General features: G+C 35.2%; 66 protein-coding genes, 1 tRNA gene, 1 pseudogene and 1 CRISPR repeat array (1 of these 69 running past the window's edge). Of the genes and pseudogenes, 55 read left to right on the top strand and 13 right to left on the bottom strand.

Annotated elements, in window-relative coordinates:
- Window positions 1–246: the 5' portion of a tRNA adenosine(34) deaminase TadA gene (gene tadA, locus A9G45_RS10450; RefSeq protein WP_065567269.1), read on the bottom strand. Its footprint begins 252 nt before the window's first position; 246 of the gene's 498 nt are visible here — the first part of the coding sequence; the start codon lies at window positions 244–246; its stop codon lies beyond the left edge, outside the window.
- Between the two features lie 7 nt (window positions 247–253).
- The gene (gene dapB / locus A9G45_RS10445) at window positions 254–1,075 is read right to left on the bottom strand and encodes a 4-hydroxy-tetrahydrodipicolinate reductase (RefSeq protein WP_065567270.1); all 822 of its coding nucleotides are present in this window, start codon (window positions 1,073–1,075) and stop codon (window positions 254–256) included.
- Window positions 1,076–1,205: 130 nt separating this feature from the next.
- Between dapB and A9G45_RS10440 the strand changes: the two genes are divergently transcribed.
- A complete protein-coding gene (locus A9G45_RS10440; protein ID WP_065567271.1) occupies window positions 1,206–2,432 on the top strand; it encodes an MFS transporter in 1,227 nt (408 codons plus the stop codon).
- Window positions 2,433–2,495: 63 nt separating this feature from the next.
- On the opposite strand, the gene A9G45_RS10435 is transcribed toward A9G45_RS10440, so the two are convergent.
- Window positions 2,496–3,107 (bottom strand): FKBP-type peptidyl-prolyl cis-trans isomerase, encoded by a 612-nt coding sequence (locus A9G45_RS10435; protein ID WP_065567272.1) that lies wholly within the window; start codon window positions 3,105–3,107, stop codon window positions 2,496–2,498.
- A 208-nt stretch (window positions 3,108–3,315) separates the two neighbouring features.
- Here A9G45_RS10435 and bamE point away from each other — a divergent pair, with 208 nt between their 5' ends.
- Entirely contained in the window at window positions 3,316–3,738 is a 423-nt protein-coding gene (bamE, locus tag A9G45_RS10430) for an outer membrane protein assembly factor BamE (protein WP_065567273.1), read from the top strand.
- Window positions 3,739–3,792: 54 nt separating this feature from the next.
- On the opposite strand, the gene A9G45_RS10425 is transcribed toward bamE, so the two are convergent.
- Window positions 3,793–4,167 (bottom strand): DUF5362 family protein, encoded by a 375-nt coding sequence (locus tag A9G45_RS10425; RefSeq protein ID WP_065567274.1) that lies wholly within the window; start codon window positions 4,165–4,167, stop codon window positions 3,793–3,795.
- Window positions 4,168–4,931: 764 nt separating this feature from the next.
- On the opposite strand from A9G45_RS10425, the gene dusA reads away from it, so the two are divergent.
- The 11 genes from dusA to A9G45_RS10370 all read left to right on the top strand — a co-directional run bounded on the left by dusA (window position 4,932) and on the right by A9G45_RS10370 (window position 13,000).
- Entirely contained in the window at window positions 4,932–5,894 is a 963-nt protein-coding gene (gene dusA, locus A9G45_RS10420) for a tRNA dihydrouridine(20/20a) synthase DusA (protein ID WP_065567275.1), read from the top strand.
- 117 nt (window positions 5,895–6,011) lie between these two features.
- The gene (rep, locus tag A9G45_RS10415) at window positions 6,012–8,027 is read left to right on the top strand and encodes a DNA helicase Rep (RefSeq protein ID WP_065567276.1); all 2,016 of its coding nucleotides are present in this window, start codon (window positions 6,012–6,014) and stop codon (window positions 8,025–8,027) included.
- A 166-nt stretch (window positions 8,028–8,193) separates the two neighbouring features.
- A complete protein-coding gene (locus tag A9G45_RS10410) occupies window positions 8,194–8,868 on the top strand; it encodes a hypothetical protein (protein ID WP_065567277.1) in 675 nt (224 codons plus the stop codon).
- A 235-nt stretch (window positions 8,869–9,103) separates the two neighbouring features.
- Window positions 9,104–9,180, top strand: a tRNA-Arg gene (locus A9G45_RS10405).
- 547 nt (window positions 9,181–9,727) lie between these two features.
- Window positions 9,728–10,048: a hypothetical protein gene (locus A9G45_RS10400; protein WP_141673668.1), complete on the top strand. Its 321-nt coding sequence runs from the start codon at window positions 9,728–9,730 to the stop codon at window positions 10,046–10,048.
- Between the two features lie 2 nt (window positions 10,049–10,050).
- Window positions 10,051–10,284, top strand: coding sequence for a hypothetical protein (locus A9G45_RS10395; protein ID WP_065568080.1), 234 nt, complete (start codon window positions 10,051–10,053; stop codon window positions 10,282–10,284).
- Window positions 10,285–10,290: 6 nt separating this feature from the next.
- Window positions 10,291–10,824 (top strand): hypothetical protein, encoded by a 534-nt coding sequence (locus A9G45_RS10390; protein ID WP_065568079.1) that lies wholly within the window; start codon window positions 10,291–10,293, stop codon window positions 10,822–10,824.
- Between the two features lie 378 nt (window positions 10,825–11,202).
- Window positions 11,203–11,760 (top strand): hypothetical protein, encoded by a 558-nt coding sequence (locus A9G45_RS10385; RefSeq protein ID WP_065568078.1) that lies wholly within the window; start codon window positions 11,203–11,205, stop codon window positions 11,758–11,760.
- Window positions 11,761–11,908: 148 nt separating this feature from the next.
- Window positions 11,909–12,259 (top strand): VENN motif pre-toxin domain-containing protein, encoded by a 351-nt coding sequence (locus A9G45_RS10380; RefSeq protein ID WP_065568077.1) that lies wholly within the window; start codon window positions 11,909–11,911, stop codon window positions 12,257–12,259.
- 18 nt (window positions 12,260–12,277) lie between these two features.
- Entirely contained in the window at window positions 12,278–12,727 is a 450-nt protein-coding gene (locus A9G45_RS10375; protein WP_065568076.1) for a hypothetical protein, read from the top strand.
- 102 nt (window positions 12,728–12,829) lie between these two features.
- Window positions 12,830–13,000, top strand: a complete 171-nt coding sequence (locus tag A9G45_RS10370) for a hypothetical protein (protein ID WP_176701646.1) — start codon at window positions 12,830–12,832, stop codon at window positions 12,998–13,000.
- 46 nt (window positions 13,001–13,046) lie between these two features.
- Here A9G45_RS10370 and A9G45_RS10365 read toward each other — a convergent pair whose 3' ends face one another.
- Window positions 13,047–13,253, bottom strand: coding sequence for a hypothetical protein (locus A9G45_RS10365; protein WP_065568074.1), 207 nt, complete (start codon window positions 13,251–13,253; stop codon window positions 13,047–13,049).
- Between A9G45_RS10365 and A9G45_RS15055 the strand changes: the two genes are divergently transcribed.
- The 7 genes from A9G45_RS15055 (at window position 13,153) to A9G45_RS10330 (ending at window position 17,018) form a co-directional block, all read left to right on the top strand.
- A complete protein-coding gene (locus A9G45_RS15055; RefSeq protein WP_081297906.1) occupies window positions 13,153–13,770 on the top strand; it encodes a VENN motif pre-toxin domain-containing protein in 618 nt (205 codons plus the stop codon). The genes A9G45_RS10365 and A9G45_RS15055 overlap by 101 nt on opposite strands.
- A gap of 78 nt (window positions 13,771–13,848) precedes the next feature.
- The gene (locus A9G45_RS10355; RefSeq protein ID WP_218057104.1) at window positions 13,849–14,091 is read left to right on the top strand and encodes a hypothetical protein; all 243 of its coding nucleotides are present in this window, start codon (window positions 13,849–13,851) and stop codon (window positions 14,089–14,091) included.
- 3 nt (window positions 14,092–14,094) lie between these two features.
- Window positions 14,095–14,340 carry a hypothetical protein gene (locus A9G45_RS10350; protein WP_065568084.1) on the top strand — a complete coding sequence of 82 codons (246 nt, stop codon included), beginning with the start codon at window positions 14,095–14,097 and terminating at the stop codon, window positions 14,338–14,340.
- Between the two features lie 43 nt (window positions 14,341–14,383).
- Window positions 14,384–14,626 carry a hypothetical protein gene (locus tag A9G45_RS10345; protein ID WP_065568071.1) on the top strand — a complete coding sequence of 81 codons (243 nt, stop codon included), beginning with the start codon at window positions 14,384–14,386 and terminating at the stop codon, window positions 14,624–14,626.
- A 1,034-nt stretch (window positions 14,627–15,660) separates the two neighbouring features.
- Window positions 15,661–15,957 (top strand): IS3 family transposase, encoded by a 297-nt coding sequence (locus tag A9G45_RS10340; RefSeq protein WP_065568070.1) that lies wholly within the window; start codon window positions 15,661–15,663, stop codon window positions 15,955–15,957.
- A gap of 2 nt (window positions 15,958–15,959) precedes the next feature.
- The gene (locus A9G45_RS10335) at window positions 15,960–16,148 is read left to right on the top strand and encodes an IS3 family transposase (protein WP_065568069.1); all 189 of its coding nucleotides are present in this window, start codon (window positions 15,960–15,962) and stop codon (window positions 16,146–16,148) included.
- Window positions 16,149–16,418: 270 nt separating this feature from the next.
- Window positions 16,419–17,018 carry a hypothetical protein gene (locus tag A9G45_RS10330; protein ID WP_065568068.1) on the top strand — a complete coding sequence of 200 codons (600 nt, stop codon included), beginning with the start codon at window positions 16,419–16,421 and terminating at the stop codon, window positions 17,016–17,018.
- Window positions 17,019–17,682: 664 nt separating this feature from the next.
- Here A9G45_RS10330 and A9G45_RS14490 read toward each other — a convergent pair.
- The 6 genes from A9G45_RS14490 to A9G45_RS10305 form a co-directional block, all read right to left on the bottom strand.
- A complete protein-coding gene (locus A9G45_RS14490) occupies window positions 17,683–17,847 on the bottom strand; it encodes a hypothetical protein (RefSeq protein ID WP_176700707.1) in 165 nt (54 codons plus the stop codon).
- 64 nt (window positions 17,848–17,911) lie between these two features.
- The gene (locus tag A9G45_RS10325; RefSeq protein ID WP_065568067.1) at window positions 17,912–18,181 is read right to left on the bottom strand and encodes a hypothetical protein; all 270 of its coding nucleotides are present in this window, start codon (window positions 18,179–18,181) and stop codon (window positions 17,912–17,914) included.
- Window positions 18,182–18,253: 72 nt separating this feature from the next.
- Window positions 18,254–18,493 carry a hypothetical protein gene (locus A9G45_RS10320; protein ID WP_065568066.1) on the bottom strand — a complete coding sequence of 80 codons (240 nt, stop codon included), beginning with the start codon at window positions 18,491–18,493 and terminating at the stop codon, window positions 18,254–18,256.
- 348 nt (window positions 18,494–18,841) lie between these two features.
- A complete protein-coding gene (locus tag A9G45_RS10315; RefSeq protein WP_065568065.1) occupies window positions 18,842–19,726 on the bottom strand; it encodes a hypothetical protein in 885 nt (294 codons plus the stop codon).
- Window positions 19,719–20,489, bottom strand: a complete 771-nt coding sequence (locus A9G45_RS10310) for a HipA family kinase (RefSeq protein ID WP_065568064.1) — start codon at window positions 20,487–20,489, stop codon at window positions 19,719–19,721. Before A9G45_RS10310 ends, A9G45_RS10315 begins: the two co-directional genes overlap by 8 nt.
- 81 nt (window positions 20,490–20,570) lie before the next feature.
- Entirely contained in the window at window positions 20,571–21,269 is a 699-nt protein-coding gene (locus A9G45_RS10305; protein ID WP_141673667.1) for an XRE family transcriptional regulator, read from the bottom strand.
- A gap of 127 nt (window positions 21,270–21,396) precedes the next feature.
- Between A9G45_RS10305 and A9G45_RS10300 the strand changes: the two genes are divergently transcribed.
- The 7 genes from A9G45_RS10300 to A9G45_RS10270 all read left to right on the top strand — a co-directional run bounded on the left by A9G45_RS10300 (window position 21,397) and on the right by A9G45_RS10270 (window position 26,835).
- The gene (locus tag A9G45_RS10300) at window positions 21,397–21,654 is read left to right on the top strand and encodes a transcriptional regulator (RefSeq protein WP_065568063.1); all 258 of its coding nucleotides are present in this window, start codon (window positions 21,397–21,399) and stop codon (window positions 21,652–21,654) included.
- The gene (locus tag A9G45_RS10295; RefSeq protein ID WP_218057103.1) at window positions 21,638–21,865 is read left to right on the top strand and encodes a helix-turn-helix domain-containing protein; all 228 of its coding nucleotides are present in this window, start codon (window positions 21,638–21,640) and stop codon (window positions 21,863–21,865) included. The genes A9G45_RS10300 and A9G45_RS10295 overlap by 17 nt, the downstream gene beginning before the upstream one ends.
- Window positions 21,865–22,635 (top strand): hypothetical protein, encoded by a 771-nt coding sequence (locus A9G45_RS10290; protein ID WP_065568062.1) that lies wholly within the window; start codon window positions 21,865–21,867, stop codon window positions 22,633–22,635. The genes A9G45_RS10295 and A9G45_RS10290 overlap by 1 nt, the downstream gene beginning before the upstream one ends.
- Before the next feature lie 2 nt (window positions 22,636–22,637).
- The gene (locus tag A9G45_RS10285) at window positions 22,638–23,294 is read left to right on the top strand and encodes a hypothetical protein (RefSeq protein ID WP_065568061.1); all 657 of its coding nucleotides are present in this window, start codon (window positions 22,638–22,640) and stop codon (window positions 23,292–23,294) included.
- A gap of 317 nt (window positions 23,295–23,611) precedes the next feature.
- Entirely contained in the window at window positions 23,612–23,968 is a 357-nt protein-coding gene (locus A9G45_RS10280; RefSeq protein WP_141673666.1) for an antiterminator Q family protein, read from the top strand.
- 179 nt (window positions 23,969–24,147) lie between these two features.
- Window positions 24,148–24,726: direct repeats of the CRISPR family, unit length 29 nt; unit sequence GTGTTCCCTGTATACACAGGGATAAACCG.
- A gap of 11 nt (window positions 24,727–24,737) precedes the next feature.
- A complete protein-coding gene (locus A9G45_RS10275) occupies window positions 24,738–24,926 on the top strand; it encodes a hypothetical protein (RefSeq protein ID WP_065568059.1) in 189 nt (62 codons plus the stop codon).
- Between the two features lie 1,213 nt (window positions 24,927–26,139).
- Entirely contained in the window at window positions 26,140–26,835 is a 696-nt protein-coding gene (locus A9G45_RS10270) for an endonuclease (RefSeq protein ID WP_065568058.1), read from the top strand.
- Here the strand turns inward: A9G45_RS10270 and A9G45_RS10265 are convergent.
- On the bottom strand, window positions 26,828–27,019 hold the full coding sequence (locus A9G45_RS10265) for a hypothetical protein (RefSeq protein WP_065568057.1): 192 nt from the start codon (window positions 27,017–27,019) through the stop codon (window positions 26,828–26,830). The genes A9G45_RS10270 and A9G45_RS10265 overlap by 8 nt on opposite strands.
- Window positions 27,020–27,447: 428 nt before the next feature.
- On the opposite strand from A9G45_RS10265, the gene A9G45_RS10260 reads away from it, so the two are divergent.
- The 15 genes from A9G45_RS10260 (at window position 27,448) to A9G45_RS10200 (ending at window position 38,841) form a co-directional block, all read left to right on the top strand.
- A complete protein-coding gene (locus A9G45_RS10260) occupies window positions 27,448–27,975 on the top strand; it encodes a hypothetical protein (RefSeq protein ID WP_065568056.1) in 528 nt (175 codons plus the stop codon).
- Between the two features lie 5 nt (window positions 27,976–27,980).
- The gene (locus A9G45_RS10255; protein WP_065568055.1) at window positions 27,981–28,439 is read left to right on the top strand and encodes a type II toxin-antitoxin system YafO family toxin; all 459 of its coding nucleotides are present in this window, start codon (window positions 27,981–27,983) and stop codon (window positions 28,437–28,439) included.
- Between the two features lie 206 nt (window positions 28,440–28,645).
- Window positions 28,646–28,870, top strand: a complete 225-nt coding sequence (locus A9G45_RS13890; RefSeq protein ID WP_081297896.1) for an HP1 family phage holin — start codon at window positions 28,646–28,648, stop codon at window positions 28,868–28,870.
- Entirely contained in the window at window positions 28,830–29,366 is a 537-nt protein-coding gene (locus tag A9G45_RS10250) for a lysozyme (protein ID WP_065568054.1), read from the top strand. The genes A9G45_RS13890 and A9G45_RS10250 overlap by 41 nt, the downstream gene beginning before the upstream one ends.
- On the top strand, window positions 29,333–29,572 hold the full coding sequence (locus A9G45_RS10245) for a hypothetical protein (protein ID WP_065568053.1): 240 nt from the start codon (window positions 29,333–29,335) through the stop codon (window positions 29,570–29,572). Before A9G45_RS10250 ends, A9G45_RS10245 begins: the two co-directional genes overlap by 34 nt.
- Before the next feature lie 26 nt (window positions 29,573–29,598).
- Window positions 29,599–29,895, top strand: coding sequence for a lysis system i-spanin subunit Rz (locus A9G45_RS10240; RefSeq protein WP_442903045.1), 297 nt, complete (start codon window positions 29,599–29,601; stop codon window positions 29,893–29,895).
- A gap of 373 nt (window positions 29,896–30,268) precedes the next feature.
- Window positions 30,269–30,913, top strand: a complete 645-nt coding sequence (locus A9G45_RS10235) for a phage tail terminator protein (protein WP_065568051.1) — start codon at window positions 30,269–30,271, stop codon at window positions 30,911–30,913.
- Window positions 30,903–31,073 (top strand): DUF2635 domain-containing protein, encoded by a 171-nt coding sequence (locus tag A9G45_RS13885; protein WP_081297895.1) that lies wholly within the window; start codon window positions 30,903–30,905, stop codon window positions 31,071–31,073. Before A9G45_RS10235 ends, A9G45_RS13885 begins: the two co-directional genes overlap by 11 nt.
- 2 nt (window positions 31,074–31,075) lie before the next feature.
- Window positions 31,076–32,575 carry a phage tail sheath subtilisin-like domain-containing protein gene (locus A9G45_RS10230; RefSeq protein ID WP_065568050.1) on the top strand — a complete coding sequence of 500 codons (1,500 nt, stop codon included), beginning with the start codon at window positions 31,076–31,078 and terminating at the stop codon, window positions 32,573–32,575.
- Complete coding sequence (locus tag A9G45_RS10225) at window positions 32,575–32,937, top strand: phage tail tube protein (protein WP_065568049.1); 363 nt, start codon at window positions 32,575–32,577, stop codon at window positions 32,935–32,937. Before A9G45_RS10230 ends, A9G45_RS10225 begins: the two co-directional genes overlap by 1 nt.
- Complete coding sequence (locus A9G45_RS10220) at window positions 32,937–33,263, top strand: phage tail assembly protein (RefSeq protein WP_081297894.1); 327 nt, start codon at window positions 32,937–32,939, stop codon at window positions 33,261–33,263. The genes A9G45_RS10225 and A9G45_RS10220 overlap by 1 nt, the downstream gene beginning before the upstream one ends.
- A 130-nt stretch (window positions 33,264–33,393) precedes the next feature.
- On the top strand, window positions 33,394–35,841 hold the full coding sequence (locus tag A9G45_RS10215; RefSeq protein WP_065568047.1) for a phage tail tape measure protein: 2,448 nt from the start codon (window positions 33,394–33,396) through the stop codon (window positions 35,839–35,841).
- Complete coding sequence (locus A9G45_RS10210) at window positions 35,841–37,220, top strand: DNA circularization protein (RefSeq protein ID WP_065568046.1); 1,380 nt, start codon at window positions 35,841–35,843, stop codon at window positions 37,218–37,220. The genes A9G45_RS10215 and A9G45_RS10210 overlap by 1 nt, the downstream gene beginning before the upstream one ends.
- Window positions 37,217–38,257, top strand: a complete 1,041-nt coding sequence (locus A9G45_RS10205) for a phage baseplate assembly protein (protein ID WP_065568045.1) — start codon at window positions 37,217–37,219, stop codon at window positions 38,255–38,257. The genes A9G45_RS10210 and A9G45_RS10205 overlap by 4 nt, the downstream gene beginning before the upstream one ends.
- Window positions 38,258–38,277: 20 nt before the next feature.
- Window positions 38,278–38,841, top strand: coding sequence for a phage baseplate assembly protein V (locus A9G45_RS10200; RefSeq protein ID WP_065568044.1), 564 nt, complete (start codon window positions 38,278–38,280; stop codon window positions 38,839–38,841).
- Between the two features lie 18 nt (window positions 38,842–38,859).
- Here the strand turns inward: A9G45_RS10200 and A9G45_RS10195 are convergent, their stop codons facing one another.
- On the bottom strand, window positions 38,860–39,180 hold the full coding sequence (locus A9G45_RS10195; RefSeq protein ID WP_065568043.1) for a hypothetical protein: 321 nt from the start codon (window positions 39,178–39,180) through the stop codon (window positions 38,860–38,862).
- Window positions 39,181–39,396: 216 nt separating this feature from the next.
- Here A9G45_RS10195 and A9G45_RS10190 point away from each other — a divergent pair, with 216 nt between their 5' ends.
- The 13 genes and pseudogenes from A9G45_RS10190 to A9G45_RS10135 all read left to right on the top strand — a co-directional run.
- A complete protein-coding gene (locus tag A9G45_RS10190; protein WP_218057102.1) occupies window positions 39,397–39,777 on the top strand; it encodes a phage GP46 family protein in 381 nt (126 codons plus the stop codon).
- Entirely contained in the window at window positions 39,770–40,837 is a 1,068-nt protein-coding gene (locus A9G45_RS10185) for a baseplate J/gp47 family protein (RefSeq protein ID WP_065568041.1), read from the top strand. Before A9G45_RS10190 ends, A9G45_RS10185 begins: the two co-directional genes overlap by 8 nt.
- Complete coding sequence (locus A9G45_RS10180; protein WP_065568040.1) at window positions 40,828–41,418, top strand: YmfQ family protein; 591 nt, start codon at window positions 40,828–40,830, stop codon at window positions 41,416–41,418. The genes A9G45_RS10185 and A9G45_RS10180 overlap by 10 nt, the downstream gene beginning before the upstream one ends.
- A pseudogene (locus tag A9G45_RS15050) lies at window positions 41,411–41,725 on the top strand (phage tail protein); the annotation flags it as partial. The gene A9G45_RS10180 and the pseudogene A9G45_RS15050, both read left to right, overlap by 8 nt.
- Before the next feature lie 519 nt (window positions 41,726–42,244).
- Window positions 42,245–42,718: a phage tail protein gene (locus A9G45_RS15045; protein ID WP_065568081.1), complete on the top strand. Its 474-nt coding sequence runs from the start codon at window positions 42,245–42,247 to the stop codon at window positions 42,716–42,718.
- An 18-nt stretch (window positions 42,719–42,736) separates the two neighbouring features.
- On the top strand, window positions 42,737–43,345 hold the full coding sequence (locus A9G45_RS10170) for a tail fiber assembly protein (RefSeq protein WP_065568039.1): 609 nt from the start codon (window positions 42,737–42,739) through the stop codon (window positions 43,343–43,345).
- Window positions 43,346–44,008: 663 nt separating this feature from the next.
- The gene (locus A9G45_RS10165) at window positions 44,009–46,024 is read left to right on the top strand and encodes a hypothetical protein (protein WP_065568038.1); all 2,016 of its coding nucleotides are present in this window, start codon (window positions 44,009–44,011) and stop codon (window positions 46,022–46,024) included.
- 176 nt (window positions 46,025–46,200) lie between these two features.
- Entirely contained in the window at window positions 46,201–47,064 is an 864-nt protein-coding gene (locus tag A9G45_RS10160) for a rhodanese-like domain-containing protein (protein ID WP_065568037.1), read from the top strand.
- A gap of 35 nt (window positions 47,065–47,099) precedes the next feature.
- Window positions 47,100–50,861, top strand: a complete 3,762-nt coding sequence (locus A9G45_RS10155; RefSeq protein WP_065568036.1) for an Ig-like domain-containing protein — start codon at window positions 47,100–47,102, stop codon at window positions 50,859–50,861.
- Window positions 50,862–50,947: 86 nt separating this feature from the next.
- Window positions 50,948–55,168, top strand: a complete 4,221-nt coding sequence (locus tag A9G45_RS10150) for an RHS repeat protein (RefSeq protein ID WP_176701645.1) — start codon at window positions 50,948–50,950, stop codon at window positions 55,166–55,168.
- A gap of 95 nt (window positions 55,169–55,263) precedes the next feature.
- Complete coding sequence (locus A9G45_RS10145; RefSeq protein WP_176701817.1) at window positions 55,264–55,674, top strand: hypothetical protein; 411 nt, start codon at window positions 55,264–55,266, stop codon at window positions 55,672–55,674.
- Between the two features lie 509 nt (window positions 55,675–56,183).
- Entirely contained in the window at window positions 56,184–56,954 is a 771-nt protein-coding gene (locus A9G45_RS14485) for a hypothetical protein (protein ID WP_065572402.1), read from the top strand.
- 510 nt (window positions 56,955–57,464) lie between these two features.
- The coding region (locus A9G45_RS10135) for a hypothetical protein (RefSeq protein ID WP_141673663.1) at window positions 57,465–57,671 on the top strand (207 nt) is incomplete at its 3' end.

Below are 57,671 nucleotides of genomic sequence, written 5' to 3'. Positions count from 1 at the left end.
AGGCTCAAGCGTGACATAAAGAGTTGTATTGATTAGGCGGTAGTTAGTTAAAAGTTTTCCTGCTTGCTCGATAGCCATAATTTCAGCATGAGCCGTAGGATTATGTTTACTTATGGGTTGATTATAGCCTTCGCCCATAATTTGATTATGTTCATTAACAATTACCGCACCTACAGGTATTTCGCCTATAGATTCGGCATGTTTAGCAAGCATTAATGCATGTTGCATCCAATATTTATCTAACATTTTACGACTATAGGTTATTGAGATTTAACACATCACGCATGTCATATAAACCAACGGGTTGTGTGGCAAGCCATAGTGCTGCACGCACGGCACCATTGGCAAAGGTCATTCTACTCGACGCTTTATGGCTAATTTCAACCCGTTCGCCAATGTCTGCAAAGATAGCGGTATGTTCGCCAACAATATCACCTGCTCGAATAGTAGCAAATCCAATAGCGCCTTGTGGTCTTTCGCCAGTATGACCTTCACGACAATAAACAGCACGATCGTTTAAATTGCAATTAAGTGCATCGGCAATCGCTTCGCCCATGGCTAATGCGGTGCCTGACGGTGCATCGACTTTATGGCGGTGATGGGCTTCAATGATTTCAATATCAGTATAATTACCCATGATCTTGGTTGCTTTTTCTAATAGTTTTAGCACTAGGTTAACGCCAACACTAAAGTTTGCAGCAAAAACAATAGCAATTTTTTTTGCTGCATCGGCAATCGCTTGTTTACCTGCCTCATCAAAACCGGTGGTGCCAATAATCATCATTTTTTTATTTTCGACACAAAATGCTAAGTGAGTCAGCGTACCTTCTGGACGGGTGAAATCAATCAATACATCAAACTGATCTTTTGCTTGTTGTAAATTATCAGTAACTTTAATGCCACAAATACCGATTCCAGCCAGTTCACCTGCATCACTACCAAGCAACGATGAGCCTGCGCGCTCAAATGCTGCACCTAAAGTCACGCCTTCGATTTGTGCAACGGCTTGGATGAGCTGTCGTCCCATTTTTCCGCCGGCACCCGCAATTGCGATACGAATCATATTTGTTGACATATAACTTTCCTTAACTTTTTATGGCTATAGATAAATAAATATTATAGCGGAAAATAAGCAACTTATACATAATGTCAAATTGAAATACTACAAATTTCGAGCGCTTTTTATTTAAAAAGAGGTGAAAATTATGAAGCGATCTCTTTGGTATTTTGGTTGGAATATTGTTATTGCAGCCTCGCTTTTAACGTTGCTTTCTAGCGGATTAAGGATAAGCATGGGCGTATTTTTTCTTCCCATTGCAAACGATCTTGGTTTTAGTCGCAGCGTACTTTCTGGCATTATTGCTATTGGTATGCTTTTTTCGGGTATCGCCACGCCAATAGCGGGATATTTAGAGGGTAAATATGGTACTCGCTTTGTGCTCATATTAGGATCAATCATTATTATTGCCTCAACGGTTTGGTCTGCGAACTCTCATGATTATTGGAACTTTTTCTTGTCTTTTGGTATTGCGTTATCTTTTGGTACTTCTTTTGTCGGTTCTGTCAGCTTTACGCCTATTGTGGCGCGTTGGTTTATCAAACGAAGAGGGTTAGCATTATTTATTCTATCAACAGGCAGTATGGCTGGCATGGCGGTGATGTTACCTGTTTTTGCTTTCTTCATTCCAATTTATGGTTGGCAAACCACACTAGTTGCGTTTGCGGTGATCTTCATGATTATGGCATTGCCTATTGCCTTTTTTATTATGAAAGATAATCAATCTGAAATTGCAACACCGAATATAGATCCTGTTATCAATCAAAAAACAGATGATAGCATCAAACTTATGGACGTATTAAAAACACGTCCATTTTGGCAGCTAAGCTTTGGGCTTTTTACCTGTGGTTTTAGTATGAATTTATTAGGAACACATGGAGTTCCAATGCTCGTTGATCACGGCTTTGATTCAATCACCAGTTCTAACGTTATTGGTTTAATTGGTTTAGTCGCTATTTTTAGCACTCTAGTGTTAGGGTATCTTTCTGATATAGTGCAACGAAAAAATATTTTAATGATGGTCTATTTAATCCGAGGATTAGGTTTTATTGCTCTTGTTTTAGCATCAAGCAAATGGCAGCTTTTTACTATAGCAGCAGTAGGAGGGCTGGTTTGGGCGGGTGCATTGTCATTATCGGGCATAATTACCGCTGATATTTATGGAGTAAAGCTTGTCGGATTACTTTCTGGATTAACCTATTTTTTTCATCAAGTGGGCGCAATGATTGGCTCATGGCTTGGTGGATGGGCTTATGATAATTTACATACCCACTTAGTTGCCTTTGGTACGGCTAGCATCTTATTGTTGATGGCGGCTGTGACTGCTTATTTCCTTCCTAAACAATTACCGCTTGTCGCAAAACACGCAAAATAATAGTTTAAAACAAATGGACGCCAAATTGCGTCCATACCTATCTATAAAATTTTTAGATAACTTTTATAAAACTTTTAATAGTTCAACATCAAAAATTAATGCGCTGTATGGTGGAATTGATGCGCCAGCACCTTGAGCACCATAGGCTAATTCTTGAGGAATATATAAACGCCATTTCGACCCTTCAGGCATAAGTTGTAGCGCTTCTACCCATCCTTTAATTACACCATTAACTGGGAACTCGGCAGGTTGACCACGCTCTACAGAGCTATCAAATACCGTGCCATCAATTAATTGCCCAGTATAATGAACTTGAACGCGATCGGTCGCTTTAGGTAAAGCGCCGTCGCCTTGTTTAATGATTTCATACTGTAGACCAGATTCAGTTGATTTAATGCCATCTTTTTCAATGTTTTTAGCAAGAAACTCTTTACCTGCTTGAGCAATTTTTTCGGCTTGTTTGGCTTTTTCTTTTGTTGCTTGTTCATGTATATGGCGTAATGCATCATGTAGTTCTTGTAAAGGCAGGGCAGGAGGGTTACCCGCTAAAACATCTTCCATTGCAAGTTTTAATGCATTAAGCTCTAAATTGTTTAATCCTGAGTCTTTTAATTGTTGACCAATTTGTAATCCAATAGCATAACTTGCTTTTTGCTCTGTTGTCTCTAATTTCATTTTTTACCTTTTATTATTTAAAATAATGTTTATTGTGACGCTATTAAGTTGGTTGATACCACGACAAAAGTCAAGCAATAATTCGCATGATGGTTTGATGATAGCTTAGCTTATTAGCTAATTGTGAAAGAATTTATCAATTTGGCTAGCACTTAGATAAAATATCAGCGATAATACAAATTATAATTTTTTTTATGGATAATGTTAGATGCTGTTTCGTAAATTTACCGCCTTTGCAATTGTAGCAAGTGTTTTATTAACGGGATGTTCAGTTGTTGAACGTTGGGTATATAGACCAGATATCAACCAAGGCAATTATGTAACACCAGATGCTATTGAGCTATTACAAGTTGGTCAAAGCAAAGAACAGGTTGTCTTTATTATGGGCTCACCAATGTTAACTTCTGTTTTTGGTGATAACATTTGGTATTATATTTTCCGCCAGCAACCACAACATGGTGGCGTTAGCCAAAGAAATTTTGCTATCTATTTTGATGAAATGGGCATAGTAAAAGATATCAAAACCACCGAATTAGCCGGTTCTAAATCATTAGAAGAGATGAACAAACAAGGTATATCCGATCCAATTGATGTCAAATCTGATGATGATAATGCTACTCCTGAATCTTAAAAAAATAAAAGCCTCGTTAAATAACGAGGTTTTATTTTATAGCAAAAGATTAAATTAATAGTAATAGTTATAGTTATTTAAAAAAGCCATGATAATGACAATATATATAATAATAAATACGATAGATGCTATAAATGCAATTAGAGCGTATTTCCAATAACTATAAAGGTGCTCAATAGCACTAACGATATCACATTCTTGTTGAGTATTGGCAACTAAACTAAATGAACTTCCCGATTTAAACAGCTTAACGCCAGCGATGATTTGTGGAATACCCATAATAGCGGAAATAATACCTAAGCAGAGAAAAGCACCAGCAATTATAGAAATAACACCAAAAATCTGTTGCATAACAGAAATAAACCGCATGTGTTTCTTTAATAATTCAGATGCTTGAAAAGTTATAGTATTCGTTTGATTTGTATCCATTTTTATTCCTTATATTATCGCTTCATTTAAAAGCGACGGATAGCATAACAGCTTTTTAATTATTGTCGAAGTATTTTTGTATATTTTCCAATAGGGTACAAACTATAATGGTTATATAACATCAATGCTTTTCCTAGCTAATTTTTACTCTAAAAATTAGTCAGAAAAGCCATTGATTTTATTGAAGTTTTTTGTTTTGTTTTTTTAGTAAAAATCAAAGCGTTGTTACCCAAGCCATGTATGGATTGGGGGATTTGTATAAAGTCATTCCTTTAGTTTTTTTTTAATTCCGCAAAACACCAGTCAAGATTTTTTTCATTGCTTACGCTGTTATCGATTAAAAAAAGCTACATAAAAGATCGATTAAGACAAAAATTTAAACGTTAGCTTGATTTTAAGCTTGTGCCAATGCTTTCAAATTATTCTATCTTTGATATCAGGTTTATAATCTATGTTCTTGCGATTTGTTATTTATTAACTATTTGTTGATTACTAACCATTGATTGTTTGTTATTGGCTAAATGTTTTTGACTCTTGATGTAAAACCTTACCTTTTGATTTAATTACAACGGTGCAACGATATAAAGGCGTTCTATCTGCACGAACTTGTTCCCTATGATATAATAAGCCATCGTTTTTATCTTATTTAGTTTTTTCCGATATGCTGGGAACTTGAGTGATTCCCGATAATGGAAAAATATAGCAAAGAGCAAAAATAATATTGATTTAAATTCAACAAAAGCGTTATAAACACGGATATATCAATGAATTCAACCCTTAACAAATTTTCCATTGCCCCTATGCTGGATTGGACCGATAAACATTGCCGTTATTTTCATCGAATTTTAACTAAGCAAACATTACTGTATACCGAAATGGTAACAACAGGGGCAATTTTATTCGGTAAAGGCGATTATTTAGCGTTTAATCATGAAGAGCATCCAGTCTGCTTACAATTAGGCGGGAGTGATCCAAAAGCGTTAGCGCAATGTGCGAAATTAGCACAAGAGCGTGGTTATGACGAAATCAATTTAAATGTGGGTTGTCCATCCGATCGTGTACAAAATGGCATGTTTGGTGCTTGTTTAATGGGAAAAGCTGATTTAGTTGCAGACTGTGTTGCACAAATGCAAGATCAAGTTGATATTCCAGTCACAGTAAAAACCCGAATTGGCATTGATGATTTTGATAGCTATGCTTTTTTATGCCAGTTTATTGAAAAGGTGATGCCTTATACTAATACATTCATTGTACATGCGCGTAAAGCCTGGTTATCGGGATTAAGTCCTAAAGAGAATCGTGAAGTGCCACCGCTTGACTACGACCGTGTTTATAAGCTCAAACAAGATTATCCTCATTTAACCATAGCTATCAACGGTGGTATAAAAACAATGGATGAAATAAAACACCACTTACAATATGTTGATGGCGTAATGGTAGGGCGAGAAGCATATCAAAACCCTTGGTTATTGACTGAAATCGATTCGAAAATTTTTGGTGAAAAGCCCTCTGTCATCGACCCGATATCGGCTATTCGTGCTCTTTATCCTTACATTGAACAGCAGTTAGCACAAGGTGCTCAGCTTAACCACATTATGCGTCACACTTTAGGCCTCTTTAATGGGTGTAAAGGTGCAAGACAATGGCGACGTTATCTTAGCGAAAATGCGCACAAAAAAGGAGCTGGAGTCGATGTGGTAGAACAAGCTTTAATGTTTATAGAATAGTTTTTATCGAATGGTTTTCCTAAAATTGTCATTATATTCGCTTATAATGACAACAATTGCACGCAGTTAGTGTATCGTTATATACTAGCCCACAATTTTTCTAATGGTTTTTATCTAGTGCGTTTAAATTCAAGTCAACAAAAAGCGGTCGAATATGTTTCAGGTCCTTGCCTTGTTTTAGCGGGGGCAGGATCAGGAAAGACGCGGGTTATCATCAATAAAATTGCCTATTTAATTCGGGTGAAAGAATATTTACCCCGTCATATTGTCGCTGTAACTTTTACTAATAAAGCAGCACGTGAAATGAAAGAACGTATTGCCCAATCGCTTAGTAAACAAGAGGCCAGAGGGCTGAAAATTTCCACATTTCATACTCTAGGATTAGATATTATTCGCCGAGAGTACAAGCATTTAGGTATAAAATCTAACTTTTCATTATTTGATGATCATGATCAAATAGCGCTACTTAAAGAGCTGACTCATCAATGGTTAGAGGGTGATAAGGATCTGATAAATCAGTTACGTGCAACAATCTCAAATTGGAAAAATGATATTGTTGACTCAACTCTTGCTATGGCCCGAGCGCAAACCAACAAAGAAAAACTATTTGCCCATTGTTACCAGCTTTATGAAAAACAGCTAAAAGCATGCAGTATTTTAGACTTTGATGATCTGATTTTAATGCCCACACTGCTATTAAAAAATAACGAACAAGTGCGGGAAAAGTGGCAAAATAAAGTGCGTTATTTATTAGTTGATGAATATCAAGATACCAATACAAGCCAATATGAATTTATCAAATTGCTAGTTGGTAACCGAGCTAAATTTACCGTTGTGGGTGATGACGATCAATCTATCTATTCTTGGCGTGGCGCAAGACCCAAAAATTTAGTATTACTCAAACAAGACTTCCCCCATTTAGAAGTGATTAAACTAGAACAAAATTACCGATCATCAGGTCGAATTTTAAAAGTAGCAAATATTTTAATCGAAAATAACCCACATATTTTTGAAAAAAAACTGTTTTCCGAACTGGGTTATGGTGACGTATTAAAAGTTATTTCTGCCGATAGTGAAGAGCACGAAGCCGAAAAAGTGATTAATGACCTTATTGGTCATCGTTTTGCTAATAACAGCCAATATGGTCAATATGCCATATTATATCGTGGCAATCATCAGACAAGACTGATTGAAAAAATGTTAATGCAATACCGAGTACCATATCGAATCTCTGGTGGTACATCGTTTTTTTCGCGAATTGAAATTAAGGACTTGATGGCCTATTTGCGTTTATTAACTAATCCTGATGATGATAATGCCTTTATTCGCATCATTAACACACCCAAACGAGAAATAGGTCCTGCAACCATTCAAAAACTGGGCGAATGGGCTAATCAGCGAGGAGTGAGTTTATACCAAGCAAGCCATGATATGGGCTTGACCGAGTTTTTATCTGGCAAACGCATGGAATCATTACAAGTTTTCATTCACTGGTTCGATACACTTATTCAAAAAACACATACAGAACCCATGAATGCTATTTATGAACTACTGCATGGCATTCATTATGAAAGTTGGATTTACGAGACATCCGCATCACCAGCAGCAGGGCAAATGCGCATGCGCAATGTTGAACAGTTGATTAGTTGGTTAAATGATATGTTACAAGGTGATGATATTGATGAAGCAATGACGCTTGAGCAAGCAGTTGCCAGATTTACCCTGCGTGATATGTTAGAACGTAACGAGACTGAAGAAGAGCTCGATCAGGTTCAACTCATGACATTGCATGCCTCTAAAGGATTGGAATTTCCATATGTTTATTTGATCGGCATGTCTGAAGGCTTATTACCCCACCAAACCAGTATTGATGAAGATAATATCGAAGAAGAACGCCGTTTAGCCTATGTCGGTATTACTCGAGCACAACGTGAACTCACCTTCTCATTTAGTCGGCAACGAAAACAATTTGGCGAAACACTGCAAGTTGAACCGAGCCGATTTTTATTAGAGCTACCACAAGACGACTTAGCCTGGCAAGATCAGCGTAATGCATTATCACCCGAAAAAAAAATGCAACAAGGCCAAAGTCGGTTAGCGATGTTAAAGGCGCAAATAGCCAAAGCGAAATAATCAAAGGTCAATAATCAAAATTAACTAACTAAATAATTACAAACCATTATTATCTAAGGAATAATAAACGATAAAGTTTATCATTACAGCTATTTTAATTTTTACCTGTTACTTTGCCAATGCAACAGAGTTAAAGTCTAAAACTTATAACCTGCGATTTGTTACCTTGCTTAAAAAATTTCAAGCCGAAAAAAACTTACCAAGGCTTGATACAGTAACAGGGAAAGAAATACTCAGTCAATTTACTGATCCTAAACTTATTGCGGATTTGTCAAAAGATAAGCTAGAAGAACAACTGAATATCACCAATTATATTAATTGGTTAGTTGAAACCTATTTAACTTTTTCACTCAATGAATTAAACACGATAACGGAGCAAGATTTCACTAATAATCTAAAACGATTCCAACCCGAAGTTATTTTATTAAGTAATTTTAATATAGAATATTTTGCTGCAATATCGCCATATGTTAATCAATTTTATGAAGAATTGCCAGATTCGGAAAAAAGGGCGCTAACACTACTTAGCGTTAACGCGATACAATCTGAAATGCTAAAATATTATGCAGGTGGATTAATGTGGATGGACTTGCCAGACTGTTTAACCGACCAATCTAAACTGAAAATCATCACCATGCTAGCAAAATCTGTTGAAAATTATGCAAAATATATACCTGAATCAGAAAAGGCCAAAATTATCGAAAATGCTGAAAATTTGATGACCAAACAACATCAATTTAAATCACAGTTATCACATATTATCGAAGTAATGAAAAAGAACCAATGTGAAACATTATGCCAAATAACCCCGCGAAATGAGAACAATATTTATATAAATTAGATAATTAAAACAAAAGGTTATTAATGAATAATAGGATAAATAATTTTTAAAGATACGATATGTTTTGGAATATAAAAAATTAATCCTAAGTAATGATATTCGTTACCATGATCAAAATAATAAAAACTGAATTGGTGATATTTTGTTAATCTAATATAATAAACAATCAAAAATCATTGACGGATAGAAATAGCTTTATATAATACACATCGTCTAATCAACAAATCCTATCTAAGTCTCCTTAGCTCAGCTGGATAGAGCAACGGCCTTCTAAGCCGTAGGTCACAGGTTCGAATCCTGTAGGGGACGCCATTTAATTATTAAAAAAATCAATAAATTACGCTATACTTTAAAATCTAAAGGAAATCTCACTGCTTAAGTTAGGCTAAAACGCTTATACTGCTATTTTTATTAATGTCGCTTATTATGTAATAGTCTTTATGCTTACCCATTTCAATGATCAACAGTTGGCTATTTGGCAGTGAAACCAGTCGAGTAAAACCCGAAAGTAGCACTGCGATTTCCTAATACTATTCCACCAGAACAACAGCAAATCCAGCAAACGGTAAATGAAAGGATTTATCGATCAGGTGAAAGACATCAAGTGGTTTATCTGATGAAGATTGGTATAAATTAACTCGACTATTATTTTGTTGCTAATTATATGAGAGAAAAAATACAGTTAATTGAACCAGCGCGATTGATTGTTAAAAAAAATACGATGTATATAATTACAAATCATATTACTACAAGCAGGAATAGATTATTGCCAATTATTCGGCATAACCGACTAAAAATCAGTCAGAAAACGCATTGATTTTATTTAAGTTTTTTGATTGTTTGTTGCGCCGGTAGTGGCGTGATAGCATCAGAAGCCGAAGACCCGAACAAAAACCGCCTTGATATAGGCACAATCAGCTTTAGTGATATCAAAAACAAAGCCGAATTTAACGTCAGCCATATCTTGGTCAGTGGAGGCACAGGTGGCGCGAGCGCTCAAATGGCGTACCATAACAGTGAAAAAGATTCAAGCATTACCCATTTAGCGATAGAGCAAGGTCAACTCATCATCCGCAATCAGGACAAACAACAACAGGATATCAACGCATTAAGCCAAGATACCGAGAATGCGAACCACACGCAAAAACCGATTTTTGTAATGGCACAACTTGCTCAATAGAAGTGAAAAATTATAATATAGAAAAATATTCTGATAATCTGATTAATAATATTTCTAAACAAGCCATTGAACGGAAAAAACATTTACCAAATGGTATGCAACAACAGATTGTGATAGATGTTAGAGGGCAGCATTTAACGCCAGCGTTAGAGTTCAAAATTAGACAAGGAATCGTTCGAAAATCTAACGGGATCATTAAGCGAGAACAAATTACGTTTAAAAAAAATAAGGAGTAAATGATAATGTCAGAAGATACTGGTTTTTGTGGGGGAAGTTCCATATTTGCTCTAGGTACAGACAGTGATATGAAATTATTTTTTGATTGTATTTCATATTATCTGCTGCCGAAATATCCTAAAGAAGATTGGTCTATTTTAACAGACCGTTTATATCGTCGATATTTAAAATTAGAAGAGTTAGATACGGCTGAATCTTTAATGAAATTGGTCGAGGAAGAGTTTAAACAGTTAGATAGAGATGCCATTGATTGGGGGCCTATTTTATCAGGTAAAGCCAAAAGTGATTTGGACAGAACAAAATCAACTTTATATGATATTTTTGATGATTACTTTTATGCATTTCATCAGTGTGTTGAATCCGCCAAGATGAATCATGAATGGTTTAAATCAGAACCCGATTATAAGTATGAGCCAGTAATGGTATGCATGGCTCAAGTGCCTTATGTTGTTGATTATAGACATATATCTTTATCTGTTTTTGATAACTTAGGCGCGGATGAAAAGCCGATTTGGTGGACAGGAAAAATTCCTAAATAGCGAATATTTTTTGATTTATTGGTTTTCAGCTTTGGAAAGATATCGCTGAGCTGAAACCAACATCTCATAAAAAGGCAAGAAACAATCTAAAACAAGCTCAACAATAACCCAAAACCAAATCCAACCAAACAAAAAAACAAAACATCAGCGTATTATTGCAACTGGCAGCTGGACTTGCTGCTATCAGTATGGGGAATGCGGGTGATGTTGGGGGACTTCAATAGCTACGCGGAAAAATGCGGTATATGAATCAGAGGTGAAGTTTAATAAGGATAAACCAGTAATAGCAGATCCAACTAAAGCAAAAAAACAATATGGAATTAGACCTCATCAATTTGATGAATTGAAAAAACTCTATTATTCAAGGAAGCGGTAAAAATGGTAATAAATAGTGAATATATGAGACAATTGTTATTAGAAAGGGAGCGATTTGATAATCCCCCTGATTATACAGTAAAGACAACTGGTGTAGGAATAGCAAGATTTGTTATTCATTGCAATAATGATGTAGATGAAGTACTGAACTTAGCTAAAAGAGTATTAGTAATAGTAAACTATAATTCAGAACCTGTTTGGCCATCTTTCGAAGAATGGTTAAAAATATTACCAGATAAGTTTATTGATAATTGTGCAAAAGAATTAACGAAAGAAGAATTAAAAGAACAAAAAATACAATGGGATAATCTAACTTATGAGCAGAGGTTAGAAGAAGCTAAGAAAGATCAAGCATGGACTTTATCTGATTGGCTTGGATGGTTAGAACCTGATGCTAGAGAGTGGTTTTGGTGGAATGCACATAAATTTGATGGTGAAATTGAAAATACTCATTTTCTAATCGAAGTTACAGCGTTAGATGATCCTTTTTCATCAAGTGCCTTAAAATGGTTATTTAAGGCTTGTGGTGCAATTGATGTTATCTCTACAGATGATATTTGATTTTTACATAGACCTTATTTTAAATTTTTTGTGTTTACCAGTTAAAGGTGACGGTTGATTCTGTCACCAAACCCTATAATTAATTTTCCAAGTACTAATTTTTTCTTAGCATGAGCCTTAGTTATTATTACAAGGCAATCTTGCCTTCGTGGGAGGCTTGGGGGCAGCAGCGAGTGAACGTAGTGCTGAAGTCATAGTGGGCATTTTATATCCGGATAAAGCAATAACAGAGTTATCGCAAGAAGAGCGACAAAAAATCAGCGCACTATCCCAACTAGCTACAGGTCTTGCCATCGCAGCATCTGGTGGAGATATCCAAGATATGAATACGGGAATTGCTGCGGGGAAAAATGCGGTTGAGAATAATGCAATTTCTGGTCAATTTGTAGGAAAAACAGATGAAGAAATTAGAAAAATGATTTACTCCCAAACTAATTGTGAAAATGATAGAGAGGGATGTCAAATGGCGGGAAAAATCGCCATCGGACTAATATTTTGACCGATTATATTACCTCTATTGCCTGAAGAAGCTTTAATTGGCGGTTCTCTTAGTGGTATAGCTAGCATTGGTAGCCAATACTATTTTAACGAAGATGGTAGTATTAACTGGGTGGATGCGGGTATCTCAACAGCAACGGGCACTATTACTGGAGGTCTTGGCTCTGGACTTTGGGGAACAATAGGTTGGAATGCAGCAGGTGGTGTATTACCAAGCGAGTTAAACGATAAAAATCCTTTTATAGGAGGAGTAATAAGCGGAGGTTTATCAGCTATAGGTTATGGAACAGGAAAACTTGTAGAAAAGTGGTTTCAACCAATTTTTAACCCAGCTACAAATAAATATATTCATGAGGCAAATAAAGGCTTTTTGGGAATAACAGAGCATTATACTGAAAGTTCTGTTCTTGCTATTGGTGGTAATATATCCGATTGTGTATTCGGTAATGCGACAGGAAATTGGATTTAAAAACAATTTAAGGAGAAAAAAATGAAAAAAAATAGGAAATATTTAGCATTATTATTTTGCTTGATCGTAATTCCTTTCATGTTTTTTTTCATGGGAATTATAATGGAGTTAACTGTCTTAATAGTACTTTTTATTATGTATGGTATAGATTTTGAATATGACATTAATGATCTATATCTAGCTTGTAAATTGGCTTGCTTTGGCTTTCCTACTGGAATTGCCTGCTGGTATTTAGAATGCCGGCGTTATGGTGTTAAGATTTTTGGTAAATAACATATTCTTGTTTAAATGCTGGGATTTTTTTACTAAACAAGTGATATCACGGGTAGCTTAGCAGGCGCATGCTATAGCTAGCCGAGCTACAAGGCAACTCAGCCTTAGCGGGAGGTTTAGGGGCAGCAGCGAGTGAACGTAGTGCTGAAGTCATAGCGGGCATTTTATATCCGGATAAAGCAATAACAGAGTTATCGCAAGAAGAGCGACAAAAAATCAGCGCACTATCCCAACTAGCTACAGGCCTTGCCATCGCAGCATCTGGTGGAGTTACCCAAGATGTAAATACGGGGATTGCTGCGGGGAAAAATGCGGTTGAGAATAATAATTTAGCTAAAGCTACGTGGTATCTAGTACGCCCAAGTGAAATTGGCGCTCAAGTTAGTGTTAATGCCGTAGATCTATTGATGGCTAAAGGTCTTACAGCAGCAGAATCACAAGCGTTTTTAGAAAGCCTAACTTTGGAACAACGGCGACTAATTGATCTAGCATTAGTCGATCCAATGGGAGATGAATTCCTTGAAGACGCAGTACGAAAAACTTATGAGCGTTATTATAATGATTATAAAAACACAATAGCCATAGATCCTAATGATCAACCCAAATTAGAAGGGTATCCAATTCCAGAGCTGACTCCTCCTTTCCCAGGGTACACGCCTATAGATCCAGATAAATTAGGCCCAAATCACACTGGGCATGATGGTGGTTTAGATGATATTGATATTCGCCATGATACTGGTGGAAATCAGATCCCAGATAAAAATTGGTGAGATTATGCTATAAACGCAGAAATAACTCGAGGAGAGCATGCGGAAATTAGAAATAAACAAGGACGCCCAGTAGGTCAAGTGATTAACGATATTGAAAACTCAAGGCCATCTGATATTCTTGTTCAGGATGATGGTCGATGGGTTGTTTTAGGCCCTAATGGTAGAGCTCATATTATTGAACCAGATGGTGAAATAGTTACATCTATTGTGAACAAGAGAGGCAATACTCTTGATCGAATTCAAAAAGGCCGTTGGGCACGACCAAGTAGTGAAAAACTGCAAGAGTTCAGGGATAAGTTTTCCAATTATTTTAAGGGGTGAATGATGGAGTTATTAAAACAAGAATATGTTGCTAATGCAGTGACTTTATTTGATTTAAGGCTTTCCGAAAGTGAAATTACTATATATCTAGATTGCATTAATTTTATGTTGGAATATTGTTCTGATGAACAAATAAATCAATATACAGCATGCATGGATAAAGAAGAGTTATCGTGGAGAAGAGATGATTTATTAGCGCTTATAAAAAGTATAGAGCATAAAGATTTTATTCCAGATAGATATAAATAATCAGTTTATACGTAGCAGCTCCAATTATTTTAAGAGGTAAGTTATGGATTTATTAAGACAAGAATATGTTGCTAATGCAGTGACTTTATTTGATTTAAGGCTTTCCGAAAGTGAAATTACTATATATCTAGATTGCATTAATTTTATGTTGGAATATTGTTCTGATGAACAAATATATAATTATATGCAAATGGATAAAGAAGAATTATCGTGGAGAAGAGATGATTTATTAGCGCTTATAAAAAGTATAGAGCATAAAGATTTTATTCCAGATAGATATAAATAATCAGTTTATACGTAGCAGCTCCAATTATTTTAAGAGGTAAGTTGTCGATTTATTAAAACAAAAAATTGAATGTAGTAGCTCAAACTTAACCTGACATAGCTTATAAAGCTTTTATTTGGTGGCAGTTAACATTGTCACCAAGTCCTCTAATAATAACTGAAGAATAATAGTTTTAAATTGATTTTTACACATAGTGCACTTGTTTTTCCCCTATTCAAAATACAAAATAACCCACCGTTTTACTCACAAAAATCGGTCAGAAAATGTATTGATTTTATTTAATTTTTTATTTTAAGAATGATGACAAAGAATAACACGAACTCTTTTACAACAACACCGACCTAAAAGGGGCGGTAATCTCCTCAGAAGCGAAAGATACCAGTAAAAACCGCCTTGATACGGGCACAATCAGCTTTAGTGATATCGAAAACAAAGCGGACTATAAAGTCAGTAGCCAGCAGTGCTGGCATTAGTTCCAGTGGCATGCCATCGATGCCAACCAGTCGTAACAAGTCAGAAAGCGCAAGAATTATCAAAATGAGGTGAATAATGACAACAAATCGACAAAAATTTACAGTAAAATTTAAACGAGGTGCAGCGACACGGGTAATTGGTATAGGAAGCCTACAGCACAATGGGGATAAGTAAACAGCAATGGGCCGTTGGGTTGCTTAGTTAAAGTTAGTGCTTGATGGCTATACGCCCGACCCGAGAGCAACAAATAATTCAAGCCATGGAGAAAAAGGTAAAACGACTTAAATTGGAGGAAGAAATACTAAAAAGGCTACCGTTCTTTTAATGTCGAACGAAGACAAAAATATGCGTTAAGCTATCAGTTAAGCGAGCAATATCCAATAAATAGATTTTGCGCATTATTTGCAGTATCTCAAGCAGCATTTTATAACCCTCGTTTGCTTCCGGAAAACAAAATCAGGCAATAACGCCGGCAACAGGTTGAAATTCTCTTCAAACAAAGTAGAGGCTTAGCAGGCAGTCGAACGATAATCACAAAACTGAACCAGTAAGGTATCAAGATGGGTCGTTATAAGGTGAGAAAATTAATGAAAGAGGCAAAATTATACAGTAAGCAACCTAAAGTAAAGCATTTTAATCGTGCAACCGAGGAGCAATTTGAACTACTCAATAAGCTATCACGGAACTTTAACCCGACTAGCCCACATCAGGTATGGACAGGGGATATCACTTATATTTGGGCGGGAGGAAGATGGGGTTATTTGGCGATAGTAGCCGATTTGCACGCTCGGCGGGTAGTGAGTTATAGCGTATCAGATAAAGCAGATAGTCATTTAGTGATTAGATTAGTGCATTAGACATGGCTTGGTCTTTACGAGGTAAACCAAAAGCTTTAGTGTTCCATTCTGACCAAGGTTGCCAGTATTTATTAGTTGCATTCAGGCATCACCTTAGTCGTTATGGAATAATACAAAGGGTTAGCCATCGTGGTAATTGTTGGGACAATGCGCCTACTGAACGCTTGTTCCGTAGTTTGAAAAGTGAATAGATCCCCAAGGCCGGTTATCGTCGTTTAGTTGAAACCAAGTCAGACATGTTCTGTTACTTATTCGGTTATTATAACCAAAGACGACCACATAGTTTTAACGCCGGTTTACCACTGACTATTGCAGAACAACCTAAATGGGTGTTTAAATACTTGACCATTATACATCCGTTCACCACCAGACGTTTTAAAAAGGAGGATTTGCTAAATCATCGTTGATTTAATGGGCAAAATTTCATACCATTACCAAAATAATTATTTAAGGAGAATGGTATGAAAAAGTTAATGATTGCCAGTATGGTGGCTTTTTTGGTGGCCGGATGTGCTCAAGTAGATAGTAACTTAAGTTCATTTAGTGGTGTGACATATAAAGATTATAGTAATGAATATAAACTGATCGATACATATACTTTAACTAGTCACATAGATAAAAGTATGAAAGACATTAAGGTTTGTGTGTTACAAAACATAAGGGATAGGAATGTTGTTTTGTCTGATAATTCTAATGACTTTGTTGGTGCTAGCGGCCGTTATTACAGTATACCCTCTGTAACGGTATCATCTAGTAGCGGAGCAAGACAATATTTTGATGATGATATTATTGTTGTTGACGGCTTAACGCAGTATAACAATCCACAATCTTTTATCCCAATAATAAACTATGTTCGTTACACTTTATCGATAAAACAAGATAAAGACAAAAATAATACTCAATATTTTTTCAATAATATTACTCAGGCTCAGTCCACGACAGGCTCAGTACCTAATAATGGGTTTAACCCTGTCGGTAACTGGAATGGAGCCAACCCGTCTATTATATTAAATACCTTGAATATCGAAAAGCAAAAAGTCGAAAATTGTTTAGGCAACTAATGTTTCATTAGTGCTCATATTTGTTGACAAACACACTCATCAAACCCTCTTAGAGGGTTTTTTTATTATATAAAATTGACTGATCAAGCTAATATTAAATTTCAAGTTAAAGTTTGCTTTAAGTCATAATGGTTAATTTTTACATATATAATGCAATATAATAATAACTTTAATTTGCATTTAATGAGTTATTAATATGAATAATAAACGTAATGGTAGTTTGGCAAGGGCTAAAGCTTTAACTACACAGCAAAGAAGTGAAATAGGGAAGAAAGGCGCAAAAAAAGAGAAGAAAATAAAAATTTACCTATAGCAACACATATAGGTGAATTAAAAATAGGTGAAAATATATAAATAGTTAGCTAAATTTCATCAAGATCGTAAAACCTTGGGGTATAGTCGCAACAGCTATTCAAAAAACGCTATGAATAGGTCGGAAAATTAGCTCTTCAGGAAATAAGCGGCAAAAACTTTCAAGGCATTTTGCTTGGGAGTATGAAGATTATAAACCCTAGTAAATTGTAGTAGTGGATAGGCTACACTAAATGTCAGATTAAATAAAGGTTACTACGTATCATAACTGCGAAAAATATTCAAACATTACCATTTATAAGGTGATTTGAATGCCTTTTTAAAATATGTTTTCTCTGCCATTTTCTATCTTTTAATCAGTTGCAATATGTAACATCCAGTGAAACAGCATAAATAGCCCGCCAAATGATAAAATCAAGGTACAAAAAAAGGCGTATATTTGCTCGCTTTTGTTTAGTTTGTAATCTTTGTTGAACTTATCGGTTTGTTTTGAATTTACAAAATCTTTATTTGTCATAATCAGCTCCCTAAAAGCCCTCAAAAAAGGCAAACGGATGTAGAATGTGCTGTTTTTCCAGCTGTCAGAATGTTTGGCTATACTCAAGTGTGGCTTGTGAGTAGCAAATATCAGTTATAAATTGGTTGTAAAGGTCTGCGTCAATGCTTTTACTTTCTAGTTTTATTTTTAGTAATTCTATAATTTGCCAATCATTATCATTGTCAAAATTCTTGATTAATTCTTCAGCTCTGGTTTCAATCCATTCATCTTTAGCGTCTTGCATTTCGGTATTGTTCATCATTTTACAATAGGCATTTTCGTAAGCGTTCTCTACAGATCTATGTAATTGCATAGGCTACCTCGCATTCTTATATTTCAAACTCAAGCGCACTCTATGAATGAGTGCTTTGATTTGAGCACTGATTTAATCGTCTAAATCATTTTCGTATAAAGATAATCTTTCTCTCAATTCAGCAAGTGCAAGAGCTGATGCGACGATCGGCTGTGCGTGTTGTGACAGTATTTCCTTGAGATATATAATGAAAGCTTTCTCTGTTATCGTTTTCAAACTTTTTGAATCGAAATTTACCCGTGTTTTTGCGAATAAATCCCCGTTATCGTCAATTTCGACAATTAGCGTTAATTCAATTTCTTTTTTAGCCATGTTTTATCCCTTTGTTATCAAATTATTTGTTGTGCCTTATTGCCGTTCTTCATGAACCCACCAAGCGCCCGACGCAGGTTTAACGCCGTGCCGTTCGACTATCTATCAAAACCGCTCTATTGCTTAATTGTTTTGTTAAGGTGATTTGTTTTGATGTGATAATTACAACATAAGTTGTTATTAATATCAACATCTAAAGTTGTTATTGTTTTGAAGGGAGTTGTTAAATTGTTGTTTCTGTGCAATTAATTGTTGTTTGATTGCTTGTTTTTTGAGCGATAAAGTGTTTTGAAGTTGTAGGTGAGGAATTTTAGGCATGAAAAAACCGCATGAAACGGGTGGGGGGATTTAAGCTATAAGATTGAGTTCAGCCCGCTCAATTCTTTTTAATGCTTGCTGCGGAGTGTTTACAGGGGTAACTATGATTGAGTGCCTATCTCCAACTTCTTCTAGCGTTAATAAAGCATCATTTAATCGCTTCATTTGTCGCTTGCTAAATGTGATATCATCTTCAGTCGGTCTATAGACAATAAGCTCATGTGTACTTCGTGTAAAGAGATTATCATGATCCTTGATAGCAAATAAATCTAACAATCTTGCTTTGTTTTTATCTAAATCTGTCCCTATGTTATTTGGTCTTAATCTTTCGGTATTAATTGCCGAGCGATCACTCAGGAAAAATATCTTAGCAGCTCTAGCTTCTGATACAACCTTAAATTCTCTATCAAAATAACGATCGAAGCTTGGATGATTATTTATAGTTATATCTTTTAATAATTTTGACCAAGTGTTATCTGATGAATATTGGTCATTCTCTTGATCGTTAGAATAAAAATCAAGGGACGATAGGCTTGATGTTAGCATCACCGCTTGCCTAAGAACTCCGATAATATCACTGGATGAGGTGCTTTTTATTTTACCCAAAACAACACCTTGCATAGGAACGTTCCAGTTTTCTAGAATTTTTGTTTTGCTTAGATGTGAAGTAAGGCTAGAAATAATTAATTCAATCAGAGCGTTAAACTGATCTGATTTGTTACCATACATAGCTTTAACCACGCACTGTCTAATAGATTGTCTAATTTTAAATTCACCCCCTTCACTAACAGCTACCACAGCGATAGTAAGTTTTTCTCCAGAGCCTATGATTGGCTCAAAATAAATTGGAGCCCAAATAGCTTTATAGGTTGGCGCTTTTGACATTGTGAATAATAATTTATTACTATCAAACATTTACAAAATCCATCTGGTTTGGGTTAATTCTATTGTTTATGATTTTTTGAATGAATTCACTACGGCTAGTTAAAAAATATAGTAACTCATTTTTCGATTTATGAGCAATAGGTATTTTATTAATAGCTTTAGCTATTAGATTGTTATTATTTATTTCTTCTATTTCTTCGCACCAAATAGTTAATCTGTTGCATAGCGCAATTTTATCTAATTTATGTTCACAAGATAACTCGGTAAATTTACATAGCAAATGATTAAATAATATATTATTCCAATCTTCCTCATAGTCTGGTGTAAATTTATCTAATGGCATTGATAAACCATGATCAATCATAGCTATATCTTTTCCATTGTATAATAAATTACCAGAATGTCGGTCGCGATTGATAATAAATTCATCAAAAAAAGACGCACTTTCAAGGGCGCTCCAGTTTTTAATTATTGAATGAAATTCAATATAATATGGATCTTGAATATTTAATTTATGATAGAGATTTGGATACCCAACATCAAGAGAACCGAAGCAGAAAACATCATTTTGGTCTAATAGTAATATGGGTTCAGGAATTGGTAAATTTATTAGTCTACCTAATATTGCGCAAATTAATTCTTTTAATATCTCAATGCCTTTTATATACTTCGCTACAACAGGATATTCTTCATTATCACAACAAGCGATACATCTGAAAGAACTATTTATGCCATCTTCGATAGGTTCCGAATCACTAATAATTCTTCCTACTTTTACCATATTGTCTGCCATCAAACATCATTCCTTACATTATTGATTTAAACTATTTAAAAATCGCCAAAGCAGTGAGTCATGTTTCCTTAATAACATCAATCACATTTCAAATGAACAATGAAATACTCGTCCGATTATTTGTATATTCTTCGCATCATCGACTTCATCTGGGTATTCCTCCGAGTTGTACGAAACGATTCTAATTTTTCCTGCTGGTAATAAATACAATCTTTTTAACCGACACAATCCATCTTGGCATATTGCATAAACATCGCCATCACGAATATCTTTTTGTAGTGTGTTTACAGCAACTGTTGCTCCATCTGGAATAACGGGCTCCATGCTATTTCCTTTAGCAGGAAAACAAACAACAAACTCTTTTTGTGCATTTTTTCTTCTAAAGAAAGATTTGCTAAATCTGAGCTTATAGCCGTTGTGATCTTCCATGCTTGAACAGCCATGTCCAGCTGCAAGTTCGATTGATTTAAAATATGGGACTTCAACTTCATCTTCATTCAACGGAGTTTTATCATCCCATTCATCCACTTCTCTTGTTGATAATTCGCTCATCGGCGTTCCATCTTTTTGTTGTTTAAGCGGAGCGCCTTCTCCTTTAGCTAACCATTCCACCGAAACACCTAAATAATCAGCGATCTTCAATAAATTTCTATTTGATTTGGTTTTACCTGTCATCAACTTCCATATTGTGGTCTGAGACATTCCAATCGCTTCTCCAAGCTTTGCTTGAGAAATCTTTTTTTCTTTCATTATTTTGGTTAATCGATCTGCTAATGTCATTTTTCAATCTCCTTTTTATTAAAACAAAATACAACCAAAGTTGTACAAAGTAAAACATCTTAAGTTGTTGACACTAACAAAAACACAAGCTAATATTTTACAACATAAGTTGTTAACAAGGGGTTTTATGAAAAACAAAGCAATTGAGAAAGCTATTTTGCTTACTGGAAGTCAAAAAAAATTAGCTGATGCATGTGGTAAAACGCAAACCTCAGTTTGGAAATGGTTACATGGCTTATCTGAAATTAGCCTTGAGAACGCACTTTTAATCGAGAAAGTAACTAATGGAGCCGTTACCGCTTGTGATATCAAACCAGATATATCAAAAATTTTTCCACCTAGACAGAACAATGACGACAGAGGCGATAATGAACACATTAAATAACGAAAACACACATAGCCAATGCGCAAAAATGTTCAACCACTTGCAAAGTGGCAAAACGATTAATCCGTTACTAGCGCTAAATAAATATGATTGCTTTAGGCTTGGCGCGCGAATTTACGATTTAAAACAAATCGGATTTAGCATTGATAAACGAATGATTACAGCGAAAAACGGCAAAAAATATGCTGAATACTCAAAGAGGGTCAATTAATGAATGCTGTTGAAACATTAAAATTAATAGGACGTCCTAACGCTTATTATCCTCGCTTAGCGAAACCTCTCGGGGGAGTTGGCCCTGCTGTTTTATTCTCACAATTATTTTATTGGCAAGATAAGGCAACGTCCAATTTAGGTGTGTATAAAACACGTGATGAACTTGAGGATGAAACAGGCTTAACACATAACGAGCAACGAACGGCAATAAAAAAGCTATGTGAAAAAGGTGTGTTAATTGTTACCGAAAAAAGATTAGAGCACAAAACGTTTTACAAAATTGATAACGAAAAAGTTAATCAAGTTTTGAGTGATTTCGCCAACGCTATAACTCAATCATCACGACAAATAAAAAGTCGTCATCCCGATCTCTACAATGTAGATGTCGAGATGACTACAAAATCAAGTTCGTTATATCAAGAGAATACTACAAAGATTACTGCAGAAACTACTACAGAGAATACTACAGATATTATTGCGGATAAACCGCAAAACCCTAAACGGGCATGTCAGTTGCCTGATGAATTTAAACCGAACGAACATCATCGAGATATAGCGATAAATGAAAACGTCAATCTGGATAATGAGTTTGTGAAATTTAGGGATTACTGTTTGGCTAACGGTAAAAAATACATTGATTGGAATGCGGCGTTTAATAACTGGTTACGCAATGCAGGTAAATATCAAAAATTTAGCCAATCTAACAAACCTAAATTCATGACCCTTGCTGAACGAAATAGAGCCGTTCTAGAGAGCATGAGGAGTTAGTAATGGCAAAGATCACAGATGATTTTTTAGCAGTTATTGGCGGATTACTTGAGCTTTACGGGCAACAAGCAAGCACAACTAAAGTCAATATTTACTGGTCAACGCTTGGACAATATCCGATTAATTCATTAAAAGCAGCGGCAAACGCATGGGTAAGAAAAAGTCAATTTATGCCGAAGCCTGCCGATTTAATCAAACTAATGGGTGGTGCAAGCAATCATCTGTCACCAGATGAAGCATGGGCAATTGCAATACTGGCTAGTGATGAAACTAACACCGTTGTATGGACGGGTGAAATAGCAAAGGCATGGGCACAAGCGAAAATTGTCTATCAAAATGGCGACAAAATTGGCGCAAGAAGAACGTTTATTGATACCTATGAACGGCTTGTTGATAAATCAATGATGCACGGTCGTACTGCTGAAGTCTTTGTCTCATTAGGCAGTGATAAAGAAAAAAGAGTTGACGCTATAAATCATGCGGTTTTTACAGGGTTATTAACGCAAGATCGCGCTAATTATTATCTACCAAAACCAGAAAATACGTTCGCAATGCTTGAATGTAAAACCGAGCAGGGAGCATCAAGTAAAAGTCTGATGCATATTGCTAACATTAAACAGATGCTAAAAACAGCTAAAGCTTGTGCTACAAAGCATTAATCACTGTAGGTTAGGTTCTATCACATGTTAGATAACATAGCGTATGACTATGTTGTAGACCTGAAACAAGCGGTAGATTTGAAAAAACGGTAGCAAATATCGCTACGATTTTATGCGCTAAATGTCCACAAACAAGGCTTAGCGCATAATAACCACAAATCAGGAAATATCATTGAATAGAGGATGAATTGATTAAAAAAATAGGTATTAAAAAGATTGGATGAATAAAAGAGTATCGTGAATCCCAAAACACACGACAGAACAAACCAAACAGATAAAAGCTGAGTATAAAGCAAGATTAAAAAATGAAGGAGAAAATGATGAGAGATACGAAAGATATTTTAACCGCCTGGAAAAACACACGCATTTTAAAGCGCATAGGAACCGAATACCCCTCTAAATCAGCAGGTATTGACGGCGCACCAATGGATTTTAATTACCGTCAGTATTTAACAGAAGATGAAGCGCAGATTGTTGATAATGCTGTTTTAAGGCTCAAAGCGGATAATATTGAATATTGGGCGGTATTAACCTCTTTTTATCTACGTGACATTTCATGCAGTAAGCAAGCAAAAATATTAGGTAAGCAAACAACAGAAATGACAAAAATATTATTAGCAGCAGAATGTTTTATACGGGGGCACATTATTGAATTATTCCCAAAAGTGGCGTAGATAACCATGATTATAAAAAAAGGTATTTTGGATTGTTAATTAAAATTTATTTAAAACAAAATGTTATGTCTGATATAATCTAATTGGTCGTTGAATAAGCGGTTTAGCAAAAGCGCTTAAAAATTGGTAGAAAATTTTAGTTAATTATTTTATTTATAAAACAAATAGTTATAATTAGAGTGTTCCCTGTATACACAGGGATAAACCGTGTTACACGATAATCAGCGGAATAAATGACATGTGTTCCCTGTATACACAGGGATAAACCGCGTCAGGAGCTAGAGCGGACAGACCTGAATTAGTGTTCCCTGTATACACAGGGATAAACCGTCTTTAATATTGTGAAAATAGAACGCTACATTTGTGTTCCCTGTATACACAGGGATAAACCGTATACTTTCGGATATTTTTCTCCTGAACGATTGTGTTCCCTGTATACACAGGGATAAACCGCGGTGGAAAATGTCACGAGTGGCGCTATTGTCGTGTTCCCTGTATACACAGGGATAAACCGAAACGGTCAATACAATAGAGGTCTAATAAAAAGTGTTCCCTGTATGCACAGGGATAAACCGCAATCTCTCACCGCGTTAATCTAGTTGGTTATGTGTTCCCTGTATGCACAGGGATAAACCGAAAAAGGAGAAGACAGTGCAAACAGTAAAAATGTGTTCCCTGTATGCACAGGGATAAACCGCTGATGCAAAAAATGGCTCAGGGCAACGTCAAGTGTTCCCTGTATACACAGGGATAAACCAGAAGATGACTAATGACTAAACATTCTAAAACGATTGCAGATTTAGAGTCTGCTATGCTCAATACAGAAAAATCAAAAAAAGCGTTCGAAGCTGCAGAATATGAATGGCGATTAAAAGAGCGTGTTCCTTGTACACACAAGGATAAACTGGTCAAGAATCAAGTTCATCTTCAGGAGAAGGTGTGTTCCCCGTGTAAATAAGGATTAAATATATTTAATTTTTAATGTGTTTTTTTACTTGTTGGCATATCCCTATATACACAAGGATATACCCGTGCTTTTAGAAGCAATGAGTGAACTTCGCCCCAAAATGGACAAATGCCATGCCAGTTAAATATAAGTATGTCAGGTTATTACCAAACGTGGACCCAAATTAAATGGGCTATTTAGTTATATCAAAACATCTGATTAGCGATATAAAGTACGTTTAGGTGTAGCTTAGTGTACGATATCAGGAACAAAGGCTATGATATAACAGAAAAACGGCAAATCGGGCATGATAAAAGTCATTCAGAAAACCTATTGATTTTATTGAGGTTTTTAAGTGGTGGTGAAAGGTGACATTAATGTTTTTACCACAAAACTACCTTAGTTTAATTCTATGCCTAAAATTATTCATACACTAGAAATGGAGCTACAAATTATAGTAATAAAAAAAGCGTGAAATATACAATAAAACACTTGACTGTTTAAACGTTTAAATATATGATATGCGCATGATGCGGTTTTGAGCGCACAGAATTTAAGTCCACTAAAATAGTTGGGCTTTTTTTGTTTCCATATGTAAATCATTTTATGAGAGCACGAGCATATAGACGACATCAGGCTAAGCGATGTTTAGATAACAGAAAGCATGATTTTATTCTGGCAATACTAGAAAATCGCTTAAAAAGCATGTAATAACACCGGTAGCCTGTTCTTGTTGGATGTGTGGTAATCCAAGAAAATATCATAAATCATTAACTTTACAAGGGCATCGCTCATTATTGAATTTAAAAGAAAGCCTCATTTAGAGGCTTTTTTACTATTTAAACAAAACTTTATAGATAAAACCTCATAGACAAAGCTTTACCGTATCAACCATAAATTAAACTTGCAAACTATCTAAGTTTTCACTTGTTTACATTAATTAATGCAATCTTAACTACCTTGATTTTTTAAGATTTTATTGTTATAGTTAAGATCAAAAGCGAGGCTCTTCTCGCCTTTGATACGACTAAAAAGCTGGAAAACTTAAAAGGCGTAGAAGAACAATGATTAGTATTTTCATTTTTCTTCTCCTTATCCCAACTTAGATCGAGGGTTTACTTTCTCAAGTTTCTTGCTTGGTACTTATAGTTAATTGAGTGCGATGATTTTTAATTAGAACGCTCGATATTTTTATTTATTTTGGAGTTGTTTTTTAAACGGATTTATGAAAAAGTTTATCATCTCGCTTGTGCTTGTTTCTTTTTTTGCTAATTCAACACAAAACTTTAATACAGCAAAAAACCAATTAACTAAATTGTATAAATCAAACCCAAAACAAACTGAGTTTTATTGCGCTTGCGAATTTAGCTTTAACGATAAAAAGGGCGTTGTTGATTTTGGTAAATGTGGTTACAAACCCAGAAAAAATGAAGCTCGAGCCTCTCGCATAGAATGGGAACATGTCATGCCAGCCGAAAATTTTGGGCGCCATTTACAATGTTGGCGAGATGGTGGACGTAAGGCGTGTAAAAAAGATGCTACGTTTAATCTGATGGAAGGTGACATGCATAATCTACAACCTGCAATTGGCGAAGTTAACGGTGATCGTTCTAACTACCGATACTCGCAATTCACTAATCAATTTAATCAGTATGGACAATGTCAATCTGCAGTTGACTTTAAAGCTCGTCAATTTCAACCACGTGACGAGATTCGAGGCATAATTGCACGCACTCATTTTTATATGTCAGATAAATACAACATTAACTTATCGGATTCTGAGCGCAAATTAATGACAGCGTGGAATAAAATGTATCCGCCTGAACAATGGGAATGCAAGCGCAATCAACAAATTAAACAAATTCAGGGTCATGATAATAAATTTATTACAGAGCAATGTAATAAAGAAAGCCTCAATTAGAGGCTTTTTTGTTATCAAGGTAAAATTTCACAGCATCAACAATAAGCTTGGCTTGAGGAATATCTAAGCTTTTACTTGCTTGTTCAATTAATGCGATATCATCAACGTGTAGTTTGAAGCCTTTCACTTTAATTCCTCGTTTTTGGTCACTTTTTTGATTAATTTCAACTCTTGTTAATGCCATGTTATCCGCCTTGATTTTTTTAAAATTAAATTGTTATATTTAAGGTTATCGGAGAGGTTTCCTTCTCCTTTGAACTACTTCAGAATGCTGGCGAGCTTATCAAAAGTAGCAGAATTAAAATGAATATTTTCTTTTTCATTTTTCTTCTCCTTAAGCCCTTGTCTTAGGTCGGGGGTTTACCTTATCAAGTCCTTTACTTGATGTTTATTGTTGTAAGTTAACTTACACTAAAGGTCAACAATCTTTATCTAACTAATTTTAATTTTTTATAGATTTATTACCGAATAAAATTAATGAAGTCTTATATGTATTTTTGTGGTTTATCTGTCAAAAGATAAATAGTTGTTGTATTGCTACTTTAAGTTGAATATAATTTTTCCGTTATTCCTAAGGATTTTTTCATCAATTCTAATTGTGGCAATATAATAATGAAGAGTAAAGTAGCAGTTGCGGTATTGTTATCTACGAGTTTAGTCTCTTTGAATTCAGCTGCGTCTGGAGCTATGGCTTTGTCCTCTCAGTATCAAACAAAAAGTGAAATTAACCACGAAGATATTAAAATGATAAATTTAAAAAATAAAGTAATCAATTATTTTAATATTGACTTGGTTAAAGCATTGAAAGATTTAGAAAATATTTTATATGAAATAACTGATGATTTTTCCTGTGATTTTATAAAAAATTATGACTTTTCTGCAATGCTAAAAAATTTAGTTTCTGTGGAGTCCTCAGCTTTTACATTTATAAATAATAATTTAATTACAAAGATGGATATTAAAGATTCACTTCGCTTAATATTGTCTTTGAAAAATAAAATTACAAGAATAATGCAAATAAGGGATTCACTTGATGTGGTTCCAACTTATTATAATAGTGGAATAAATACAACTCATATTTTATCGTTAGCAAACAATACAACTAATAAATTATTAAGCGAAATCAAAAACAAGGCTTAGTAATCATGGTTGATGTTATAATTTTAGAGGAAGCCAGATATTTATTTGCTGATACATTTATAGAATTCCCTAATTTTGAAAATCAATTAATTAGTGTTTTTAAAGAATATATAGAAAGTAATCGAACAAAAGTGCCTGATATTTTTGGACGTGATGTTCCGTATAGGCAACCAAACAGGCTCTATGAGCTAAATGTTCAACATATTCATTTAAAGTTGCCTCCAAACCGATTCCCAAAGAACCAGCCTCAATATTATAGATGCAACGCCACTAAAGAGCCTAATAAGGATATTTTTCTTGTTTATGTTATTTCAGATTTTAATCCTAAGAGATTTGCGCTGTTAGCAATATTAAGACCACATGCTCATAAGAAAAGTAAAGAAAGAAGAATATTAAATTTATTTTGTCAATTGGCTGAAAAATATCAAGAACAAGAATTCGAGTTATATTGTGCAACTGATTAGCCCACGAGATATTTTACATTCACCGCTTAATTACGGTTTTTTATATCCAAAGTTACCCCTACGCCACTTTCTATAATTCAAGACAACAAATTGATTTATAGATACGCTCGGGGGCTTTCAAAGAATCGACAGCAAAGCTAGACACGCACACAACTCAATATAGCTAGTACGCTGTCACCTTATTAACTCACATAAAGATATTTAACATGGAAAGATACTCATCACCGATGTCTTATTTCTGGGGCGCTTTATGCACGCTTTTAGGCGCACTTAGTTTAAATGATATTGCCATTATTGTAGGTATTATCTTATCAATAGCGACATTTATTATTAATTGGTTGTATAAGCGCCGAGATTTTTATCATAAAAAAAACTTGAGAGAGCAATACTATGCGAAATACCACAAAAATAGCGAAGAGTGCGATTTGTAGTGTTTCGGTAATAATCGGTATTGTTATTACCAACTACTCAGATGACATAAGAACAAGCCAATCGGGTCTGGAAATAATCGGTAATGCTGAATCCTGCGTACGAGAGCCTTATTATTGCCCGGCTAACATATTAACGGTTGGGATTGGCTCAACGGGTAATCATATTGAACAAAAAATTTATACTGATGATGAGATAGCAAAGCGTTGGGTCAATGACATAAAAACGGCTGAACAATGTGTTAATCGCTATGCTAAAGGCTTTCATCTTCCCCAGTCTGTTTTTGACGCTGTGACCTCAATTACCTTTAACGTTGGATGTACAAAAATGCGAACATCAACAATGTATAAGCATCTGAATAACGGTGATTATAAGGCGGCTTGTAATGAATTCCCAAGGTGGAATAAAGCAGGTGGTAAGGCTCTAAAAGGTTTAGTAATCAGGCGAGAAAAGGAGAAGGCGTTATGTCTATCTTATGTTTTATCATCGCATCGATAATGGCTATCAAAGGTGTCAACGGCTGGGGGTTGGTTTTTATTTGTCTCGTTATTGTTGAGTGGTTCATCATGTTAAAAATATCAAAAGTAAATATATCATTGATTAGTATGTTGCTATTTGTTTGTTATTTCGCCTACAAATGTCGGCAAGATGAAAAGCTTGCAGTGGTGAGAGCAAATAAAGCTGAAGAAAAGTACGAAAAATAGCTACAAGATAACAATGAAGTAACAAAATAGAATCAAACATTATTGAGGCGATAAAAAATGGACAAGCTAAAACAGCGGTTTTACGTCATGATATCGATAATGGTTTTATCGAGTTGCGCGTCAAAGTCGAATCCGTCAAACGAGATAGTGTCACCGCCAGCAATACAGCTAGCAAAGCCTTACGACTTGCAAGAGCTTCTCAACAAGATTATTACCATCTCACTAGCGCAATCAGCTACAACAAAGCCATGATTGATGGTTGGCGAGAATACTATTGTAAAGAGATTGCACCCAAGAATAATACAGAGTTTATGTGCAAATAAACAGTAGATATGATAAACGGATGCAACTATACACATTGGCATAAAGCATGCTTAACATATCTAAAACGAAATTTTTTGTGTTATGCGTTTTATATAAAAAGATATGAACTACCTACAGCTAGATAATGCTGATAAAACAATTTATTCAATATAGATAGCTAAAAGCTGCAATTAACCGAGCGAAAAATTATCTCCACCATTTGTCTCGACATCGTAATGCTTGATATTGCTAGTTATTGTTATAGCAAATCAGGCTTCCATAAAGGATTACTCTGTTTAAAAATTTCATGATTGATACATTAAAGAAAGAATCATCATGGCGTAAAAACACGTTAACTACAGATCTAGTCAACTCAATGAAGCAGGTTAAACAATGAAATTATCACATATCGTTCACACATTACGCCATTTTAGCCCTAGCTTTGCAGGTCGGGTTGGTGCTGCTGCTGCGTTTTCAGCTATTAAAGATACGGCACTTTTAAAATTACCTGCCGCTTATGTTGTTCCGCTTGATGATAGAGCACAAGACAACAAGTCACAAACAGATTATTGGCAAAATGTGACAGAAAGTTTTGGGGTTATTGTTGTATTAAAACCATTAGATGAACAAGGTCAACACGAAGCATATGACATTGTCGAAAACATAAAAACCGAACTTTGGCGAGCTTTACTCGGTCTTGAACCTTCTCCATCGCATAATCCAATTCAATATGATGGTGGCGGTTTACTGGATTTAGATCAGGGAAGACTTTTTTATCAATTCAATTTTAGTGCAGTGCGCGAAGTTGGTTTTGATAATACTCGTCAACACTTTGATTTAAATGCTATTGATAATCCAATTCCCGATCCTGATTGGCAATTCGATCCAAACGACCCAGATGCCATCAAACCTCCGCAGTATAACCCGTTAAACATTGGCAACTTCGATACTCTATCAGGAACGATTAATGAACTAGATTCGGGGGTAACGGTGAATTTTCAAAATAATAATATCTATGAGGGCAATAATGATAATTAAACCTATCAATAACAAACAGGTATATGACCCAGATAACGGGGATTATTTACCTAAAGGCGGTCGTCATGTTGAGTTTAACCAATACTGGGCTAGACGACTGGCAAATAATGATGTTGAAGAAACAACCAACATCAAATTAAAACAAAAAAAGGGTAACTAAAAATGACAATTAGTTTTAACAATATTCCTAACAATATAAAAGTTCCATTATTTTATGCGGAAGTGGATTCGTCTGCGGCTAATACAATTCAAGATAGCGGTGCTTCATTAATTATTGCTTATCCATTAGCTGATAGCAGTATTGAACGTAATAAGCTCATTATTATGCCGTCTGCAGATCAAGCTAAAAAACTCGCAGGACAAGGTAGCCAATTATCTAGAATGGTTGAATCCTATCGAAACACCGATAATTTTGGTGAGTTATGGGTGATTGCTGTTGACGAACCTGCATCTGGCTCAAACGCAACAGGTACTATTCAAATATCAGGCACCGCAGAAGAAACAGGGACATTAAGTTTATATATTGGTAACTGCAAAATTCAATCGCGCGTAACGATTTCGGATACTGCGGATAATATTGCCAATGCACTAAATAATGCAATTAATACCAATTCCAATTTACCTGTTACAGCAACTATTAGCAATAGCACTATCACGTTAACAGCCAAAAACAAAGGATTGAATGGCAATGATATCCCGCTATGCTTTAACTATTACGGCACAATCGGCGGAGAAGAAACACCTGACGGATTAAATATTGCAATCACGCAAATGCATGGCGGAACAGGTACTCCAGATTTAACGCCGGTTATTGCCGCGATGGGTGACAAACTCCTTGATTTTATCGCCTTTCCATTTAATGACTTAGCATCACTCGCAACATTCAACCAAGAAATGGATGACACAGTAGGGCGCTGGAGTTATACCCGTCAATTATACGGACATGCATATACAGCTAAAAAAGGGGACTTATCCGAGCTTGTCGAATTTGGTGATAAATTAAATTACCAACATATTACCGTTGCAGGCTATGAAAAAAACATTCAGACAGGTATTGATGAATTAATTGCAATGCGAACATCGCGGAATGCAATTTTTATTCGTAACGATCCTGCTCGACCAACACAAACGGGCTTATTAAACGGCGCGTTACCCGCACCAGATAGTGATCAGTTTACACTAACAGAACAACAATCTTTGCTAAGCCATGGTATTGCTACAGCTTATGTTTCTAGCGGAAATTTATTAATACAACGTGATATCACAACCTATCAACGTAATAGCTACGGCGTTGCTGATAATAGCTATTTAGATAGTGAAACCTTGCATACGCTAGCGTATGTATTACGTAAATTACGCAGTGTGATCACATCTAAATACCCACGGCATAAACTAGCAAATGACGGCACGCGATTTGGTGCAGGGCAGGCAATTATCACCCCTTCCGTCGCTAAAGCGGAAATTAATGCAACATATCGACAATTAGAATTATTAGGTTTAGTTGAAAACTTTGATGTGTTCAAAAAGAACTTAATTGTTGAACGAAATGTCAACGATCCTAATCGATTAGATGTGTTATTCCCACCTGATCTCGTTAATCAATTACGCGTTTTTGCTGTGTTAGCACAGTTTAGATTGCAATATCCAGAGGAGAAAAACTAATGACACAACGACGTATTGCAGGAACAACTTATATTAAAGTTGATGCCAACCAACTATCATTAACAGGCGGTATTGAAGTCCCAATGAATACTAATGTAAAAGAAAGTATTTTGGGATTAGATAATAGCGTTCACTATAAAGAAACGTTCCGAGCTCCGTACATTAAAGGGACATTTAAAGTACCGCGTGATTTTCCAATCGACAAGTTAATGTCTAGCGATTCAATGACAGTTACCGCAGAACTTGCCAACGGTAAGGTTTACGTTTTATCTAATGCTTGGGTAGAAGGTGAAGTTAATCACAATGCCGAAGACGGTACAGCAGAAATCGAATTTCACGGTGAAGAAGGATTTTATCAATAATGAAAGAAATTAAACTATCACAGCCGATCATGGCACATGGCAATGAATTACATGTGCTGGAATTAAAAGAGCCTACCGTCAAAGATATCAAAAAATTGGGATTCCCATTTGATAGCCAAATGATTGGCGATCCTAAAAAAGTGGCTGATTACATCGTGGCATTAGGTAATGTTACACCAAGCTCGGTGGAACAACTTACACCCTATGATTTTCTAATGATTACGGGAGAAATTATGATGTTCTTTGGCCCAAAGGATCAAGTAAAGGAAGCAGAGACGCCATTGGAAACGGAGCAAGCCCAATTATCACCATTGAATATCTTGTAAACCTTTGTTTTGAAGTTGCCAAGTACTGGCAACTTTCTCCTTTCTACATCATTGAAGAACGTTCACTATCCGAAGTCTTTGAACTCTGTGAACAAGCAAACCGCATAGAAAATAGCAAGGAATCAACATTATGACTAGCTTTAATTTAAAAGCTGCAAAGGAATATATCGATAAGCTACCGCCAAAATTAAATAATATAAAAGGCAAACTTGAAAAATTTCAAAAAAGTGTGCAAAACTCAAAGTTTGCCAAATTTGATCTAAAAGGTGCTGTAACTGGCCTTAATATTTCTGCGCCGTTTGTTAAAGGTGTGAAAGATGCAGTAGCGTATGAAGAAGTTATGGCTGACATCAAAAAGGTTGTTGACTTTGATACGCCTGAGCAATTCAAACAAATGGGGCAAGATATTCGTGAAATGTCACTAACGTTACCAATGGCAGCTAAAGATATCGGCGCAATTGTTGCAGCAGGCGGGCAAGCAGGTATCCCAAAAGAAGATTTAAAGCAATTTGCCGAAGATGCTGTAAAAATGGGTATAGCATTTGATAGCTCTGCGGAAGAAGCGAGTAGCACAATGGCAACATGGCGAACAGCTTTAAAGCTAACTCAAAATGAGGTTGTTGAATTATCTGATAAAATTAAATTGTTGAGCAATCCGCAAAATGCAAAAGTTAAAGATATTTCAGATGTAGTTACAAATGTAGTTACAGAAATTGGTTCGCTGGATAATATTTCTGGTAGCAGTGCTGACAAGTTAGTTGCATTAAGTTCAACAATTATTTCCGTTGGTACAAATACCGATCAAGCAGCTACGGGTATAAAAAACTTTATGTCGATGCTGGCATCAGGTGAGGCTGCGACTGAGAAACAACAAGAGGCATTACAACAGTTAGGCTTCACATCAACTGAAATAGCTAACATCATGCAGAAAGATGCCGAAGGAGCGATTACATCAGTACTTGAATCGCTAGGTAAAGTACCAAAAGATAGGCAATCTGCGTTACTAGCAGATTTGTTTGGTAAAGAAAGTATTGCTGCAATTTCACCATTAGTTGATAATCTGGAACTATTAAAAACTAATTTTAAGCGTGTTGAGGATGCATCGCAATACGCTGGTTTGATGCAGGAACAGTATGAATTAAGATTAAATAACGTAGCCCAAAAATTACAAATTTTTAATAATGGTCTTAATAATATCAGTTTATCAATTGGTGAGGCATTATTACCAACATTTATCGAACTATTAAACCAAATGCAACCGTTAATCGTTTCATTTGGGCATTTTATTCAAGAAAATCCTGAACTCGTGAAAATGGCTGCGATGGCGATTGTGGGGTTAATTGGTCTTCGTGTTGCATGTGCAGGTGTGAATACTATTGTTGGTGTGCTAACAACCGGGATCGATATTTACAACGGTGTACTTAAAGCTAATAAATGGGTAACAAAGTCTCATGCGGCTATTCAATTAAAATTATCTAATGCATTTAAAAAGGTTCGAAATTCCTCAATAGCACTTAAAATAGTGACATTGGCTCATACAGGTGTTTTAAAAAGCATTACTTTAGCGACAAAATTATTTACTTTCTCGAAGATAGCATTATCTAATGCATTTAAAAAGGTTCGAAATTCCTCAATAGCACTTAGAATAGTGACATTGGCTCATACAGGCGTTTTAAAAAGCATTACTTTAGCGACAAAATTATTTACTTTCGCGCAGGTAGCATTATCTAATGCATTTAAAACGGTTCGAAATTCCTCAATAGCGCTTAAAATAGTGACGGTGGCTTATACAGGAATTTTAAAAAGCATTACTTTAGCGACGAAATTATTTGCTTTCGCACAGATAGCATTATCCAATGCATTTAAAATTGTTCGAGTTACTTCAATTGCGCTTTTCACGGTCATGGCCATGAATCCAATTGGGCTAATCATGACAGGTATAGCTATTGCTGCAACATTAATCATCACATACTGGGATGATATAGTTAAGTTCTTTCAATGGCTATGGGGGGTGATAAAACCTTACGTTATGCCTATTATTGATTATTTTATAGCAGAATTTAAAGCAGGTGGTGAAAGCATCATAAATGGCTGGCAGAGGGTAAATGAGTTTTTTAGCGGATTGTGGGCGTCTATTGAGCCATATGTAATGCTGATTTTTGATATATTCATTGAGCCCTTTAAAAATGCGGGTGAAGTTATACCAACGGTATGGGAAAGTGTTCAGAATTTCTTTAAAAACCTATGGGATAACGTTAAGTCTGGCATCCAACCGCTACTAGATGCTTGGGACTTTCTTTTCGGTGACAATGAAAAGAAAGTAAAAGTTACGGCTGATACAGCGAGTTTACCGAAAGAAATGACCAAACCAATGGTTACATGCTCCAATTATCAAACGCCTCAAATGCCAATTAATAACTTTTCAAATAATAATGCAAATCGAAATAGTAATGGTGAATTGGTTGTGAAGTTTGAAAATGCCCCGCAAGGGACTATCGTAAAACAAACTAAACAGGCATCGGGTTTTGATACTAAAGCCGATGTGGGTTGGAATCCATATGCATTAGGAGTCTATTGATGAACTTCATGAATTGGCTAAATGATTTATTACCAGCAAGTTTTCGAGGAGTGCCATTCCAAGTGAGTGGCACATCAGCTGAATTTGGTCGGCGTAATGAAACCCATGAATATCCGTTCCGAGATGTTCCTTATACGGAAGATCTAGGTCGTTCTGCGCGTAAAAATAAAATTGATGCGTTTGTTATTGGTGACGACCACAAAGAACAAGCTGAAAAACTGGTAGAAGCCATCGAGAAAGAAGGTGCAGGCACACTCATGCACCCCATATTTGGTGAATTGAATGTTAACATTACCGGCACGGCAACCGTTAGTAACTCGGTTGAAAACGGGCGAATGAGTGTTATTTCATTCTCTTTTGTTGAAGCGGGGGAATTAATCTTCCCCGATTCATCTATCGCAACAGATGATGTGGTTGATGAAAATGCAGATAATGTAGATCAAGCACTACTAGATGCATTTGAAGATTTTGATTTAATCGACGCGCCCGATTTTGTCTTGAGTAATATTCTTGATGAAACCGTGTCAATTTTAAATGACATAGCTGATGCTTATAATGCGATAACTCCCTATGTTAATGATGTGATTAAAATCCTAAATGGTGATTTATCACCCATTCTTGGTGCTGGGGGTTCATCCATTATTAATTCAATCAAAAATGTTTGGCAAAGCGCAACAACATTTTCCAATTCTGTAAATGATTTGGTAGCCAAAGTAAAGGTGTTTAACGGCGTATTATTTATAAAAAGCGTTTTGCCTAGCGCCATTTGGTCAACAGATAGCAAATCGACCCAAAAAAGAAAGAAAAATCAAAATCTAATCAATACCGCGATTCGCGTAACCGCACTGACAGAAGCATCACGAATAATTGCGTCATTGCCAAAGCAAGTTGAAGATAAAAGAAAACAAGCTTTTGCGCCTGTGGCGTTAGAATCAACAAAAGGGAAAAAAGAGAATTATTTCAGCAGAGGGGATACTTTGCCAAATGGGAACATAAACAATTCACAGGCTAACATAACAATCTCAACCATATCAACATCATCAACAGTTGAAAAAAGTAATACCATTTCATTTGATGATTTGCTGGATATCAAAGATGCTATTAATGAATCGTTTGATAAAGAACTGTCAAGAACCGAGCATGATGGTTTGTACATTGCACTAGTCAAATTAAAAGCTGCAGTTAACCAAGATATCAATGCACGCTTAATCAAAATAGAAAAAACCATTGTTTATATGCCTAATGACGTATTGCCCGATTTAGTTTTAGCGCACTATCTCTATAACAATGCGACACGTTATGATGATATATCAATTCGCAACAACGTCCTTCATCCTGGTTTTGTGCCCGTTAAAGAACTGAGAGTACCCAAACCATGAGCGATAATAAAGTGTTGTTAAAAATTAATCACAAATACTTTGGCGGTTGGACTGATGTAAGTATTTCGGCGGGTATTGAACGACTAGCCCGTGATTTTAATGTCACTATTACTCGACAATGGCCATCATCAGGCGATGCTTCAGAAGCAAAAATTGATGTTAAAAATGGTGATTTAGTTGAAGTGTATATTGATGATGACGTGGTTTTAACGGGGTACGTTGAAGCATTGCCCATTCGATATGATGCGGGATCACTATCAATGGGTATTGTTGGCAGAAGTAAAACCGCTGATTGTATTGATTGTAGTGCAGTACCCAAACAATATAGCGGTAGTTCAACTATTCAAGTTATTCAAGATTTAGTTAAACCGTTTAAGCTAAACGTTATCAACCAAGGTAATGATGTTGGTGCTATTAGCATTCAAGCGGATCAAGGGGACACTGTTTTTGATGTCATTAGTAAAATAATGGGTATGCAACAAATTATTGTATTTGATGATGAGCAAGGGCAAGTAGTGATTGGTGATATCGGTTTCGATGAGGCAAAAACAGCCTTGGTTTTAGGAGCTAATATTTTGTCGGCGGATACTGGAAATAGTATCGAGGATCGATATTCCGATTATTTTGTCTCAGGGCAAAGCATCGGTGATGATGAAAACTTTGGTGAAGCAACGCTAGCATCCGTTAGCGCCACATCTAAAGATGAGGAAATTGTTCGTTATCGTCCATTAATCATAAAGCAGTCTGGCGACTCGAATAACGGTACTTGCCAAGAACGCTGTGAAATGGAAAAAGTGCTGAGAGCAAGCAAAACCAGAGAAGTCACTTATACCGTACAAGGTTGGCGTCAGGGGGACGGAACGTTATGGAAACCCAATCAAATGGTTGTCGTTAATGATCCGCTGCTGGGTTACGATAATGAAAAACTGGTTATTGCTGAAGTTAAATATAGCTTAAGCAGTCGTGGAACGTTATGCGAATTAAAAATAGGTCCAGTTGAAGCCTATTTGCCTGACAAGAAGAAAAAAGGTAAGTAACCAGATGGTGAGGTATTCTAATGCGTAAAGTTTTAAATAAAATAATGAACCTAGTTTCTCGTGGCTATATAACATTTAGTGATAGCAACAGCAAATGCCAAACGTTACAAATCAAAATGTCGGGCGGTGAACAAAAAAGTGATATTGAGCATATCGAGCCGTATGGGTTCACATCAAGGCCATTAGATGGCGCAGAAGCTGTTGCATTATTCTTAGATGGTGATAAATCGCATGGTGTGATTTTAACCACAGGTGACCGACGTTATCGTATTACATCGCTCAAAAAAGGCGAGGTTGCCATTTACACAGACGAGGGTGACGCTATTATTTTTAACCGTAATAACGAGATTAACGTAAAAACTAAAAAATTTATTGTTAACGCTGATGATGCAATTGAACTAAATACTAAAAATTTAGTTGTTAGCGCATCATCAGGAACACAATTTAATACGCCATTATTCAAATCATCTGGAGAAATAGCAGATAAAACCAGCACTATTTCAAACATCAGAACCATTTATAATGGACATACACATAATGAAACAAGTACCGTAACACACAACCCAAATCAAAAAATGGGTTAGTTTGTATAAACGTTTAATTCAAATAGGGCAAATTGCGCCTTTATTATTGTCAAAATAATACGCCATTTCAAACAGGGCACCTTTTGCTAGCACCCACAGGTGACCCGCCTGTTTTAATGCGTCGTTTTTAGATGCTAGTTTAGGTTGTAACATCCTCATTACTGCATAAGTTGAGCATAACATACCTTGTCGTGCTTGCTCATTTTTAGCATTACCAGATGATATTATTTGAATATTAGTGAGCTTATCTTTTTCGTCAATGTTTAACATGACGGCAAACGTGAGATTACCTAATTGAAATTCTTGATAACCATTTGCACCATCATTGAATAAAAGCAACTCATCTATTTTTATTTCTGCGCACTGTGGAAATGTTTTGAAGTATTTTTTTATGCCTTTATCAAACTGTTTAGCGGTTTATGGCAGTTCTTTTTACTCCGTACTTGCTGAACTTGCTAATAAAACCAAAGCTAATAAAGATAATTTTTTCATTTTTTATTCCTTATTCTGTGAGTTAGTAACATGTTTATAAACATTAATGACAAACTGATGTCAATGTCATCACATACAAAACCACTGTACCGAGCCTTAATCATTTCGCTATTCACATGGCGACGCAAAAACACCAGTGATGATTCAAAACACCCCTTTGGTTGGTGGGGCGATTCATACCCTAGTATAGCAAATGACAAAATTGGATCACGCCTTTATTTATTGTCTCGCTCAAAATTAACCAATCAAACTGCCAATTTTGCAAAAATTTATATAAAAGAGGCGGTGCAGTGGATGATTGATGACGGGCTGGCATCACGTATTGATGTTTCAGTAAAGCGAACCGATTTAACCGTTTTAGTGGCAACCATCAATATTTATAAAAACGATGGCAGCAGTGAAGAATTCAAGTTTGACAACTTATGGAGTGATATTAATGTCTAGTGGATTTTCAAGACCAACCTTACCCGATTTAATCACAACAATACGCAATGATTTATATGCTCGACTAGCTGTTGATGATGAATTAATTTCATTACGGCGCAATGATCCAGAAGTTTATGGACGAGTGATAGCAGGGGCTACCCATGTATTATTAGGCTACATTGAAAACATGGCTAAAAATATTTTACCCGATCAAGCAGACGAAAATTGGTTAATTCGACATGGCAATATGAAGCGTTGCTATAGAAAACAGCCAATTCCAGCAGCTGGCTATGTTCGATTTGATGAAATATCTGATGGAATAACTATCACAAAAGGTCAAAAAATCAGGCGCCAGATAGATCAGAGCCTGTATACAGTTACTGAAACAATAACATCTACAAATAACGTTTTAAGAGTGCCTGTTATTTGTGATGAGGTAGGCAAAAAAGGCAATTGTGATGATGGCACTAAAATGTCACTGATTACCCCTGTTACAGGTCTATCATCAACATGTTTTGCCGATTCAATAGAAGCCGGTGCCGATATTGAAGATTTAGAATCTTTTAGAAAACGTGTTATAGCCAGATGGTATTACACGCCTCAAAGCGGAGCCGATCAAGATTATGTACAGTGGGCAAAAGAGGTTCATGGTGTTACACGAGCTTGGTGTTACCGCCATTGGGCGGGGGCGGGTAGCGTTGGCGTAATGGTGGCAAATAGCGATCCGGTTAACCCAATTTTAGATAGTACAACTATTGAAAATATAAAAAAACATATTGAACCACTCGCACCGGTTGCTGGCGCCATGCTGCTCGTTTTTTCTCCTGCACCCAAACCCATTAATTTTAAAATTATGGTCACCCCTGATAATCCAGAAATTCGCTATCAAATAGAAGCCGAATTGAAGTCATTTTTATTAAGAGAAGGCAATCCACAAACAACGTTATTTAGGTCGCGTATTAGCGAAGTGATAAGCGCATCATTTGGTGAATATGCCCATGAATTAGTTTATCCCGACAAAGATATTTTTATAGAAAAAAATCAAGTGGCTGCTTTTGGAGGGATTGAATGGATTTAGACAAACAATACCGAAATATGGTAGGGCACTTATTGCCCTATGGCCCTGCGTGGAATAAATCAGAGCCAATACTGCTATCACTGGCATTAACATTATCAAAAACTCACGCTAGATTAGATGATTTAATGCAAGAGGTTAACCCTAAGACGACAACAGAACTTATAGATAGATATGAACAAATATGTGGATTACCGGATAGCTGTTATCCATCTGAGTTTCAAACGCTAACAACACGGCGCAACCGTTTGGATTCAAAAATAAATTTGGTTGGTGGTATTAGTAAAGATTTTTTTCTACAAGTTCTAAAAGCCAACGGTTATACAGATGCCACGATTACAAACTATAACAATGATATATTTACTTGTGAATCAACATGTGACGATTATCTATATGATGAGGAGTGGCGTTTCTATTGGATTGTAAACATACCTCACGATTATCAAATAACAGAAATGACCTGTAATGACGGGTGCGATTCGCATTTGAGAAAGTGGGGGGATAAACAAATCGAATGCATAATTGAAAAATTATGCCCATCACATACTTATGTAATTTTTAAATACGGAGTAACAAATGCATAGAATTGATACAGCCACTGCCCAAAAAGATAAGTTCGGGCAAGGAAAAAATGGTTTTACCCGAGGTAACCCACAAACGGGTACACCAGCCACTCAGCTAGACTATTTGTATTGCGATGCCATTCAAGAAGAAATTGCTAATGCGATTGAATCCGCAGGCATTAAACTTGATAAATCTAAGCATGACCAACTCGCCAGCGCTATTAAAGAATTTGTCAGAAAAGGTAAAGTACGACTTAGTTCAGCAACTAACAGCACATCAGAAACAGAAGCTGCGACGAGCTTAGCTGTGAAAAAAGTTAACGATTTAGCGGCGGGTGCGGTAAAAAAATCTGGTGACGAAATAACCGGTCAGTTGCGTTTTTCTCCAACATCTTATGGTATGAAATTTCTGCACGAAAATAGCAATGAACTTGTGATGCGACCTTCGGGAGATAGTTTTATATATGCGTTCTATAATGCTGAGTTAGATAAATGGACAAACAAATTACGGTACGTTAGTAGCAGCAACACTTGGCGTTTTGAAAATGTTGATGATGTAACAATTAACAATAAATCGGTGTTAAAAACGGGTGATTACGGTATTGGCTCATCCGTCGGTGCTATTGCTAATAATTTTGACGCACATCTTGACGGGGGTTTTTATCAATGTAGAACGGTAGATTTTCCCGATTTACAACTATCGGGTAATAGCACTGCAACATTATTAGCATATCCGAGCAGTAGCGCAACGTGGAAAATTGAACAATTATCAGTAGTTAACAGTAAAATACCGAGAGTTTACTATCGTTGCGATACTAAAGAAGGCAAAAAAAACTGGTACGAAGCAATTACAACAGCAAACGTTAATAGCTTTTTGCCTGTCGGTATCCCGCTGCCGTGGCCACAAGATCGTCCGCCAACGGGATGGTTTGAATGCAATGGCGCGTCATTTGATGTAAATCAGTTTCCAAAGCTAGCATCTGTTTTCCCGTGGGGTCGGCTACCAGACTTGCGGGGTGAGTTTATACGTGGATGGGATAATGCACGTGGTGTTGACCCAGGTAGGCAAATCTTGAGCTGGCAGGGTGATGCCATTCGCAATATTCATGGTGAAATATCACCGATTTCTGAGACGTTTTCATCAGAGCCTATAGCAAATGGAGCGTTTAGATATTTTGAAAAAGATGCTGGTCATACCCCTATGCACGTCGATATTAGCAGTGCTGGAGGTGTTTTTTTTGATGCATCTCAAGTTGTACCGACTGCTAATGAAAACAGACCTAGAAACATCGCATTTATGTACATAGTTAAAGCTGAATAACAAATAAGAGGATTTACAATGAAATATCAATTACAACCAGAATTTGCTGTTTTAGATAAAAACGGATTAACAGAGAAAGCAGGTTATGCAGTTATTTACAATTTTGACGTGATAACTGGCGAGTACAAAAATGCCAGTTATCAGTATTTACAAGTTGGCGTCGGTGTGCCGGCTAACTCATGCATTGATGCACCGAAATCGGTGAAAGAAGATAAAGCGATTGTTCGTCAAGACAACAAATGGGTTTACCTTAATGATTACCGAGGTAAAAAAATCTACTCAACTACAACAGGCGTAGAATCAACAGTAACAGAAATTGGCGACATTCCTACAGATTACACACTGTTAAAACCAAATTCTGAGTTTGATTCTTGGAACGGTGAAGCATGGATATTAGATGAAAATAAACAGCATCAGCACCATGTAAATGTTGCAACAGCACAGAAAAAACAGCTATTAAGCGAAGCTACTACGCAAATTGATTATCTACAAGATGCAATTGATACTGATATTGCAACTGATGAAGAAAAGGCGTTATACGCGGATTGGAAAAAATACCGAGCTTTACTCAATCGCATTGATGTTGATACGGCGCCAGACACCAATTGGCCAGAAAAGCCACTGTAATAATTAACCGCTCTGGGTAATTGTATTTGTTTTTTTGTGTATAAACAGTGCAATTATCTGGAATTCCTCTATTGACAAACGACATTGCGCCAATTCTGACATTACTAGCGTTGTTGCATTATTTCACTATTATAAGCAAATCCCTCTAAATCGATATGAAGTAAGCTGAATTTAGTTTTTTAGATCTAAATTAGTTTTAATATCAAAACATAATACATTAAAAATTATAAATTCTTTTGTTTAAAAACAAATAAAGAATGTTTCATCTAAATACTAACAATAGAACTTATTACAAATTTCATTTCTTATTAATTATTATAATTGTTATTTTTCATACTAAAATAAGATTATCTTTCTTGATTATCTATATGCTTAATGATTAATTTTATATTAATGAAAAAAACATTGGCATTTGATAATAGGGATAACAAATTGTGAACTAGCAATGTATTTGGATTCAGAATTAGACAGTAGTTAATTAGTAGTAATAGTTTATTAATTTACTTAATTATCCACACTAATTGCTTATAGATATAAAAAATAAAGCCTTGAGCTTTATTAAACGATTCCTAGAGAGCAATCTATAAAGAATAGGAAAAGTTATTTTATTCGCTTATAAATGGATTCATTCAGAATAAAAATATTATAAAAGGTCAATTATAAATGAACATACTTTTAAAATGCAGACAAAAATATTATCGGTACTTTATATGGATACTTTTTTTCTTCTGTAGCGTTACTTCTAGCAAGTTAGTATTTGCGCAAGATGCGATATGTGCAGAAGTAAAAATAGTTATAGAGCAAAAATTATCATTTGAACGGCAAGCATTTGATGCTCGAATGATAATTAATAATGGCCTAGAGGATTCGATACTAAAAAATATACGTATAGAATTGCTCTTTACTGATAGAAATAATCAACAAGTAGCGACAACTCAAAATGCTAATGATAACGATGCAAAGTTTTTTTATCGCATTAACTCATTATCTGGCATTAATAGTATTAATGGTGATGGTGAGATAAAAGCAAAAACTAAAGCTGAAGCTCATTGGTTAATTGTTCCTGCATATGGTGCGGCGCAATCTGATGATACATTATATTATATTGGAGCTAAAGTTACTTATACATTGAATGGACAAGAAGTAAGCGTAGAAGTTCCACCTGATTATGTTGTAATTAAACCTCAGCCGTTATTAACATTAGATTATTTTATACCAAGCGAAGTTTATGGGGATGATCCCTTTACGCCTGAAATTGAACCCTCTATTCCTTTTACATTAGGTGTACGCGTTAAGAATGAAGGTCATGGTACTTCTTATAAAACTGTCATCGATTCTGCACAACCTAAAATTGTTGAAAATAAACAAAATTTATTGATTGACTTCAATATTTTAGGTAGCTATATGGGGGATCATGCGGTCAACAAAAGTTTATTATTAGATTTTGGTGATATTGCTGGGCACTCATCTAAAGTTGGGCGTTGGGATATGATGACTAGCTTGCATGGTAAATTTGTGGAATTTGATGCGACTTTTACCCATGCTGATACGTTAGGTGGCTCAGTAACATCTTTATTAAAAACAGTAAATACGCATACTTTGATTCATAATGTAAAAGTAGATTTACCCGATAGAGATAATATTACAGACTTTTTAGCATTAGATGGTGATGTAATTCGTGTATATGAATCCGAAGGATTCAACACAGATCTATCAGATCAATCACTTAATGCCACACTCACTACAGTTGGTAAAGAAACAAAACTCGTTTTTCCAAAAACGGAAGGACAAGTTTATGTAAAAATAGCTGATCCAAGTTTCGGCAATCAAAAGATGAATAAGGTAATTCGTTCTGATGGCAAGGTATTACCTGCAGAAAATATTTGGCAATCCAAAATTCGTAACGATGATTTATCTTGGTCTTATTATATTCATTTATTTGATACTAATAGTACAGGAAGTTATACCTTATATGAGAGTGATATAAACGAAACAAAAGCAATAGTAGACACGTTTTTAGTAACAAAAGGTGCCAAATATTCACTTAATGAATTATTACCAGAAAACTATTATTTTGAAGCCAATAAGTCTTATATGATCGAATTTATTGGTAACATAGCTTCTCGTATTTGCTCAGGAAAGAATAATTTTGATGAAAATTCTAAAAAATGCAAAACGGATTTAAATAGGAATTATACTTTTGAGAAAGATGCTTTTAAGACAGATATTTTTATCCCTTCTAAGTCAGGTATCCTTCATGGAGATAGTCACTTCACAGGAAATATCTATCTACTAGCCAAACAAACAGAAACGATAAAAGTGATCGTAGTGCCTCTTGATATGGAAAATTCATTAACCAACACGACCTCAATTATAAAAGGTTTTCGATATTCATTAAATGAATTATTACCTAAAAATTATAATTTCCAAGCGGATAAGTCTTATTTGGTTAAGTTTTCTGGCGTTGCAATGACTAGTCGTTATTGCCCAGGAAAGGCAAATTTTGATTTGGAAAGTAAGGTTTGTAAAGCAGAAGTAAGTAGAGATTATAGCTTTAAATCCGATATATTCATTCCGTTTAAATCAGGTATTCTTGGTAAAAATAATGAATTTACAGGTAATTTCTATATGTCTGCTACTAAGGATGGAAATATCAAAGTATATGTAACACCATTATAAAAATTATTTGATCATCCCTATCAATCTTAACCTATATAAGTAAAACATATACTTATATAGGTTGTGCTTATGTCGCTTGTTTTATAACAAATATCCAGATTTATATTCTATCTTAATAATAAATAAAAATTAATTGTGTTAAAACTTATTTAAATAACCTGAAAAGAATTTTAAAAATGTCAGTTTTTCATTCTAATTTGCTATATAGATTATTATTTTCTTGTACTGTTTTGTCTTTTTGTTGTCAGATTTCTGCAAATGAAATTAATAATTGTCAAGAAGATATCCAAAATTATAGAGATCTTTTTACTCATTTGCCTATTAATCAACATAAAGAATCATTAGATAAGACGTTTTGGTTAACCATTGAACAGGCGCGTAATTTATCAGATGATGTAGTATGGATAGATGTTAGATCGAACTTATTTAACTCAGATAATCAATTAGGTATTTTAACTATCCCGCTTAATCATTTAGAAAAAAAGGATTTTCTTTATGATAAAACAGTAGTATTAGTTGGAACAGGTTTTGAACAACAAACGATTAATCGAACAATCAATACGCTAAGGCAAAAAGGTTATAAGCATCTTTTTGCTTTATTAGGGGGGATTAGAACGTGGTCCAAGCTAAAAGAACAAAACCTACAGTTATCAAATACAATAACCCCTGAAGAATTTCTATTAGGTAGTAAAACTATTAACTGGCAGATCATTACAATTGGTTTAATGCCACAAGATATTGATACATTACCTGAAAAACCTATTAGAAATTTTAATTTATCAGAAGAATCTCATCTAGCTATAAAACATTTTTTTAAAAATAAAATTATTAACAATGATACCTTTATACAATATGTATTAATCCCCCCTAATGAACATATCACCAAATTATTAAAACGCAAATTAACGTTTCCTGATCCAAGCGAAGTTGTTTGGTTAGAAGGCGGTTTAGCTAGTTATCAACAATATGTGAAGCAACAGGCAAACTTAATTAATAATGCAGGCAAGAGTTTGTCTAAGCCTTGTAGGCTAACGCTATAATTTAATAAAAATTTCTAACTCTAATGGAGCAAAAAATGAAAGTTTATAAACGATGGAAAAATCTATCTTTAAAATTAAATATAAGGCCCTCAAAAAGACAATCAATAAAACAAAAAAATAAATATGCAATCCTTTTCTTTGTTTTGTCTATATTTGTTTATCATTCTAGTTATGCTGCTACAAATACAGGATTATATGGTGATGATAAATATGCAGGTCCTTTTCCAATAGGATTTAGCTTTAACTATTATGGTAGCAATTTTGATAAGTTTTATGTCACAACTAATGGTTTGATTCAATTTACTAACCCAAGTTTCGCTTACACTAATGGTTGTCTTCCCGATTTAAAAAATACACTTTATGTGTTTTGGGATGATTTAAGAACCGATGTTTCGGGTCAGCCGACGGGGACTATTCAGTATGAAACTCAGGGTGAGGCACCTAATAGGAGGTTAATTGTTCAATGGACTAACCAGTATTACTTTGGTAATAATCTTCCCATGGGAACATTTCAGGCTATTCTTTATGAAAACTCTAATCAAATTAAGTATCAATATCGTTATTTAATAGGCGAGCATAGCAAAGGTAGCGGCGCTACAATAGGTATCCAAGGCGCAGCTTCAAATTATACACAAATAGGTTGTAATACTGCAAATGTTATTAAACCAGAACAAGCGATTTTATTTACACCAAATAGTGATTTTAGTAAATATATTGTTGATCAAAATGCATCTTATAATTTTTTTGACATTTCAGGATTAACGTCAGATGCACCAATACCAGTTAGCCGTTATAGCCATCAAGCGCCGAGTTGGTCATGGCAAAAAATTAGTCCACTCAATAGTTATGAAATTGATATTCAAGATCCATCTGGTAATACAGTGTATAGAGAAGTTGTTGGCGATGTAGGTCAATTTACATTTGTTAATGATTTGCAAAATGGTCAATCTTATCGAGCACGTATTAGAGGAAGTATTAATAATGGTGGAACATGGGAAATGTGGTCTCCTCTTTCAACTTTAGTGACTATTGATACGATAAAACCAGTGGTTAAGCTCAAACAATTTAATCGTATTAATAGTGATACAGTGAAAGTGATTTTTTCAACTTATGATAATTTAAGTGGTGTTAAATCTGGACATTTACAAATAGCAACTAACCAGCGCTTTGATACACCTCTCATTGATCAAGATATCCAAATTGATGCAAATAGCTACCAAATTTCGAATTTGCCAGTTAAAGATAATGAAGTATTATATGCGCGCTTAAATGTAACTGATAAAGCTGGTAATGAATCAGGTTATACAGAGCCTTTAGCTATCGGTGTTACAGCGCCAATATTAATTCAACCAGTCTCTAATTCCACGGTTAAAATATCAAATTTAAAGGTTCAAGGTAAAGCTGAGGAAGCTGGAAAAGTGCAGCTATATTTGAATGGGAGAATGGTTAATGATCCAGTTACAGTTGATAAAAATGGTTATTTTTATCAAGTTGTTGATCTTAAAGCCGAGGGGAATTATCAATTAACGGCGGTACTTAATAATGATTTTGGTATAAGTGAACACAGTAAACCTGTTTCAGTTAGTTTTAAACTACCGACACCAAAGGCAACCATTATAACACCAGCAGATAATCAAGTGATTTTTGCCCCTATGGATATCCAGATATCTGCAACAGATGAATTAGGAATTGATAAAGTTGAAGTTTACCTTGATGACCAATTATTTTCAGCATTAACCAAATCTCCTTATCAAGTTCATTGGCCATTAACACAACAAAATAATGGTAAACATAAATTAACCGTTAAAGCGATTAATACCAGTGGTAAAGTTGTTACAATTGAACGTGAGGTAATGGTTAAAATGGAACCTCCTGCACCACCGCCGACAGCTTATACAGGGAAAGTTACCAATATCAATCCAAAAGTTAGCTATGGACTACAGCCTATTACAATTACAGGACAGGCGATTTATCGGAAGGATAATACTGTGGTTGCTAATGCACCAGTTAAGTTAGTATTAAAAGTTAATGGTTTTGAGCGGAAAATTGCCATTGCAACTGATGATAAAGGAAATTTCTCTTATACTTTTATGCCTCAAGAAAACGATGCAGGTATATATCAAGTAGCCATTATTCATCCTGATGAATTAATTATGACTTCACAAGCTAGTTTTGAAATTAATCGTATCGCCTTTAATTATCAAAATTATCATCTAAAAGCGGCACGTAACGTTGCAATGCCTATAAATATGGTAGCTAAAGCGAGTATTACTGCTAAAAATTTACGTTGGGTATTAACTGCAGATAATCAGCCAGATGGTATTTTGCCAAAAGGGATACAAATAAAATCTGAACCAATTGATATAAATAGTGGTGAAACTGAATTGACCATGATTAATTTCATTGCTGATGATACAGCAACCGAAAAAGGAAGTATTTATCTTGTCGCTTTAGCTGATGAATCAAATGATTTAATACGAGGTAAATTGAAAATTGATTATCAATTAGGACAAGCAATGCCGACCCTTTATGCGGTTCCAAATTATATTCAAACGGGTGTGCAACAGGGAACAATGGTGAGTACCAATATTCATTTAGGCAATAAAGGATTGGCTAAAGCAGAAAATGTTCAAATTGAACTTCTTGATGAAAGTGGTAATCCAGCGCCAAACTGGATATTTATTGCTACTGATAAAACAATTGAATCAATTGCTGTTGATGAACAACTACCTTTACAAATTGTTGCTCAACCAAATAACAAGGTAAGTGATGGTGTTTATCGTTTTAATCTTAAAATAGCAGAGAATAACAATATATTAGGATCAATTCCCGTCAGTATTTCAGTGACACAAAGTGGTCTGGGTATTGCACAATTTGATATTGCTGATATCTATACAGCAACATTGGATAAACAAGGTAATCCTATTGCAGGCGTAAAAGGTGCGACGATTAAGTTGCAAAATGAAGCTGTGCTTACTCAACAATATAGCATTATCTCTAATGAACAAGGGATCGCCTTATTAGAAAACCTCCCTACAGGAGTTTATCGCTATCGTGTGAGTGCACCAAACCATACGGATGTGTCAGGTCGCATTGTTATTCGCCCTAATACTACTATTAATGAACATATCTTTTTAGAGTACCAAAACATCAATATTGAATTTGGTACAACAGAAACAGCAATTAAAGATGTTTATGATATTGAGTTAAATGCAACTTTCAATACTTTGGTACCAGCACCTGTTGTTTTGATAGAACCTATGTCTATTAATTTAGCGGGTTTACAAATTGGTGAGGAAAAAGTGGGTGAGCTCACTATCACTAACTATGGTCTGATAGAGGCTAAAAATGTGGTATTAAATTTACCGAAAACTGATAATAAATTTAAGTATGAATTTTTTGGAGAAATACCTAATAGTCTCCTGCCTAAGGAAAAAAGAGTTATTGCTTATCGAGTCACCGCCCTTGATCCGAACCAAACTCAAAGCGTTAAACCAGAAGCAACGGTTGAAACAATGTTATTTAAAAGTAAAAATGCGGCTAGTAGCTGTTATTTAGCGCCTTATTTAGAGCTACATGACAGTATATGCGCTAATGGCGACATATCTAAAGGTAATAGCGGTGGTTATTTTTATCAATATGTAGGGCAATGTTCATTAGCAGATTTTAATTGGGACTGGGGTTCAGGTACTAATTCAGGTAGCGCTTTAGGCTCTCCTTTAGCCATGCCAATAGCACCAGGTTGTGCTCCAGAAGCTAGTTGTGCGAGTGCCGGTACGGCAAGCGGTGCTAGGTAATTTAAAAAATGAAAATTAGTGTGTCAAACAACACAAAGGATCGCAACATGATAATTAAAAATATAAACAAGTATATAGCAATCTTTATGGTGATGACAATAATGATTGCCTCATCATCTAAAATAGCGTATGCACAACTTTATAATGGTGATATACAAAAAATATCTGGTACAAGTGACGCTAGTGTTAAATTACCAAATACAGAATATACTGAAAGTACGATTGACCTAAGGGTCAAAGTACTTGGTGGCGAAGTTAAACTTAATCGAACTTGGATTAATGGTCGTTGGTATATAAATCCGGCTTGGGCTAATTTACGTTTTGTTCTTGATCCATTAGATGATAGTGTTAAAACCATTGATCGTGCAGGTACCATGTATCAACGTACTGGTAAGGAACAATTATATACCTATAAACACATATCTATTAAGAAAACAGATAGTGGGTGGCATTGGTTCGATCAACAAGGAAATTGGATTAATTTTGATGATAAAGGCCGAGTTTTAGAATATGGTGATATTAATAATGTAAAAGTTAGTTTTATCTTAGACAACGAAGGACGCCGTATTGCTATCAAAGATCATTTTGATGAACAGGTATATAGTTTTATTTATGATAATCAAGAACGTCTTATTAAAGTTAGTGATCGTGAAGGGCGAACTGTAAGTTATGAATGGTCGGGAAATAAACTGGTCAAGGTCACGGATGTTCTTGGTCATGTATGGCATTATGGGTACGATGCAAATGGACAACTAAACCAAAAAACTGATCCAGATAGTGGTGTAACTAAAATTGATTACACCGTATCAACTCCTGCACCGATAACCGCTATGATGAGTGGTAAAGACGGAGGGGTTATTTCAAAAAAAACAGTTGTGACAACTGGTTCTGATAATCGCGATACAAAATTAGCCCAAGTAGGTAAAATTACCGACAAAACTGGTGCTATAACAATTTTTAATAGTCAATATAATCGCGTTAATAAGCAATATACCATTACTGTTAATGATCCAGTAGGCAAAAAAACAGTTACCGTATTTGATGCCAAAGGTCGTGTTATTACCAGAACAGTAAATGATAGTATTACTGAATCTTATCAACGCGATAAAGCTAATCATTCGGCTAAGTATACTAATCAACGTGGATTAACAATAACCACGCAATATAATCAATCCGACTATCCAATAAAAATCACTTATCCTAATGGCGCCATAGAGCTTTATGAATACGATAAAGCCAATAATCCAATAAAAATAACGAATACCAAAGGCGATGTAATTAGCCTTCAGTACGATGCTTTTAATCATCCTATTAAAATTATATATGCGGTAGGTAAACCCGAACAACGCGTTATAAGCTTTCATTATGACTCCTATGGACAACAAATTTCCGCGACCATTAATGGCGGCAGTAAAACTATTAATTTACAGCGAACTTTTGACCGCTATGGAAATATAGCAACATATACTGATGGTAATGGCTATCAATCACAATACACTTATAATATTCAGGGACAAGTAAAAACAGTAAAAAACCCACTGCAGCAACTATGGCAATTTAACTACAATTTAGCGGGTTATCTTACAGAATCTATTGATCCACTCAATCATAGTGTATCTTTGTCGAACGATGGAATGGGGCGATTAATCAAAGTCGTCGATGCGTTGGGTAATAAAACCCAATATAGCTACAGCTTTAATCAGAACGGTTATGAAACAAAAGTCGTTGATGCGCTCAATCAAACCACTATTTATCAGTATGATAACTTATATCGCCTAATCAAAACCATTAGCCCAACGGGGTTAGTCACTCAACAAGTGTATAATACCAATGATAAACTCATACAGAAAGTAGATGTTGCAGGGAATATCTTAACTTATGAATATGGTGAAAAAGGTTCTAATTTAACGGGTTTATTAACTAAAGTTGTTTATCCTACCTTTACTGAGACATATAACTATAATGCCTTAGGACAAGTTACTAAAATTGAAAAACAATTAGATGATAATAGCTTATTAACTAACCACCGCATTTATGATCAATCAGGTTTAATGACCAGTGTTATTGATGCAGCGAATCGGGTCTCACAAACAGAATATAATGCCTTAGGGCAAACCGTAAAATCGATTAATGCTTTAGGTCATGAAACCCGTTATCTTCCAGATTTATTAGGCAATATAACGCAAGTCATCGACGCAAATGATAACCAATACACATTTGAATATGACAAAAATAATAATCTTATTAAAGAAACCAAGTCATTGGGGAATGAGATTGAGTATAGTTATAACCAAGCAAATCAATTAATCGAGAAAAAACAAATAAATGGCAACCGTATTCAATACCAATACGATGCGGCAGGAAATCTGATAAAACAAAGTTATATTGAAAAAGGTCAATCAACTTCAAGTCAGGTTGTCGCTTATAGCTATAATCAGGCTAATCAATTAATTGATATACTACAAACTGGTGACACCCATTCCCACTTTGTTTATCAGCGCGATAAACTTGGTCGAGTAACTCAAGAAACGATTACTTATGGCACAGGTGCAGATAGTATTACTAAGACTTTGCAGTACGCTTATGATAAAGAGGGGAATTTAGCTTCCATTAGCTATCCGGATAATACTAAAATAACCTATGGATATGATAAAAACCAACTAAAACAGGCAACACTGGCTAATGGCGAAGTGATTAAGTGGAGTGATTACCACTGGTTTATGCCATCTAAAGTGACTTATCCTAATGCAACGCAAACTAAGCAGTATGATTCATTACAGCGCCCTTTACTGATAGGGTTAACGGCGAATCGCAAAACATTATTAAATCGTCAATATAGCTATGATAAGGTGGGTAATATAACTCGTATCGCAACAGAAAACGGGGAAAACAATTACCAATATGACTTATTAGATCGGCTTATTCTTGCTAAACCTAATATTGAACTACAAAAGAATGGACTCACTGTAGAGTCTTATAGCTACGATGCTATTGGTAATCGCATCGGTAGTGCGCAACAATTAGGCGAGTGGCAATATAATAAATTTAATCAGCTAATCAAATGGGGCGAAGGCGCTAGTCAAACCACCTTGACTTATACGCCTAATGGTCAGTTAGCCACTGAAGTTAGTGCAGATAAAAAATTAAGCTATCACTACAATGCAGCAGAGCGCCTTATCAGCGTTAACGATGAAACAACTGAACTGGCGACTTATCAATATGATCCTTTTGGTCGTCGTATCAGTAAAACCATTAATGGTGATATCACCTATTTTATTTATACAAATGAAGGTCTGATTGCTGAATTAGACCATCGTGGTCAGATGACGGTTGCCTATGGTTGGGTACCTGATACCGAATGGGGAACAAGCCCATTGTGGCAGGCAAGTTTAACTGCAGCTAACCAGACGCTACAAACTGCGTCTTACCATTATCTCATTACGGATCATTTAGGTACGCCACAACTGGCCATTAACAATCAAGGTCAGCAAACATGGAAAATGCACAGTGACGCTTTTGGTAATGCGGTATTAGATCCTAATAACCAAATTACTTTAAATTTACGTTTTCCTGGGCAATATTATGATCAAGAAACGGGACTTTCTTATAATTATTTTAGGGACTATAATCCTAAAATAGGGCGTTATATCCAAAGCGATCCGATAGGCTTAAATGGCGGAATAAATACCTTTAGTTATGCCAGTGGCAATCCGCTTTTATATCGAGATCCCTTAGGGAAATTTCCAATAGTCTATCCCATTTTGGGTGGCATAAGGGCATGTTTGGCAAACCCACAATGTGTTGCAGTTGTGGGAGGCAGTATAGCTTATGGAGTATCAAATAGCATTAAATTGTTAGAGAAATATAACTATGGTTCATCAAATACCTATGATTCATTAAATAATGGCCATGCTTCCTGTCCATCAGCTTCTGTCTCTATAGAGAGCAAGGTTAGAGATGATGAAGATGATATACCCAGAAACCCTGACCCACGTTGTGATCCAGATGCAGAATTAAATACTTATTACCATGAGTTGAAAGAACTGAGTGCACGGTATCCATGCAAATCAGATGAAAAATTAACAATAGAACAAATTGAAGAAGCAATAGAGATCAAGAAAAAAGCTTATGCAGCTAGAAAAAGACACCATGATTTTTGTTTTCAAGGTGGTGATAAAAATCATAGAAGGCGACTAAATGAGATAGATAGCGAAATAAAAAATTGTTATACCACTCGTAATAGATTAATAAAAGAACGTCTAAAAAATGAGCTTCGTGAAGATTTTATTCAAAGATTCAAAAGGTAATAGCACCTGAACAGGAAAAATATTATTCAATAAAATAACCGATGCATTTTTTTTGGCGAGAGCGTCCGAAGGGGATGTGGAAATTAGGTTCAATAATGATGCCTGATGATACTTTATTTTTATTTACTCCATCAGCCTATGCTTATTATTTACCTGGGTTACTTATTACTTCAGCTAAAGCTATGGATATAGCTATAGGGAAACAAAACGCAAGGATTAAAGATTTTGTTATAAATAAAAATAAAATCGTATTTTGGATTATGGATTTTGAAAAAATACTGTCTGAGAGCCATCTATTTGAACGCTGGGCAACATTAACCATTGAAGAATATTTAGCAGTTAAAGCTTGGCTAATATGGATTACAAGAGAAGATACATATCAAGATGATGAAGATATCTATCAAAATGATGAAAGTGTTTGTCAAAATAATGTAATGAATTCTTTAATTAGCCTAGACAAACTTATTGATCTTGCTAAGCAACGAGAAAAATGGCGCTGTAAATAAATTTATGTATTTGCCTATTTTTGAACTAAGCGAATGAGTAAAAAATAGGTAGATACAAAATGAATGAAAAAAGCCTAAGAAAATGGTAGTGAAGTAGGTTTAAATATCCCCCTAAAATAGTACAAATCATAGGAGAACATATTATGTATCAAAAAATTTAGCGCAGAGTTTAAACAATAGGCAGTGGTTTGATATTGCTTTATCCACTTATCTAATGCGGATTTAGTGATGCAATACTCAGTAATAATATTTGTTTATTTTTTAGCATGTTGATATAGAATCACCATTTGTTTTTTTAATTGGTAAGTAAAACGGCGTTTTTTTCTTCTTGAAATGCGATTTGTCATGGGTGATTTCTTTTGTTTTTTTGTTTATCGTAACAATAACCTGATAAAACGGGTACTAATTAGTATAGCCAGTCCAAATATTTTGGTGAAGATCAATCAGATAGATAGTGAAATAAAAAGATGTTATAAAATTGGTGATAAATTAAAAAAGGAGCTTCGAAGATGAAAAAGGTAATAGCACCTGAACAGGAAAAATATGAAGTTATATATGAAAAAATATTATTCAATAAAATAACGGAGGCATTTTCTTGGCGAGAGCGTCCGAAAGATATGTGGGAATTAAGTTTTGAAACTGCAACAATAATAATGCCTGATGATGAAATAGCGCTAAAACAATTTTTGGGTAAGAATTGGCAAGATATCACTTTTGATATATACGTAAACTATGATGATGCTTTATATGTATTTACTCCATCAGCCTATGCTTATTATTTACCTGGGTTACTTATTACTTCAGCTAAAGCTATGGATATAGCTATAGCTGAAGATGAAGCTATAGTTAGAGCTGAGGCTGAAGCTGAGGCTAAAGCTAAAGCTATAGATATAGCTTTAGGTAGAACTAGAGCTAAAGTAAGAGCTAAAGCAAGAGCTAAAGCAAGAGCTAAAGCAAGAGCTATAGCTATAGCTGAAGCTGAAGCTATAGGGAAACAAAAGGCAAGGATTAAAGATTTTGTTATAAATAAAATCGTATTATGGATTATGGATTTTGAAAAAATACTGTCTGAGAGCCATCTATTTGAACGCTGGGCAACATTAACCATTGAAGAATATTTAGCAGTTAAAGCTTGGCTAATATGGATTACAAGAGAAGATACATATCAAGATGATGAAGATATCTATCAAAATGATGAAAGTGTTTGTCAAAATAATGTAATGAATTCTTTAATTAGCCTAGACAAACTTATTGGCCTTGCTAAGCAACGAGAAAAATGACGCTGTAAATAAATTTATGTATTTGCCTATTTTTGAACTAAGCGAATGAGTAAAAAATAGGTAGATACAAAATGAATGAAAATGCTTAAGAGAAATGGTAGTGAAGTAGGTTTAAATATCCCCCTAAAATAGTACAAATCATAGGAGAACACATTATGTGTCAAAAAACTTAGCGCAGAGTTTAAACAATAAGCAGTGGTTTGATATTGCTTTATCCACTTATCTAATGCGGATTTAGTGATGTCATACTCAGTAATAATATTTGTTTATTTTTTAGCATATTGATATAGAATCATTATTTGTTTTTTCTATTGGTAAGTAAAACTGCGTTTTTTTCTTCTTGAAATGCGATTTGTCATGCGTGATTTCTTTTGTTTATCGTAACAATAACCTGATAAAGCGGATACTAATTAGTATAACCTGTCCAAATATTTTGATGAGTATCAATAAGATATATAGTGAAATAAAAAGATGTTATAAAATTAGTGATAAATTAAAAAAGGAACTTCAATGGTGAAAAAGGTAATAGCACCTGAACAGGAAAAATATGAAGTTATATATGAAAAAATATTATTCAATAAAATAACGGAGGCATTTTCTTGGCGAGAGCGTCCGAAAGATATGTGGGAATTAAGTTTTGAAACTGCAACAATAATAATGCCTGATGATGAAATAGCGCTAAAACAATTTTTGGGTAAGAATTGGCAAGATATCACT

It is taken from the genome of Gilliamella sp. HK2 (assembly GCF_001690265.1).
Classification (GTDB): Bacteria; Pseudomonadota; Gammaproteobacteria; order Enterobacterales; family Orbaceae; genus Gilliamella; species Gilliamella apicola_C.
The sequence above is the reverse complement of the archived record's forward strand: the minus strand, read 5'-3'. Positions and strand labels throughout refer to the sequence as shown.

What these genes read in the sequence shown, in the direction of transcription:
- A9G45_RS10255 (WP_065568055.1), top strand. Translation starts at nt 27,981, where the DNA reads ATGGTTGATGTTATAATTTTAGAGGAAGCCAGATATTTATTTGCTGAT.
- dapB (WP_065567270.1), bottom strand. Translation starts at nt 1,075, where the DNA reads ATGTCAACAAATATGATTCGTATCGCAATTGCGGGTGCCGGCGGAAAA.
- A9G45_RS10435 (WP_065567272.1), bottom strand. Translation starts at nt 3,107, where the DNA reads ATGAAATTAGAGACAACAGAGCAAAAAGCAAGTTATGCTATTGGATTA.
- A9G45_RS10160 (WP_065568037.1), top strand. Translation starts at nt 46,201, where the DNA reads ATGTCAGTTTTTCATTCTAATTTGCTATATAGATTATTATTTTCTTGT.
- A9G45_RS10185 (WP_065568041.1), top strand. Translation starts at nt 39,770, where the DNA reads ATGTCTAGTGGATTTTCAAGACCAACCTTACCCGATTTAATCACAACA.
- A9G45_RS10300 (WP_065568063.1), top strand. Translation starts at nt 21,397, where the DNA reads ATGAAAAACAAAGCAATTGAGAAAGCTATTTTGCTTACTGGAAGTCAA.
- A9G45_RS10425 (WP_065567274.1), bottom strand. Translation starts at nt 4,167, where the DNA reads ATGGATACAAATCAAACGAATACTATAACTTTTCAAGCATCTGAATTA.
- A9G45_RS10310 (WP_065568064.1), bottom strand. Translation starts at nt 20,489, where the DNA reads ATGGCAGACAATATGGTAAAAGTAGGAAGAATTATTAGTGATTCGGAA.
- A9G45_RS10340 (WP_065568070.1), top strand. Translation starts at nt 15,661, where the DNA reads ATGGGTCGTTATAAGGTGAGAAAATTAATGAAAGAGGCAAAATTATAC.
- A9G45_RS10350 (WP_065568084.1), top strand. Translation starts at nt 14,095, where the DNA reads ATGGAGTTATTAAAACAAGAATATGTTGCTAATGCAGTGACTTTATTT.
- dusA (WP_065567275.1), top strand. Translation starts at nt 4,932, where the DNA reads ATGAATTCAACCCTTAACAAATTTTCCATTGCCCCTATGCTGGATTGG.
- A9G45_RS10200 (WP_065568044.1), top strand. Translation starts at nt 38,278, where the DNA reads ATGCGTAAAGTTTTAAATAAAATAATGAACCTAGTTTCTCGTGGCTAT.
- A9G45_RS10190 (WP_218057102.1), top strand. Translation starts at nt 39,397, where the DNA reads ATGTCATCACATACAAAACCACTGTACCGAGCCTTAATCATTTCGCTA.
- A9G45_RS10370 (WP_176701646.1), top strand. Translation starts at nt 12,830, where the DNA reads ATGGAGTTAACTGTCTTAATAGTACTTTTTATTATGTATGGTATAGAT.
- A9G45_RS10365 (WP_065568074.1), bottom strand. Translation starts at nt 13,253, where the DNA reads ATGGCAAGGCCTGTAGCTAGTTGGGATAGTGCGCTGATTTTTTGTCGC.
- A9G45_RS10280 (WP_141673666.1), top strand. Translation starts at nt 23,612, where the DNA reads ATGATGAGAGATACGAAAGATATTTTAACCGCCTGGAAAAACACACGC.
- A9G45_RS10210 (WP_065568046.1), top strand. Translation starts at nt 35,841, where the DNA reads ATGAACTTCATGAATTGGCTAAATGATTTATTACCAGCAAGTTTTCGA.
- A9G45_RS10305 (WP_141673667.1), bottom strand. Translation starts at nt 21,269, where the DNA reads ATGACATTAGCAGATCGATTAACCAAAATAATGAAAGAAAAAAAGATT.
- A9G45_RS10295 (WP_218057103.1), top strand. Translation starts at nt 21,638, where the DNA reads ATGAACACATTAAATAACGAAAACACACATAGCCAATGCGCAAAAATG.
- A9G45_RS10155 (WP_065568036.1), top strand. Translation starts at nt 47,100, where the DNA reads ATGAAAGTTTATAAACGATGGAAAAATCTATCTTTAAAATTAAATATA.
- A9G45_RS10290 (WP_065568062.1), top strand. Translation starts at nt 21,865, where the DNA reads ATGAATGCTGTTGAAACATTAAAATTAATAGGACGTCCTAACGCTTAT.
- A9G45_RS10205 (WP_065568045.1), top strand. Translation starts at nt 37,217, where the DNA reads ATGAGCGATAATAAAGTGTTGTTAAAAATTAATCACAAATACTTTGGC.
- A9G45_RS10225 (WP_065568049.1), top strand. Translation starts at nt 32,575, where the DNA reads ATGACACAACGACGTATTGCAGGAACAACTTATATTAAAGTTGATGCC.
- A9G45_RS10150 (WP_176701645.1), top strand. Translation starts at nt 50,948, where the DNA reads ATGGTGATGACAATAATGATTGCCTCATCATCTAAAATAGCGTATGCA.
- A9G45_RS10230 (WP_065568050.1), top strand. Translation starts at nt 31,076, where the DNA reads ATGACAATTAGTTTTAACAATATTCCTAACAATATAAAAGTTCCATTA.
- A9G45_RS10330 (WP_065568068.1), top strand. Translation starts at nt 16,419, where the DNA reads ATGAAAAAGTTAATGATTGCCAGTATGGTGGCTTTTTTGGTGGCCGGA.
- A9G45_RS10165 (WP_065568038.1), top strand. Translation starts at nt 44,009, where the DNA reads ATGAACATACTTTTAAAATGCAGACAAAAATATTATCGGTACTTTATA.
- A9G45_RS10245 (WP_065568053.1), top strand. Translation starts at nt 29,333, where the DNA reads ATGTCTATCTTATGTTTTATCATCGCATCGATAATGGCTATCAAAGGT.
- A9G45_RS10170 (WP_065568039.1), top strand. Translation starts at nt 42,737, where the DNA reads ATGAAATATCAATTACAACCAGAATTTGCTGTTTTAGATAAAAACGGA.
- bamE (WP_065567273.1), top strand. Translation starts at nt 3,316, where the DNA reads ATGCTGTTTCGTAAATTTACCGCCTTTGCAATTGTAGCAAGTGTTTTA.
- A9G45_RS10215 (WP_065568047.1), top strand. Translation starts at nt 33,394, where the DNA reads ATGACTAGCTTTAATTTAAAAGCTGCAAAGGAATATATCGATAAGCTA.
- A9G45_RS10390 (WP_065568079.1), top strand. Translation starts at nt 10,291, where the DNA reads ATGTCAGAAGATACTGGTTTTTGTGGGGGAAGTTCCATATTTGCTCTA.
- A9G45_RS10385 (WP_065568078.1), top strand. Translation starts at nt 11,203, where the DNA reads ATGGTAATAAATAGTGAATATATGAGACAATTGTTATTAGAAAGGGAG.
- A9G45_RS13885 (WP_081297895.1), top strand. Translation starts at nt 30,903, where the DNA reads ATGATAATTAAACCTATCAATAACAAACAGGTATATGACCCAGATAAC.
- A9G45_RS10180 (WP_065568040.1), top strand. Translation starts at nt 40,828, where the DNA reads ATGGATTTAGACAAACAATACCGAAATATGGTAGGGCACTTATTGCCC.
- A9G45_RS10265 (WP_065568057.1), bottom strand. Translation starts at nt 27,019, where the DNA reads ATGGCATTAACAAGAGTTGAAATTAATCAAAAAAGTGACCAAAAACGA.
- A9G45_RS10320 (WP_065568066.1), bottom strand. Translation starts at nt 18,493, where the DNA reads ATGGCTAAAAAAGAAATTGAATTAACGCTAATTGTCGAAATTGACGAT.
- A9G45_RS13890 (WP_081297896.1), top strand. Translation starts at nt 28,646, where the DNA reads ATGGAAAGATACTCATCACCGATGTCTTATTTCTGGGGCGCTTTATGC.
- A9G45_RS10315 (WP_065568065.1), bottom strand. Translation starts at nt 19,726, where the DNA reads ATGTTTGATAGTAATAAATTATTATTCACAATGTCAAAAGCGCCAACC.
- A9G45_RS10250 (WP_065568054.1), top strand. Translation starts at nt 28,830, where the DNA reads ATGCGAAATACCACAAAAATAGCGAAGAGTGCGATTTGTAGTGTTTCG.
- A9G45_RS10335 (WP_065568069.1), top strand. Translation starts at nt 15,960, where the DNA reads ATGGCTTGGTCTTTACGAGGTAAACCAAAAGCTTTAGTGTTCCATTCT.
- A9G45_RS14490 (WP_176700707.1), bottom strand. Translation starts at nt 17,847, where the DNA reads ATGACAAATAAAGATTTTGTAAATTCAAAACAAACCGATAAGTTCAAC.
- A9G45_RS10220 (WP_081297894.1), top strand. Translation starts at nt 32,937, where the DNA reads ATGAAAGAAATTAAACTATCACAGCCGATCATGGCACATGGCAATGAA.
- A9G45_RS10345 (WP_065568071.1), top strand. Translation starts at nt 14,384, where the DNA reads ATGGATTTATTAAGACAAGAATATGTTGCTAATGCAGTGACTTTATTT.
- A9G45_RS10270 (WP_065568058.1), top strand. Translation starts at nt 26,140, where the DNA reads ATGAAAAAGTTTATCATCTCGCTTGTGCTTGTTTCTTTTTTTGCTAAT.
- A9G45_RS10285 (WP_065568061.1), top strand. Translation starts at nt 22,638, where the DNA reads ATGGCAAAGATCACAGATGATTTTTTAGCAGTTATTGGCGGATTACTT.
- A9G45_RS10440 (WP_065567271.1), top strand. Translation starts at nt 1,206, where the DNA reads ATGAAGCGATCTCTTTGGTATTTTGGTTGGAATATTGTTATTGCAGCC.
- A9G45_RS10235 (WP_065568051.1), top strand. Translation starts at nt 30,269, where the DNA reads ATGAAATTATCACATATCGTTCACACATTACGCCATTTTAGCCCTAGC.
- A9G45_RS10325 (WP_065568067.1), bottom strand. Translation starts at nt 18,181, where the DNA reads ATGCAATTACATAGATCTGTAGAGAACGCTTACGAAAATGCCTATTGT.
- A9G45_RS10145 (WP_176701817.1), top strand. Translation starts at nt 55,264, where the DNA reads ATGATGCCTGATGATACTTTATTTTTATTTACTCCATCAGCCTATGCT.
- A9G45_RS14485 (WP_065572402.1), top strand. Translation starts at nt 56,184, where the DNA reads ATGAAAAAGGTAATAGCACCTGAACAGGAAAAATATGAAGTTATATAT.
- A9G45_RS10275 (WP_065568059.1), top strand. Translation starts at nt 24,738, where the DNA reads ATGACTAAACATTCTAAAACGATTGCAGATTTAGAGTCTGCTATGCTC.
- A9G45_RS10260 (WP_065568056.1), top strand. Translation starts at nt 27,448, where the DNA reads ATGAAGAGTAAAGTAGCAGTTGCGGTATTGTTATCTACGAGTTTAGTC.